The 57,459-nt window shown below is 73.7% G+C and carries 48 protein-coding genes, 3 pseudogenes and 1 riboswitch (1 of these 52 only partly in view); of the genes and pseudogenes, 30 read left to right on the forward strand and 21 right to left on the reverse strand.

What is annotated here, in order from left to right; all coding sequences use genetic code 11:
• Positions 1–85: 85 nt before the first annotated feature.
• On the reverse strand, positions 86–631 hold the full coding sequence (locus tag ABD823_RS21100; RefSeq protein WP_344862211.1) for an MFS transporter: 546 nt from the start codon (positions 629–631) through the stop codon (positions 86–88).
• A gap of 171 nt (positions 632–802) precedes the next feature.
• Positions 803–990: riboswitch (cobalamin riboswitch) on the forward strand.
• A gap of 168 nt (positions 991–1,158) precedes the next feature.
• Between ABD823_RS21100 and ABD823_RS21105 the strand changes: the two genes are divergently transcribed.
• From ABD823_RS21105 to ABD823_RS21125, 5 genes are all read left to right on the forward strand, one after another.
• The gene (locus tag ABD823_RS21105) at positions 1,159–1,974 is read left to right on the forward strand and encodes a (2Fe-2S)-binding protein (protein WP_344862213.1); all 816 of its coding nucleotides are present in this window, start codon (positions 1,159–1,161) and stop codon (positions 1,972–1,974) included.
• Positions 1,975–2,131: 157 nt separating this feature from the next.
• Complete coding sequence (locus ABD823_RS21110) at positions 2,132–3,133, forward strand: ABC transporter substrate-binding protein (protein WP_344862215.1); 1,002 nt, start codon at positions 2,132–2,134, stop codon at positions 3,131–3,133.
• Positions 3,130–4,185, forward strand: a complete 1,056-nt coding sequence (locus ABD823_RS21115; RefSeq protein WP_344862217.1) for a FecCD family ABC transporter permease — start codon at positions 3,130–3,132, stop codon at positions 4,183–4,185. The genes ABD823_RS21110 and ABD823_RS21115 overlap by 4 nt, the downstream gene beginning before the upstream one ends.
• On the forward strand, positions 4,182–4,976 hold the full coding sequence (locus tag ABD823_RS21120; protein ID WP_344862219.1) for an ABC transporter ATP-binding protein: 795 nt from the start codon (positions 4,182–4,184) through the stop codon (positions 4,974–4,976). Before ABD823_RS21115 ends, ABD823_RS21120 begins: the two co-directional genes overlap by 4 nt.
• Before the next feature lie 162 nt (positions 4,977–5,138).
• Positions 5,139–6,755: a methyl-accepting chemotaxis protein gene (locus tag ABD823_RS21125; RefSeq protein ID WP_344862221.1), complete on the forward strand. Its 1,617-nt coding sequence runs from the start codon at positions 5,139–5,141 to the stop codon at positions 6,753–6,755.
• A gap of 187 nt (positions 6,756–6,942) precedes the next feature.
• Here ABD823_RS21125 and ABD823_RS21130 read toward each other — a convergent pair whose 3' ends face one another.
• Complete coding sequence (locus ABD823_RS21130) at positions 6,943–9,870, reverse strand: PAS domain-containing sensor histidine kinase (RefSeq protein WP_344862223.1); 2,928 nt, start codon at positions 9,868–9,870, stop codon at positions 6,943–6,945.
• Positions 9,871–10,135: 265 nt separating this feature from the next.
• Between ABD823_RS21130 and ABD823_RS21135 the strand changes: the two genes are divergently transcribed.
• On the forward strand, positions 10,136–12,721 hold the full coding sequence (locus tag ABD823_RS21135; protein WP_344862225.1) for an ATP-binding protein: 2,586 nt from the start codon (positions 10,136–10,138) through the stop codon (positions 12,719–12,721).
• Positions 12,722–12,775: 54 nt separating this feature from the next.
• Here the strand turns inward: ABD823_RS21135 and ABD823_RS21140 are convergent, their stop codons facing one another.
• The gene (locus ABD823_RS21140; protein WP_425566637.1) at positions 12,776–13,396 is read right to left on the reverse strand and encodes a transposase; all 621 of its coding nucleotides are present in this window, start codon (positions 13,394–13,396) and stop codon (positions 12,776–12,778) included.
• A pseudogene (locus tag ABD823_RS34680) lies at positions 13,342–13,533 on the reverse strand (transposase); the annotation flags it as partial. The pseudogene ABD823_RS34680 and the gene ABD823_RS21140, both read right to left, overlap by 55 nt.
• A 184-nt stretch (positions 13,534–13,717) precedes the next feature.
• Here ABD823_RS34680 and ABD823_RS21145 point away from each other — a divergent pair.
• Both ABD823_RS21145 and ABD823_RS21150 read left to right on the forward strand, forming a co-directional pair.
• Positions 13,718–13,876, forward strand: a pseudogene (locus ABD823_RS21145) (IS701 family transposase); the annotation flags it as partial.
• A 10-nt stretch (positions 13,877–13,886) separates the two neighbouring features.
• On the forward strand, positions 13,887–14,243 hold the full coding sequence (locus tag ABD823_RS21150; protein ID WP_344862227.1) for a neutral zinc metallopeptidase: 357 nt from the start codon (positions 13,887–13,889) through the stop codon (positions 14,241–14,243).
• A 157-nt stretch (positions 14,244–14,400) separates the two neighbouring features.
• Here the strand turns inward: ABD823_RS21150 and ABD823_RS21155 are convergent, their stop codons facing one another.
• From ABD823_RS21155 to ABD823_RS21170, 4 genes are all read right to left on the reverse strand, one after another.
• Entirely contained in the window at positions 14,401–14,763 is a 363-nt protein-coding gene (locus tag ABD823_RS21155) for a hypothetical protein (protein ID WP_344862229.1), read from the reverse strand.
• Positions 14,764–14,848: 85 nt separating this feature from the next.
• Positions 14,849–16,384 (reverse strand): FAD-dependent monooxygenase, encoded by a 1,536-nt coding sequence (locus ABD823_RS21160; RefSeq protein WP_344862231.1) that lies wholly within the window; start codon positions 16,382–16,384, stop codon positions 14,849–14,851.
• A 46-nt stretch (positions 16,385–16,430) separates the two neighbouring features.
• Positions 16,431–17,396 carry an SDR family oxidoreductase gene (locus tag ABD823_RS21165; RefSeq protein ID WP_344862233.1) on the reverse strand — a complete coding sequence of 322 codons (966 nt, stop codon included), beginning with the start codon at positions 17,394–17,396 and terminating at the stop codon, positions 16,431–16,433.
• Between the two features lie 80 nt (positions 17,397–17,476).
• On the reverse strand, positions 17,477–17,884 hold the full coding sequence (locus ABD823_RS21170) for a hemerythrin domain-containing protein (protein ID WP_344862235.1): 408 nt from the start codon (positions 17,882–17,884) through the stop codon (positions 17,477–17,479).
• A 232-nt stretch (positions 17,885–18,116) separates the two neighbouring features.
• On the opposite strand from ABD823_RS21170, the gene ABD823_RS21175 reads away from it, so the two are divergent.
• From ABD823_RS21175 to ABD823_RS34685, 3 genes are all read left to right on the forward strand, one after another.
• The gene (locus ABD823_RS21175; protein ID WP_344862237.1) at positions 18,117–19,016 is read left to right on the forward strand and encodes a LysR family transcriptional regulator; all 900 of its coding nucleotides are present in this window, start codon (positions 18,117–18,119) and stop codon (positions 19,014–19,016) included.
• A gap of 82 nt (positions 19,017–19,098) precedes the next feature.
• A complete protein-coding gene (locus tag ABD823_RS21180) occupies positions 19,099–19,260 on the forward strand; it encodes an alpha/beta hydrolase (protein ID WP_344862239.1) in 162 nt (53 codons plus the stop codon).
• Between the two features lie 178 nt (positions 19,261–19,438).
• Positions 19,439–19,801, forward strand: a complete 363-nt coding sequence (locus tag ABD823_RS34685) for a transposase (protein WP_425566638.1) — start codon at positions 19,439–19,441, stop codon at positions 19,799–19,801.
• On the opposite strand, the gene ABD823_RS21185 is transcribed toward ABD823_RS34685, so the two are convergent.
• Complete coding sequence (locus ABD823_RS21185) at positions 19,714–20,094, reverse strand: ArsR/SmtB family transcription factor (protein ID WP_344862241.1); 381 nt, start codon at positions 20,092–20,094, stop codon at positions 19,714–19,716. The two genes, ABD823_RS34685 and ABD823_RS21185, sit on opposite strands and share 88 nt — an antisense overlap.
• Before the next feature lie 66 nt (positions 20,095–20,160).
• Here ABD823_RS21185 and ABD823_RS21190 point away from each other — a divergent pair, with 66 nt between their 5' ends.
• Positions 20,161–22,167 (forward strand): heavy metal translocating P-type ATPase, encoded by a 2,007-nt coding sequence (locus tag ABD823_RS21190; RefSeq protein WP_344862243.1) that lies wholly within the window; start codon positions 20,161–20,163, stop codon positions 22,165–22,167.
• 49 nt (positions 22,168–22,216) lie between these two features.
• Here ABD823_RS21190 and ABD823_RS21195 read toward each other — a convergent pair whose 3' ends face one another.
• From ABD823_RS21195 to ABD823_RS21205, 3 genes are read right to left on the reverse strand one after another with little or no spacing between them, the layout of a single operon-like run.
• Positions 22,217–23,293: a saccharopine dehydrogenase NADP-binding domain-containing protein gene (locus ABD823_RS21195; protein WP_344862245.1), complete on the reverse strand. Its 1,077-nt coding sequence runs from the start codon at positions 23,291–23,293 to the stop codon at positions 22,217–22,219.
• Positions 23,293–25,254, reverse strand: a complete 1,962-nt coding sequence (locus ABD823_RS21200; RefSeq protein WP_344862247.1) for a phosphopantetheine-binding protein — start codon at positions 25,252–25,254, stop codon at positions 23,293–23,295. Before ABD823_RS21200 ends, ABD823_RS21195 begins: the two co-directional genes overlap by 1 nt.
• A complete protein-coding gene (locus ABD823_RS21205; protein WP_344862249.1) occupies positions 25,251–26,393 on the reverse strand; it encodes a class I SAM-dependent methyltransferase in 1,143 nt (380 codons plus the stop codon). Before ABD823_RS21205 ends, ABD823_RS21200 begins: the two co-directional genes overlap by 4 nt.
• 128 nt (positions 26,394–26,521) lie before the next feature.
• On the opposite strand from ABD823_RS21205, the gene ABD823_RS21210 reads away from it, so the two are divergent.
• From ABD823_RS21210 to ABD823_RS21240, 7 genes are read left to right on the forward strand one after another with little or no spacing between them, the layout of a single operon-like run.
• Positions 26,522–30,502, forward strand: coding sequence for a non-ribosomal peptide synthetase (locus ABD823_RS21210; RefSeq protein ID WP_344862251.1), 3,981 nt, complete (start codon positions 26,522–26,524; stop codon positions 30,500–30,502).
• Entirely contained in the window at positions 30,499–36,984 is a 6,486-nt protein-coding gene (locus tag ABD823_RS21215) for an SDR family NAD(P)-dependent oxidoreductase (protein ID WP_344862253.1), read from the forward strand. Before ABD823_RS21210 ends, ABD823_RS21215 begins: the two co-directional genes overlap by 4 nt.
• Positions 36,985–36,995: 11 nt before the next feature.
• Positions 36,996–38,549, forward strand: coding sequence for an ABC transporter substrate-binding protein (locus ABD823_RS21220; RefSeq protein WP_344862255.1), 1,554 nt, complete (start codon positions 36,996–36,998; stop codon positions 38,547–38,549).
• Entirely contained in the window at positions 38,539–39,501 is a 963-nt protein-coding gene (locus tag ABD823_RS21225; RefSeq protein ID WP_344862257.1) for an ABC transporter permease, read from the forward strand. Before ABD823_RS21220 ends, ABD823_RS21225 begins: the two co-directional genes overlap by 11 nt.
• Positions 39,498–40,277: an ABC transporter permease subunit gene (locus tag ABD823_RS21230; RefSeq protein ID WP_344862259.1), complete on the forward strand. Its 780-nt coding sequence runs from the start codon at positions 39,498–39,500 to the stop codon at positions 40,275–40,277. Before ABD823_RS21225 ends, ABD823_RS21230 begins: the two co-directional genes overlap by 4 nt.
• Positions 40,274–41,683: an ABC transporter ATP-binding protein gene (locus ABD823_RS21235; protein ID WP_344862261.1), complete on the forward strand. Its 1,410-nt coding sequence runs from the start codon at positions 40,274–40,276 to the stop codon at positions 41,681–41,683. The genes ABD823_RS21230 and ABD823_RS21235 overlap by 4 nt, the downstream gene beginning before the upstream one ends.
• Entirely contained in the window at positions 41,673–44,132 is a 2,460-nt protein-coding gene (locus tag ABD823_RS21240; protein WP_344862263.1) for a methyltransferase, read from the forward strand. Before ABD823_RS21235 ends, ABD823_RS21240 begins: the two co-directional genes overlap by 11 nt.
• A gap of 52 nt (positions 44,133–44,184) precedes the next feature.
• Here ABD823_RS21240 and ABD823_RS21245 read toward each other — a convergent pair whose 3' ends face one another.
• The 5 genes from ABD823_RS21245 to ABD823_RS21265 all read right to left on the reverse strand — a co-directional run bounded on the left by ABD823_RS21245 (position 44,185) and on the right by ABD823_RS21265 (position 47,779).
• Positions 44,185–45,114 carry an NAD(P)/FAD-dependent oxidoreductase gene (locus tag ABD823_RS21245; RefSeq protein WP_344862265.1) on the reverse strand — a complete coding sequence of 310 codons (930 nt, stop codon included), beginning with the start codon at positions 45,112–45,114 and terminating at the stop codon, positions 44,185–44,187.
• Positions 45,107–45,826, reverse strand: coding sequence for a class I SAM-dependent methyltransferase (locus ABD823_RS21250; protein WP_344862267.1), 720 nt, complete (start codon positions 45,824–45,826; stop codon positions 45,107–45,109). The genes ABD823_RS21245 and ABD823_RS21250 overlap by 8 nt, the downstream gene beginning before the upstream one ends.
• A 152-nt stretch (positions 45,827–45,978) precedes the next feature.
• A complete protein-coding gene (locus ABD823_RS21255) occupies positions 45,979–46,368 on the reverse strand; it encodes a Fur family transcriptional regulator (RefSeq protein WP_344862269.1) in 390 nt (129 codons plus the stop codon).
• A 44-nt stretch (positions 46,369–46,412) separates the two neighbouring features.
• Positions 46,413–46,640 (reverse strand): 30S ribosomal protein S18, encoded by a 228-nt coding sequence (gene rpsR, locus ABD823_RS21260; RefSeq protein WP_344862271.1) that lies wholly within the window; start codon positions 46,638–46,640, stop codon positions 46,413–46,415.
• Positions 46,637–47,779 carry a CobW family GTP-binding protein gene (locus ABD823_RS21265; RefSeq protein ID WP_344862273.1) on the reverse strand — a complete coding sequence of 381 codons (1,143 nt, stop codon included), beginning with the start codon at positions 47,777–47,779 and terminating at the stop codon, positions 46,637–46,639. The genes rpsR and ABD823_RS21265 overlap by 4 nt, the downstream gene beginning before the upstream one ends.
• A gap of 121 nt (positions 47,780–47,900) precedes the next feature.
• Between ABD823_RS21265 and rpmG the strand changes: the two genes are divergently transcribed.
• Genes rpmG through ABD823_RS21320 form a run of 11 tightly spaced genes read left to right on the forward strand, consistent with a single transcriptional unit; the run spans position 47,901 to position 54,374 of the window.
• On the forward strand, positions 47,901–48,065 hold the full coding sequence (gene rpmG, locus ABD823_RS21270; protein WP_344862275.1) for a 50S ribosomal protein L33: 165 nt from the start codon (positions 47,901–47,903) through the stop codon (positions 48,063–48,065).
• A 4-nt stretch (positions 48,066–48,069) separates the two neighbouring features.
• Positions 48,070–48,315 (forward strand): type B 50S ribosomal protein L31, encoded by a 246-nt coding sequence (locus ABD823_RS21275; RefSeq protein WP_344862277.1) that lies wholly within the window; start codon positions 48,070–48,072, stop codon positions 48,313–48,315.
• Positions 48,315–48,551: a 50S ribosomal protein L28 gene (gene rpmB, locus ABD823_RS21280; protein ID WP_344862279.1), complete on the forward strand. Its 237-nt coding sequence runs from the start codon at positions 48,315–48,317 to the stop codon at positions 48,549–48,551. The genes ABD823_RS21275 and rpmB overlap by 1 nt, the downstream gene beginning before the upstream one ends.
• On the forward strand, positions 48,551–48,850 hold the full coding sequence (gene rpsN, locus ABD823_RS21285) for a 30S ribosomal protein S14 (protein ID WP_344862281.1): 300 nt from the start codon (positions 48,551–48,553) through the stop codon (positions 48,848–48,850). The genes rpmB and rpsN overlap by 1 nt, the downstream gene beginning before the upstream one ends.
• Before the next feature lies 1 nt (position 48,851).
• Positions 48,852–49,016: a 50S ribosomal protein L32 gene (rpmF, locus tag ABD823_RS21290; protein WP_344862283.1), complete on the forward strand. Its 165-nt coding sequence runs from the start codon at positions 48,852–48,854 to the stop codon at positions 49,014–49,016.
• 49 nt (positions 49,017–49,065) lie between these two features.
• On the forward strand, positions 49,066–49,413 hold the full coding sequence (locus ABD823_RS21295) for a hypothetical protein (RefSeq protein ID WP_344862285.1): 348 nt from the start codon (positions 49,066–49,068) through the stop codon (positions 49,411–49,413).
• Between the two features lie 40 nt (positions 49,414–49,453).
• On the forward strand, positions 49,454–51,127 hold the full coding sequence (locus tag ABD823_RS21300) for an ABC transporter substrate-binding protein (RefSeq protein ID WP_344862287.1): 1,674 nt from the start codon (positions 49,454–49,456) through the stop codon (positions 51,125–51,127).
• 32 nt (positions 51,128–51,159) lie between these two features.
• A complete protein-coding gene (locus tag ABD823_RS21305; protein ID WP_344862289.1) occupies positions 51,160–52,128 on the forward strand; it encodes an ABC transporter permease in 969 nt (322 codons plus the stop codon).
• A complete protein-coding gene (locus ABD823_RS21310) occupies positions 52,125–52,970 on the forward strand; it encodes an ABC transporter permease (RefSeq protein WP_344862291.1) in 846 nt (281 codons plus the stop codon). Before ABD823_RS21305 ends, ABD823_RS21310 begins: the two co-directional genes overlap by 4 nt.
• Positions 52,971–52,977: 7 nt before the next feature.
• Positions 52,978–53,781 (forward strand): ATP-binding cassette domain-containing protein, encoded by an 804-nt coding sequence (locus tag ABD823_RS21315; protein WP_344862293.1) that lies wholly within the window; start codon positions 52,978–52,980, stop codon positions 53,779–53,781.
• Positions 53,769–54,374 carry an ABC transporter ATP-binding protein gene (locus ABD823_RS21320; RefSeq protein ID WP_344862295.1) on the forward strand — a complete coding sequence of 202 codons (606 nt, stop codon included), beginning with the start codon at positions 53,769–53,771 and terminating at the stop codon, positions 54,372–54,374. Before ABD823_RS21315 ends, ABD823_RS21320 begins: the two co-directional genes overlap by 13 nt.
• Positions 54,375–54,643: 269 nt before the next feature.
• On the opposite strand, the pseudogene ABD823_RS21325 reads toward ABD823_RS21320, so the two are convergent.
• From ABD823_RS21325 to ABD823_RS21340, 4 genes and pseudogenes are all read right to left on the reverse strand, one after another.
• A pseudogene (locus ABD823_RS21325) lies at positions 54,644–54,829 on the reverse strand (ATP-binding cassette domain-containing protein); the annotation flags it as partial.
• 101 nt (positions 54,830–54,930) lie between these two features.
• The gene (locus tag ABD823_RS21330) at positions 54,931–55,812 is read right to left on the reverse strand and encodes an ABC transporter transmembrane domain-containing protein (protein ID WP_344862297.1); all 882 of its coding nucleotides are present in this window, start codon (positions 55,810–55,812) and stop codon (positions 54,931–54,933) included.
• A 19-nt stretch (positions 55,813–55,831) separates the two neighbouring features.
• Positions 55,832–57,067, reverse strand: a complete 1,236-nt coding sequence (locus ABD823_RS21335; RefSeq protein WP_344862299.1) for an MFS transporter — start codon at positions 57,065–57,067, stop codon at positions 55,832–55,834.
• A 28-nt stretch (positions 57,068–57,095) separates the two neighbouring features.
• On the reverse strand, positions 57,096–57,459 hold the end of the coding sequence (locus tag ABD823_RS21340; protein WP_344862301.1) for an ABC transporter substrate-binding protein. 641 nt of this gene lie beyond the right edge of the window; only the last 364 of its 1,005 coding nucleotides appear in the window; its start codon lies beyond the right edge, outside the window; the stop codon is at positions 57,096–57,098.

Genomic DNA, 57,459 nt, shown 5'->3' on the forward strand with positions numbered 1-57,459 from the left:
AGCGCGGCGCGCGGCGCGCGGCGGTGCGGCGCGGGCTCAGGAGGCCCGCGCCGGCTGCGAACAGGTCACGGGCCTGCGGCCCGGATCAGAGGACGAACGCCCCGGCGGGCGGCCCGCGCCGGCGGACGGCCGCAGCCAGCAGCCGGGTGACGAACCGGGCCCCGTCCTCACCCGGCGGCGGCGGGACGGGGCGCCGTACGGCCGGTGCGGCCCGCCAGGTCAGCAGGGTGAGCACGGCGGCGACCAGCAGGCGCAGCAGCGTGGCCAGCGCGCTCTCCCCGCGCTCCAGCCAGTGGGCCGACAGCAGCGCCGTGGCGGCGTGGGCCAGCAGCATGCCCACGCCCGCGGCCAGGCCGCCGTGGTCGTGACCGGGGACCGGGGGCGGCTGCGCCGAGGCCGCGGTGAACAGGTGGTGCAGGCCGTACTGGGCGGCGAAGGCCGCGGGGAGCAGGACCGCCAGGCCCCGCTCCCGCCGGGCCAGGACGAACGCCCCGCCGGTGACCAGCGGGACCGCCGCGGCCGGCGCCGCCGGATCGACGGCGGCGCCTCCTGCGAGCACGTGCATGCCCAGCGACACCGCGACGCACACCGCCGCGAAGGCGGTGGCGCGCAGCAGGCGCAGGACGGGCATGCCCCTCATCGTGACAGAGATGCCGGCTCCTGCCGAGCCCGTTGAGCCGTCGTCAAGGCCGCGTTGAGCACGCGGCTCCGGGAGCACCGGGCTTCCGCCTGCCCGCGGCCGGGAACGCCCGGCCTCCGTTCGGTTCTCCGCCGCGGCGACCCCAGGCCCGTTATGCACCCGATGTCGGCTGTGGGAGCATGTCCGGTAAGGCGACGGCGGAACGAGGAAGCCGGTGTGAATCCGGCGCGGTCCCGCCACTGTGATCGGCGAGCGGATCCCGACTGAAGCCACTGCCCGCGTGCGGGTGGGAAGGCCGGGACGAGCGGTGACCCGAGAGCCAGGAGACTCACGCGGTCGCCTCCTCAGAGGAATCGGGGCGGATCTCCCCGAGAGAGGACGGTGGCCGCCATGCCGCAGTACCGGCGTGACGGCTCCCGGGCCGCCCCCGCGGCGGACTCTCCTGGCGATCCGTCCCTCCACCCGCTGTGGGCGCCGTCGGGGAACGGCGGCCACGGCCCGCGCGCAGGAGGCCGCCGATGCACCGCCCCCGCCCCGCCGACGGCGCCGAACCGTCCGCTCCCCCCGTCTCCGGCGCATCCGTCGTCCAGGCGGCCGCCGACCTCTCCGCCATCGGCGGTTACTTCTCCCTCCAGGTGGGAGGCCCGGCAGGGGACGGCTGGCGTCCCCTCGCCGGCCTGCTCACCGCGCCGGCGGCGCTGGAGGAGATGATCACTGGCGTGGCGGCCCGGCTGGGCACCGGCCAGATGCGCGTGGCCGCCTCCGTCTGCTTCCAGGGCCTGGCCGCCCGCCTGTGGTCGCCTGCCCTCGCGGCCGCGGCGGTCCACGACCTGCTCATCGACCTGGACCCGGAGCGCGTGTACTGGCGGGCGGCGTCCGGCGGTCCGCTGCCGTTGTGCGTTCCCCGCCCGGCCGGACGGCGGCTCGGCGGGCACGCGCCGGCCGGCGGGCCGCTGTACGACGCGGTGGTCGCCGCGCTGCTCGAACCGCTCATCGGCACCGTCCGGCAGGTCGTGCGGATCGCACCGGGCCTGCTGCGGGGCAACGCGGCCTCCGCGCTGGCGGGCGCCGCCGACGTCCTGGCCCGCCGGCGGCCCGCCGCGGCCGCCGCCACCGCGGCCCTGGCCCGTGATCTGCTCGACCGGGGGCTGCTGCGCGGTACCGGCGAGGTGACCGGGCCCGCTTCCGGCCGCCTGGCCTTCGTCCGGCGCAGCTGCTGCCTGTACTACCGCCTGCCCGGCGGCGGCATGTGCGGCGACTGCGCGCTGTCCGGCTCCGCCGCACGGCGTGCCCGGCGGGCACGCGCGGTGAACGGTCCCCGGGCAGAGCGATGAACCCGATGAGCCGCGCCGCCGCCGGAGGCGCCGCCCGGCCGGACGCGGCCGGCGACACCACCGCCTGGATCCGCGCCGGCGGCCCCGGCCCCGCGCCGGGCCCCGGCATCCCCACCCTCCACGCCACCGCCCCACCGATCCGGAAGAGGACCCATCCGTGACGAGCCGACGCTCGCTCCCCCTCCCGCTCCTGCTGCCCGCCCTGCTGATCACCGGGCTGGTCGCCGGGTGCGGCGGCACCCGGCCCGCGGCGCCCGCGCCCCCGGCCGCCGGAGCGTCCGCCGCGGGCTTCCCGGTCACCGTGACCAACTGCGGGGTGACCGCCACCTACCACCGGCCGCCGCGCCGGGCGGTCACGATGAACCAGCACGTCACCGAGATCATGCTCGCGCTCGGGCTGGAGAAGTCGATGGCCGGCACCGCCTACCTCGACGACCGCATCCCGCCGCAGTACGAGGCCGCCTACGACAGCGTCACCGTGCTGGCCGAGGAGTACCCCTCCTACGAGGCGCTGCTGGCGGCCGAGCCCGACTTCGTCTACGGCGGCTTCGACAGCGCCTTCGACGCCAAGGAAGGACGCGGCCGCGACGCCCTGGCCGAAGCCGGCATCCCGTCCTACCTCAGCCTGGAGGCCTGCCCGTCCGGCCCGGTGACCATGGACCTGCTGGAGCAGGAGATCCGCACGATCGGCCGGATCTTCGGCGTGCCCGAGCGGGCCGAGCGGCGGATCGCCGAGATGCGCGGCGTGCTCGCCGGCGTCGAGGAGAAGGTCGGCGGCGCCGAACCGGTCACGGTGTTCGTCTACGACAGCGGCGACAAGACCGCCTTCACCGCGGGCGGCGCCGGCATCGGCAACGACATGATCACCCGGGCGGGCGGCACCAACCTGTTCTCCGACCTGCCCAAGGCGTTCGGCGACGTCTCCTTCGAGCAGGTCGCCGAACGCGCGCCCGACGTGATCGTCATCTACGACTACGGCGACCGGTCCGCGGCGGACAAGAAGAAGTCCCTCCTGGCCAACCCGGCGCTCCAGGACGTGCCCGCGGTCAAGGAGCGGCGTTTCGCGGTGCTCCCGCTCTCCTCCACGGTGCTGGGCGTCAGAGCACCGGAAGGGGTCGAGTCGCTGGCGCGCCAACTGCACCCGGACCGCTTCTCGTGACCGGGCTCACGCGGGCCGCGGCGCACCGCGCCCGCCTGCCGTACGCCATGGTCCTGGCCCTGCTGGGGGCGGCGCTGCTGGCCGCGGCCACGGCCGGGATCGCGGCCGGGTCCGTCCCCCTGGCGGCCGGGGACGTGTGGGGGATCGTGCTGCACCGCATCGCTCCCGCCCTGGTCGAGCCCACCTGGCCGCCGGTCAGGGAGACGATCGTGATGGACGTGCGCGTGCCGCGCGTCCTGCTGTGCGGGGTCGTCGGCGCCGGGCTGGCGGTGTGCGGGATGGCGCTGCAGGCGCTGGTGCGCAACCCGCTGGCCGACCCGATGCTGCTGGGCGTCTCGTCCGGGGCCGGCGTCGGCGCGGTGGCCGTGCTGGTCCTGCACGTCTCGCTGTTCGGCGCCTTCTCCCTGCCGATCGCGGCCTTCACCGGCGCCCTCGCGGCCCTGACCGCGGTGTACTTCCTGGCCCGCTCCGGAGGGCGGATGACCACCGTGCGGCTGGTCCTGGCCGGGGCGGCGACCGCCGAGGTGCTCTCGGCGGTCACCAGCTACCTCATCGTCACCTCCGGCGAGCCGCACAGGGCCGAGTCGGCGATGCGCTGGATGCTGGGCGGCTTCGGCGGCACCACCTGGGACCTGGTGCCGGTCCCGGCGGCGGCCGTACTTCTCGGCACGGCGGCGCTGCTCGGCGTGTCCCGCCCGCTCAACCTGCTGCTGGCCGGGGAGGAGGCCGCCGCCTCCATGGGCCTGGACGTGCACCGCTTCCGCGCGGGATCGTTCGTGCTCGTCGCGCTGGTGATCGGCGCCACCGTCGCGGTCAGCGGCTCGATCGGGTTCGTCGGGCTGATGCTGCCGCACGTGGCGCGCCTGCTGGTCGGCGCCGACCACCGCCGCGCCCTGCCGGCGGTCGCCCTGCTCGGGGCGGCCTTCCTGATCGCCGCCGACCTGGCGGCGCGGACCGTGATCGCTCCCGAGGAGGTCCCGATCGGCGTGCTGACCGCACTCGTGGGCGGCCCCTTCTTCCTGTGGCTGATGCGGCGGAGGGCGGCCCGATGACCCCCGCGCGGCTGCGCCTGGAAGGCGTGGGCGTCACCGTGGCCGGGCGCGACCTGGTCCGGGATGCGAGCCTGCGGGTGGAGCCCGGCGAGGTCGTCGCCCTCGTCGGCCCGAACGGCGCGGGCAAGTCCACCCTGCTGCGCACGCTGTACCGGGCCCGGCGCCCCACCCGCGGGCGGGTGCTGCTCGACGGCGAGGACGTCTGGCGGATGGGCGGCAGGCGGCTCGCCCGGCGGCTGGCCGCCGTCATGCAGGAGCCGCCGGGGGAGTTCGAGCTGACCGTCTACGAGGTCGTGGCCATGGGCCGCAGCCCGTACAAGCGGGCCTTCCAGGGGGACGGCCCCGACGACCGGAAGATCGTCATGGACGCTCTGGAGGCCCTGGACGTCACCGCGCTGGCGCGGGCGCCGTTCGACCGGCTGTCGGGAGGGGAGAAGCAGCGCATCCTGATCGCCCGCGCCCTGGCCCAGCGGACCGGGACGATGGTGCTGGACGAGCCCACCAACCACCTCGACCTGCGCCACCAGCTCGACACCCTGCGCCTGGTGCGCGGCCTGGGCGTGACCGCCGTGATCGCGCTGCACGACCTCAACCTGGCCGCCGCCTTCAGCGACCGGGTCTGCGTCATGGCCGCCGGCCGCGTCGTCGCCGACGGGCCGCCCGCCCGGGTGCTGACCTCCGCCCTGCTCGCCGAGGTGTACCAGGTGGAGGCCGAGGTGGCCGTCCACCCCCGCACCGGCGTCCCGCAGATCACCGTGCTCCCCCGCCCCGGCGGCAGGACCTGCCCATGACGCCGCCGGCCCGTTCGCCGGGATCCGTCACCGGAGCACTGGCCGGGAGAGGTCTTCCGGCTGTCCTTGGCCCTTACCCGGAAAGCGGTCACACCCTGCTCCTCAACTCCCTGCCCGGTACGCCGATGGAAAGGTGTCACACGTCACCATCGGAAGGCAGTCATGATCTCCCTTGTCCGCCGGTTCCGCCTCCGGACCCGCCTGTTCGCCGCCTTCGGCGTGCTGTGCGTCCTGCTGGCCGCCATGGCGGCCGTCGGCGTACAGCAGGCCGACAACCAGCGTGAGGTCACCCAGCGCGTCGGCCAGATGCAGGTGCTCACCCGCGAGGTGATGGAGCTGAAGTTCCGCGACGCCGACGTCAGCGGCTGGCAGGTCGCCTACGCCTGGGACGTGCCGTTCATCGGCGGCGCGGCCGCCACCGCCGACGACTCCCCCAACCGCAAGGGCTTCCTGGACTCGGCCGCCGCGCTGGAAGAGGAGCTGGAGGCGGTGCACACCGGCTACCTGACGCCGAGCGAGAAGGCGCTGTTCGAGCAGATCCGCACCAGCTTCGACGAATTCCTCGGCCACGACCGGCAGGTCGTGGCGCTGTTCCGCCAGGACACCGACGCGGCGGTCAAGCAGGCCAACGCCCTGATCACCGGTGCCGGCTACGAGGCCTACTACGAGATCCTGGAGTCGACGACCCAGCTCATCGACTCGGTCAAGGCCCGCGCGGACGCCGCGCAGACCGAGGCCGAGGACACCGCGGCCGGTGCGCGCACCGCGATGCTGGCGGGCGTGGCGCTGTCGCTGGCCGCCGCCGTCGCGCTGGCCGCGCTCATCACCGCCAGCGTGACCCGGCCGGCCCGGCAGGTCGCCGACGGCCTGCGCACGCTGGCCCGGCGCGACCTGTCGGCTGCCCTGTCCGAGGACGGCGACGACGAGCTGGCCGACATGGCGCGGGCCTTCAACCAGGCCGGTGCCGCCATCGGTCAGGCGCTGGCCGGCGTCGGTGAGCGCACCGGCGCGCTCACCGACGCCGGCCGGCAGCTGTCGTCGCTGTCGCAGCGGCTGGACGGCCAGGCGACCGGCACCAGCACCAAGGCCGAGCAGGTGTCCCGATCGGCCGGAGAGGTGTCGGCGCACGTCAACACCCTGGCCGCCGCGGCCGAGCAGATGAACGCCGCCATCGAGGAGATCTCCCGCAACACCTCGGCGGCGGCCACCGTCGCCGCCGACGCCGTCACCAGCGCCCGGACCACCTCCGAGACCGTCGGGCAGCTGTCGGAGGCGGGCACCGAGATCGGGAAGATCGTCAAGACGATCACCTCGATCGCCGAGCAGACCAACCTGCTGGCGCTGAACGCCACCATCGAGGCGGCCCGCGCCGGCGAGGCCGGCAAGGGCTTCGCGGTCGTGGCCGGCGAGGTCAAGGACCTGGCGCAGGAGACGGCCAAGGCCACCGAGGACATCACCGCCAAGATCGCCTCCATCCGGCAGGAGACCGCCCGGGCCACCGACGCGATCACGGAGATCTCACAGATCGTCGAGCGCGTGGCGGAGATCCAGACGACGATCGCCGCCGCGGTCGAGCAGCAGTCGGCCACCACCGGCGAGATCAACCGCAGCGTCACCGAACTGGCCGGCAGCTCCGGGCGCATCGCCGCCACCATCGCCGACGTCGCCGAGACCGCCGCCGCCACCACCGGCGAGGCGAGCGCCACCCAGCGGGCCGCCGCGGAACTGACCTCCGTCTCCGCCGAGCTGCAGCGGATCGTGTCCTCCTTCCGGCTGTAGGGGGGCATCCCCAGCCGCCGACCGGCCGGTGCCGCGGCCCTCGGAGGAGGCCGGATGCCGAAGCGGGCAGCGGCACGCTCTGCCGCGGAGGTGGCAGAGCGTGCCGATCGCGGCCTGAGCCGGTCACCTCTGCCACGGGGAACCGACCGATTCCCCGGGCGCGGGTTCGGGATCGCGCGGGGTGCGGTCACAGGGAGTCCGGAGGGGCGACCGGCAGGCACACGGTGAAGACGGTCCCGCCGCCCCCGCGCGGTGCGGCGGTGATGGCGCCGCCGTGCGCCTCCACGATCGCCTTGGTGATGGCCAGGCCCAGCCCGGTGCCCTTGACACCGGCCTCCTTGGCGGTGGAGGCCCGGAAGAACCGGGAGAACAGCTGCTCGTACTCCTCGGCCGGGATGCCGATGCCGGTGTCGGCGACGGTGACGGTCACATGGCGACCCGGGTGGTCGCCGCCGTCACCGGGTGAGCCGGCGGTGACGGTGACGGTCCCGCCGGGAGGCGTGTACTTGACCGCGTTGGACAGCAGGTTGTCCAGCACCTGGCGCAGCCGCACCGGGTCGGCGTGCGCGTGCAGGTAGTGGGCCAGCTCGGTGGTCAGCGTGATGTCCTTGGCCGCCGCGGCCGCCCGGTGGTCGTCGACGGCCTGCTGGATCAGCCGGGGCAGCCACACCGTGCGCGCGTCGAGGGCCACCCGGCCGGTCTCCAGGCGGGCCAGGTCCAGAAGGTCGTCGACCAGGCGCTGCAGATGATCGCTCTTGCGGTCGATCACCTCGATGAAGGCGCGGTGCTCATCGTCCAGGCCCGGGGCCTCGCGCAGCATCTCGGCGTACCCCCGGATGACGCCGACGGGGTTGCGCAGCTCGTGGCTGACCATCGCCATCAGCTCGTCCTTGAGCCGGTCCAGCTCCCGCAGGCGGCGCACCTGCTCCTGCTCGGCGGCCAGCAGCCGTTCGCGCTCCTCGGCCAGCTCGCGGCGCTCGGTCACCTCGGTGGAGATGCCGTCGACCAGCAGCCGGCCCTCCTCACGGCGGGGCGTGGCCCGGCTCCACACCCAGCGGGTGACGCCGTCCACGCCGATGAGGCGGTACTCGGCCTGCGCCGGCCGCCCGGAGTTGAGCTCGGCGATGAACCCGGCCAGGGTCTCCTGGTCGTCGGGGTGGACGTGGCGGGCGGTGACGGCGGCCATGTCGGCGTCCGGCGGCAGCTCGTCACCGATGACGGCGGCGACGTTGGGACTGCGGTACACCGAGCGCATCCGGCCGTCGGCGGTGATCTCGTTGGTCCAGATGTAGTCGTCGATCTGGGCGATGACCTGGTCGAACCGGCGTCGGCTGGCGGCCAGGGCCAGCTCCAGCTCCTCGGCGCGGCGCCGCTCCATGTACCGGCCCACGTGCGCGCACACCCCGTCCAGCAGCTCGACCAGGTCGGGATCGGCCTCTTGGAGGGTGTCGGAGAAGAAGGTCAGCACGCCCAGGATCTGGTGGCCGCTGCGCACCGGCAGTCCCATGGCGGCGCGCAGGCCGCACCGCAGCGCGGTCCGCTTGCGGGCGAAGTCGCGGGGGTCGGCGGCCAGGTCCGGGACCCACAACTCGCGATCGGTGGCCCAGACCGTCCCGGCCAGTCCTCGTCCGGGCGGGAAGACGTCCGGCTCGTCGCGGGTGAGCGCCGACAGGTCACGGCCGGGACGGGTCCACAGGCCCGTGCGGGAGATGGTCTCGCCGCCGGGGTCGACCTGCCAGTACTCGCCGCAGGCCCAGTCCAGCGCGCCGGCGACGGCGGCGACCACGCCGCAGGCGGCCTGGTCGCTGGAGGGGGCCTCGGCCAGCGCCTGGGCCACGGCGTGCTGGGCGGTGCGCAACTGCTCGATCCGGTGCCGGTCGGTGACGTCCTGGCCGACGGCCACCGCGCCCAGGCGGCGCCCGTCGGCGGTGGTGATCGGCCGTCCGTTGAACTGGAAGCGGCGCGGGCCGGTCCCGGGCACCCGGATCACGATCTGCTGGCCGTCGAAGCGCTCACCGGCCAGCGCCCGTACCAGCGGCACCTCCTCCGTGCGCAGCAGGGCCGTCCCGTCGGGGGTGTACAGCTGGTAGACCTCGGCCCAGTCCGTCATCTCCACCGGCCGTTCGGAGGCCCGGATGCTCTCCCGCAGCACCTGGTTGAAGACCAGGCGTCCCTGGCTGTCGCAGGCCCCCACCGCGACGTCCAGGCTGTCGAACAGCGCGGCCAGGAAGGTGCGCTCCCGCTCCAGCTCGCTCTCGGTCCGCCGCCGCTCGCTGACGTCGTGCAGCACCGCGGGCCAGGCGCTTCGGTGGCCCGCATCACAGGCCTGCACGATCAGCTCGGCGGGGAACTCCCGTCCGGACCCGTCGGCGCAGGTCAGCTCCACCCGCTGCCCGGCCGGGGCGTCGCCGTGCCGTACCCGGCGCAGCCGGTGCGCGCAGTCGCGCCGCGACCGCCGCGAGCTGATCAGTTCCTCCACCGGCCGCCCGAGCGCCTGCTCGGCGGGCCGGCCGAACAGCCGCTCCGCGGCGGCGTTCCACACCGTGGTGGTCCCGTCGGCGTCCAGGCACAGGCACGGCTCGGGGATGCCGTCGAGCACGTGCCGCAGGTCCGCCGCCGAGGCGCGCTCCAGCCGCAGGGCGATCTCCGTCTCCGCCATGGCGGTCAGGTCCTCCAGCGTGGTGAGCTGCTCGGCGCTCCACCGCCGGGGCTCGGCGTCGGTCACGCACAACGCGCCGAGCGCCTGACCGGTCGGCGCGCGCAGCGGCATCCCGGCACAGGCCGCCGGCTGCCCGTCGTGCACGGCCTCGACGCCGCGCCACCGTTCGTCGGCGCGGGCGTCGGTCACCACCAGCGGGGTGCCGGCGGCGACGATCTGCCGGCACAGCGACTGCGGCAGAGCACTCCGCCCTTCCTGAGCCCCGGCCCCCGCCGCGCTGACCACGACCTGCCGGTCGGAGCCGACCAGTGACACCGTGGCGGCCCGCACGCCCAGCAGGCGCACCGCCATGGCGGTCACCCGGTCCAGCAGCGGCGCCCCGGCCGCCTCCAGCAGGCCGGCGGCGTGCAGCACCCGTACCCGGTTCCGGTCCTGGACGTGATCACCTGAGCTCATCCCCTCACCCCCCAGAGGAAGCTCATACCCTTTAGCGAGTTTTGTCTGCTTGCTCTTTCTGGGTGGACCTCCTCGCCGCCCGGGCGGCACCGTCCCCGCTCGCCCTCCGTGATCCGGCCGGCCGAAGCGTTCCCCTCCTGACCGGCCCCGGCAGTGAGCGCCGAAAGTGAGCGCTGAAGAGGACATGAGGTTCGATAGCGGGCACAGAAGTGTTACACCTATGGGCTCTCCCGACGAGTGATCCGCGAGGGGAGGAGGTGGGAGCGTGAGGACGGAAGACCGCATCCGCGACCCGGAACGGCTCGAGGCGCTGCGCGCCACAGGCCTTCTGGATACTCCCCGCGCGCCGGTCCTGGACGAGGTGACCCGGATGGCGGTCCGGCTGCTGCCCGTACGGGCCGCGCTGGTGACGCTGATCGCCGAGGACCGGCAGGTCATCCTCAGTTCCGCAGGGACCGACGGGCCCGCGCCCGCGCGGCGGACGCCCCTGTCGCAGTCGATGTGCCGGCACCTGCTCGTCGACGACGCCCCGCTGGCGGTGGACGACACACGGGGCGACGGGCGGTGGCGCGACGTCGGGGCCGTCTGCCGCGGAGAGCTGGCCGCCTACGCCGGCACGCCGCTGCACGCCCCCGGCGGCCAGCCGCTGGGCGCCCTGTGCGTGGTCGACGACCGCCCCCACGTGTGGGAGGAGGAGGAGCTGGAGACCCTGGGCGGTCTCGCCGTGATGGCGGAGGCGGAGATCGGCTCGCGGGCGGAGCGGAGGCGCCGCGAGCGGCTGGAGCGGGAGCACGCGTTCCTGTCGGCGCTGCTCGACAGCCTGCAGGCCCCCGTCGCGGCCTGCGACGACCAGGGCCGGCTGGTCCGCTTCAACCAGCCGATGCGCGAGCTGATGCACGCCTCCGAGCAGCCGATGGACGCCGGCCGGTGGGCGCCGGCCTACGGGATGTTCGCCCCCGACGGACGCACTCTGCTGGCTCCCGAGCAGGTGCCGCTGGCGCGGGCGCTGGCCGGTGAGCACTTCGACGGCCAGGAGGTGGTGGTCCGCGCCCCCGGAGCGCCTCCCCGCCGGTTCGTGACCAACGGGCGGCCCATCGAGGCCCCTGACGGCCGCCGCCTCGGCGCGGTGACCTCCGGCCACGAGATCACCGCCCAGCACCGCATCCAGACGCTCCGCGACACCCAGCACGCCGTGGCGCAGGCACTGGCCGAGGCGGCCTCCGCCGAGCAGGCCGCCTGCAACGTGATCGGCGCGATCACCCGCGCGCTCGGGTGGGTCTGCGGCGAGTACTGGCGGACCGGTCCCGGAGGCGCCCGTGCCACCCGCACCGGTTCCTGGGTACGGCCCGGCCGGGACCTGTCCGTCTTCACCGGCCGGAACCTGATGACCGTCCCGGCGGGCCAGGGCCTTCCCGGCCGGGTCACCGCCTCCGGCCGTCCGGTGTGGATCCGCGACCTGCGCACCGAGCCGGAGAGCCTGGTCCGTGACCGGCAGGCGCGGGAGGCCGGCCTGCGCACCGCCGTCGGGCTCCCGGTCCGCAGCGGTGACCGCGTCCTGGCCGTGCTGACCTTCTTCACCGACACCGTCGAGGAGCCCGACGCCGATCTGCTGGACCTGCTCGGCGGCGCCTGCGCCCACATCGGCCGCTACATGGAGCGCCGCCGCGCCGAGGACCTCGCGCTGGCCCTGACCGCCAGCCGGCGCCGCTTCGACCAGGTGGTCGCCCAGCTCGACGACCTGGTCTGGAGCATCGAGATCCCCGACGACGGCCAGGCGCGCACGGTCTACGTGAGCGGGAACACCTCCGGGGTGCTGGGCGGCCAGGTGGCGCCCCGCGACGTCGACGAGGCCTACATCCGCGACCACGTCCACCCCGACGACCGGCAGGCCTTCACCGGCATGCTCACCGCGTTCCGCGCGGGCAGGCCCGCCGAGGCCGAGTACCGCGTCATCGGCCTGGACGGCCTCACCCGCTGGATCTGGAGCCGGGCCACCCCCCGCCGCGAGGACGGCCGGATCCTGGTCGACGGCATCTCCACCGACGTCACCGAGCGGCGCGAGATGGCCGCCGAACGCGAGCGGCTGCTGGCCGCCGAACGCGAGCAGGTCCGCCGCCTGCGCGAGCTGGACCGGATGAAGGACGAGCTGGTGGCCGTGGTCAGCCACGAGATCCGCTCCCCCATCGCGGTGATCCGCACCTACGCCGACATGCTCCTGGACGGTCCCGGCCTGGACGACGAGCAGCGCATGTTCGCCGGCGTGATCGACCGCAGGAGCACCCACCTGCAGCACCTGGTCGAGGACCTGCTCGACCTGGCCCGGCTCGACTCCGGGCAGCTGGCCGTCGACCCCCGCCCGCTCTCGCTGAACCGGCTGGTCCGCCAGGCCGTCGACGACCACCGGGCCGCCGCCGAGGCCAAGCACCTGTCCGTCGAGGTGGGGCTGGAGCGCCACCTGCCCGTGTCCGCCGACCCGGTACGGCTCCGCCAGGTGCTGGACAACCTGCTGTCCAACGCCGTCAAGTACACCCCCGAGGGCGGCGCCGTCACCGTCATCGCCGGCTGCAGCGGGCGGATCGGCGGTGACGGCGAGTGCCGGAGCGGGACGGTCACGCTGACCGTCGCCGACACCGGCATCGGCATCCCGGCCGAGGAGCACGAGCAGCTGTTCTCCCGGTTCTTCCGCGCCTCCAGCGCCCACGAGGCCGGGATCAAGGGCACCGGTCTGGGCCTGGCCATCACCAAGGCGATCGTGGAGGCGCACGGCGGCACGATCGACGCCGCGCCCCGCGACGGCGGCGGCACCGTCTTCACCGTCCGCCTGCCCGTTGACCCGGCGGCACCGGCATGAGCCGTGCCGGCACCCTCATAGGTTTGGGATCCCTAGGGCCTGTCTCAGAGTCGGTCAGAGCCATTCGTTGATCACGGCGACGAGGACCGCTGCTTCGTAGCGCACGGCGAGCTTGTCGTACCTGGTGGCGACCGCGCGGTGACGCTTGAGCCGGTTGATGCCGCACTCGACAGCGTGGCGCTGCGTGTAGATCTCCGGGGCGAAGGCGGGTGGCCGCCCGCCCCTGGATCCCTTGGCCCGGCGGTTGGCGTCCTGGTCGGCCTTGCTCGGGATGGTCGCCTTGATCCCGCGCCGCCGCAGGTAGGCGCGGTTGGCCGCGGAGGTGTAGGCCTTGTCGGCCAGGACGCGGTCCGGGCGGGTGCGGGGACGCCCGCCGCGGGAGCGCCCCAGGGCGTGATCGGCCGGCTCGTCACCGCCCCGGTCGCCCGGCGGCTCGGCCTGCAGATCACCCTTTTGCGCGCTCCGGCGGCATGCTGATGCGCGCGGGCGATCGTGGAGCCCACGCTGACGTCCCGGGTGATCTGCCCGGCCGCGTCCGCCCGCGCCTGCAACGCCGTCACGATCCGGGCCCAGGTGCCGTCGCGCTGGCAGCGCCGGAACAGGGCGTAGGCCGCCGGCCAGGACCCGTGGCAGTCGGGCACGTCGCGACAGGGCGCGCCGGTCCGGACTCGCCAGCGGATCCCGTCGATCAACTGCCGCTTGCTGAACGACGGCGGCCGTCCTGAGCGCTTCGGTGCAGGCAGCAGCGGTTCCAGTACCGCCCACTGCGCATCGGTCAGGTCGAACCGTCTCGTCACCGCTAAGGTGGCCACGAGGTCTCCGGCATTCAGGGTGTTCTTGGTCGATCAACCCTCTTATCGGAGACCTCGCTCGTTGTCGATCTCCTGCGTGCACACGGGCTTCAGAGCGGCGGGGCCGCCACAGCAGGCTTTGATACAGGCCCTAAGACGACAACGACAGGTTGTGATCTAGAGTCGTGTGGTAGACGATCCGGCCATGCTGGCGGAGACGGTGGCTGGATGGTCAGCGGGGTTCACGGCGTTCGCGGGCCGGTTCCCGCGGGTGGAAGCGCGTCGGCAGATGCGCTCCTATGTGCGCGGCCTGCTGGGTGAGACTGAGCGAAAGAACGGCTGGACCTTGGCCGAGGCGCCCGGTGGCCTTGCACGTGCTCGCACATGAGTACGCCCATCACGTGCAGAACCTCGCCGGCATCATGAGCGCCTACGCGCGCCGACCGGTCCGCCCCAAGGCTCGGGCGCTGGCGAACAACCGCCGCCTGGAGCTGCAGGCCGACTGCCTGGCGGCGGTGTTCACCCGCCGTGTCTGGGCCTCATGGGAATACGGAGCCGAGGCCGAGGAGGCGCTGGTGGACTTCTCCCGCCGCAGTGGAGACGACGCGCTCAAGCGTGAGCGCAGCCACGGCAGCAGCAAGAGCCGCGCCACCTGGGTGCGGCGCGGTTTCGGTAACGCCTCCCCGGGGGCGTGCAACACCTGGATCGCTCCGGCGTCCCGCATCGCCTGACCCGCCGGGCATGAGCCGCGGCGCTGGCAGCGGATCTCCTCCTCCCCTCGGCCGGACGGCCCGGCGGCTTCAGTCCTTGCTGCGCCTCACGCGCACCAGGTGACCACCGCCTGTGGGCGTGGCCCCGGGCTCGCCGGTGGTGCGGGGCTGGACGGGATCATCGCGGTGTGTGGGTCTGGCGCAGCTGGTGAGTCAGCTCGGTGATCTCGGCGTCGGTGACATACGTCATGCCGGTCTTGGTGTTGAACATCAGCTCCCGCAGGACCGGGCCGGGCAGCCCGATCGGCGTCGCGCCGCTGCCGTCGCGCTCCATGGTCACGCTGCCGCGGTGGCAGGTGATCGTGTACGGGGTGACGATGAACAGCTCGTAGCCGGCCGTGCTGATGGGCGCGCCGGCGTTGAGCTCGGCCTGGGCTCCGGCCAGCGCGCTCAGCGGGGTACGGGAGATCGCCACCGATCGCCTGCCGCGGTCGAGGGTGCTCAGCAGCACCTCCTTCGGCTCGCCGGCGTCGGCTGCCACCTCTACAAGGCCTATCCCAAGCTGGGCGTCGCCTCCCGCGGCGAACTCGCCGCGCTCGGCTGAGCCGTCCTCCCAGATAGCTTTGTCAGATGGTTGGCGTTCCGAACCACATGGACAATGCCTCATGCAGTGGGGGCGTGGCGCTGTCTGCGGATCCGTCGAGGTCGGCGGCCCAGGCGACGTGGCCGTCCGGACGGATCAGCAGCGCGTCGGCGGGCCGAACGTCGGTCTTGGCGGTCAGGATGTCGACGCGATGGCGCCAGTTCCGGGCGGTCTCGCGGAGGTCCGGGCGGTCGGCCAGGTCGAGCAGGACAGGCCGGGCGGTGTGCATGAGCGCGGCGACGCTGGTGATGCCCTGGTCGGTGTGCAGGGTGAGGTCAGGGGCGAAGGCGCCGGCCAACGGGTGCCCGGGGAAACCGGGTATCGGGTAGCGGATGTCGCTGCCGGACAGCAGCGCTCCCATCCGGCGCAGCGGCTGCTCGTCGGCGAGCAGTTCCTGGAAGAGCTCTCGCAGTGCTTCGGCGGCCGGGTCGTGCCCACGCCGCAGCGCCACCTGCGCTCGGGTGTGCAGCATGGTGCGGGCGCCGGCGAGGTGGCGCTCGTCGTGGTAGGTGTCCAGCAGGCCGTCCGGTGCCCAGCCGTGGACGTCGGCGGCCAGCTTCCAGGCCAGGTTGACCGCGTCCAGCATGCCGGCGTTGAGCGCCACCCCGGTGGCGGGGAACAGATGCGCCGCATCACCGGCCAGCAAGACCCGTCCGCGGCGGTAGCGCTCGGCCTGCCGCGCCTTGAAGGTGAATCGCGACAGCCGGATCGGCTCCCCCACCGGCACTCGCCCGCCGAGCACCCGCTGGAGGCTGTCTTGGAGTTCGGTCACGGTCATGGGGGTGTCGTCGTCGTATTCGGTGGACTCGTCCTCGACGGTGTAGAGCGACACGATCTTGGAAGAGGGTGAGGCGGCGACCCCGAGCAGACCGTGATCCGTTCGGGTGAAGCCGGCGCGGATCGTGCCGAAGCCGGAGACGTCGAGGTCGCCGCCGTCGAGCACCCTCACCGTTTCGGGCAAGGTGACCTGGGCCAGCCGGTTGACCTCCGGATAGGTGGTACCGGGAAAGCCGATGCCGGCCCAGTCGCGGACCTGGCTGCGCGCGCCGTCGCACCCCACCAGGTGCCGGGCGCGCACCCGGTACGGCCCGTCCGGGCCGCGCACCTCCAGGGTCACCGCGGCATCGTCCTGTGTCATCCCGATCACCTGGTGTCCGCGGCGGATGTCGGCATCGAGCTCGCCGGCGCGTTCGTCCAGCAGCCGCTCGAGCAGCTGTTGCGGGAGCGGCAGGGCGTGCATCGGGGGATCGGCCAGCTGGGTGAAGTCCAGATGCACACCGCCGAACGGGAAGCGGGGAGCCGGGACAGGGTCGGTGCAGGCTGCTTGGAACCGTTCCAGCAGGCCCCGGTAACGCAGCAGTTCCAGGATCTGCCCGCCGAGGCCACCGGCTTTGGGAGTGTCCCGGCGCCGCGGCTGCTTCTCCAGCACCACCGATCGCACCCCGACCAGCCGCAGTTCGTTGGCCAGCATCAGGCCGGTCGGGCCGGCACCCACAATGATCACATCGGCATCCGTCATCGGATGTTCCTCTCCTGGATTTCGGCGGTCAGGTCAGGTCGGCTCGTCAACCGGCGCTCCCGGGGGCGGGTACGGCCTTTTCGGCAGCGCGGCTGACCTGCTCCCAGGCGGCCCAGGTCTCCATCCGCCGTCGGGAGATGTCGAAGGCCAGGTCATAGACCATGCTGCCGAGCAGCAGCCGCAGCGGCGGGTCGTCGCTGTCGACCAGCTTGAGCAGCGCATCGGCGGCTAGCCGCGGATCGCTGTCGACCGAGCCCTCGGCCCACTGCTTCTCCAGCTCGGCGCGCAAAGAGGCGTACTCCTCCTTGGGGGTAGTCATGGTCATGCTGGTGTAGAGATCGGTCCAGTAGCCGCCGGGCTGGACGATGCTGAGCTTGACGCCGAAGCCCGCGGCCTCCATCGCCAGGGCCTCGCTCATGCCCTCCAGCGCGAACTTGCTCGCGCTGTACATTCCGGTGCTGGGGAAGCCGCCGAGCGCGGCAATGCTGGAGACCTGCACGATGTGGCCGGATCGTTGGGCGCGCAGGTGCGGCAGGACGGCCTGGCAGGCCCACATCGCCCCGAAGAAATTGACCTCCAGCTGAGCGCGTGCCTCGGTTTCACCGAATTCCTCGATCATGCCCGAGGACATGGTCCCGGCGTTGTTCACCACGATGTCAAGCCGGCCGAAGTGCTCGATGGCGGTGTTCACGGCGGCGAAGACATCGCCGCGGGCGGTCACGTCCAAGGGCAGGGTGAGCAGCCGATCGCCGTAGCGGTCGTCGAAGTCCCGCCGCGTGATGGTACGGGCAGCGGCGGCCACCCGGTCTCCGCGCTCCAGCGCGGCGAGGGTGAACGCACGGCCAAGACCGCGGCTGGCTCCGGTGATGAACCAGGTGCGGCAGGCAGTGGCGGGGATGGGCATATGCGGAAACTCCGATCTGTCGTATTGCAGGTCAAGCGGGCCGGGCAGTTCGCCTGGGACCTTGACTTCGGCGTGGCGGTCGGCCGTCGGCGGCGGGATGGTGATCATGGTGCTGCGTCCCAGTGGCCGAGGCCGGTCGGCCAGGTGTGCAGGCGCGTGAAACGCGCCCACTGGCGCGCGGCGAGCACCTACCTGATCAGCGGCAGTGCCGCGTCCTCATGCTTGAGCTGCCCGGTCAGGCCTGTGACCAGCGAGTTGGTGAGATCACCGAGGCCACCGATGCCGGCGTCGGCGCCGGGGTGGGCGTGCAGCTCGTCGATGACGTCGATGAGCTCCTCCAGGGCGGCGCGCTCGGCTTCCATCGCCTCCAGTGGCATCAGCAGGTCCGGCCGGTGAGCCAGGCTTCGGTGCAGCGGCGGCCGCAATGCCCGGTCCTCGGCGGCGAAGTGCAGACGGAGCGACTGTTTGAACAGCCGCCGGCCCAGGACGCAACGAGAATCCTGGCCGGTCCGGAAGGTGAAGCGGGTCAGCCGGATCACCTCGCGGCGCGACATGTCGTGCATGCCGTGCAGCGCCCTCAGGTCAAGCTCGCTCATCGCGGCGGTCAAGCCCGGCAGCCGGTGCCAGTGGGTGCCTTGCCGAAGGCAGGGTCGGTCCTACGGCCTCGCACAGAATGCTCCTACAGCCAATGAGTGAACGGTCTGGCGTCCGACATGGGCGCATGGATTCGGCCGGTTGCGGACGGATCCAGACTGCCCTGCCCCGTGATCTGGATCAATGCCGTCTTCGTGGGCCGATCGATAACATGCGGGTTATCGGAGGAAAGAGATGCAAATGGAGCTACGGGACATCGAGATCTTTCTGGTGCTCGCCGAGGAGCTCCACTTCGGCCGGGCCGCTGCGAGGCTGCACGTTTCCCAAGCCCGGGTCAGCCAGGCGATCAAAGCGCAGGAGCGCCGCATCGGTGCTCCACTGTTCGACCGCACCAGCCGCCGGGTGCGGCTCACCTCGCTCGGCCGTCAGCTCCGCGACGACCTGCGGCCCGTCTACGCCGGTCTGCGTGACAGTCTCGAACGCGCCCGCCTGGCCGCCCAGGGCATCACCGCCGTACTCCGCATCGGCATGCTGCCGATCAACGTTCACGACCTGCGCCCCTACTGGGACACCTTCCGCTCCCGCCACCCCGCCTGGGACCTGCGCATCAGCCATCCCACCTTTGCCGACCTGTTCGGCGGCCTGCGCTGCGGTGAGATCGACGTCCTGGTCGCGTGGCTGCCCGTCGAGGAGCCCGACCTCACCGTCGGCCCGATTCTCTTCGCCGAATCGCGGGTGCTGGCCATCGCCGCCGGGCACGAGCTCGCCGAGCGCACGTCCGTCTCGCTGGAAACGGTGGGCGACTTTCAGCATGTCGACATCGAAACCAAACCGGACTACTGGTTCGAAAGCTATGTACCGTCGCACACCCGCAGGGGCCGCGTCATCGAGCGCGGCCCGCTTGTGCGGAACACCGCCGAGATCCTCACCTGGACCGGCATGGGCGAGGCCGTGGCGCTCTTCCCCAGCCACATGACGCGGTACTGGGTACGGCAGGACATCGTCTACCTACCGGTCCACGACGTGGAGCCCCTGCCGTACGCGCTGATATGGCGGTCAGACACCGAGAACGACCTCATCCGCGCGCTTGCCCGGACCGTCCGCGATCTCGGCTCCCACCTCACCATCCCCTGACCCGGCACCATGAGCCGCGGATGCGCGCAGGGACTTGTCCCGGCCTGCAGTTGAACCCTTTCCGGCGTACTTGGTCTGCCCCTTGAGCGGGGCCGTGGCCGCGCGCATCCGCGGGTCACGCCTGGTCACGATCGACGCCCACACCCACGCCCCGTTCCCGCACTACGGGAACGCCTGCCTTAACGCCACGGTCACCCACTACCTCACCACCGGTGAACTGCCGGCCGCCGATACCGCCTGCTGACCCCGCCGCCCAGCGCGCCCAGCTCTCATCCGTCCGACGACCCTAGGCCTGCTGTGGCGGCCCCGCCGCTCTGAAGCCCGTGTGCACGCAGGAGATCGACAACGAGCGAGGTCTCCGATAAGAGGGTTGATCGACCAAGAACACCCTGAATGCCGGAGACCTCGTGGCCACCTTAGCGGTGACGAGACGGTTCGACCTGACCGATGCGCAGTGGGCGGTACTGGAACCGCTGCTGCCTGCACCGAAGCGCTCAGGACGGCCGCCGTCGTTCAGCAAGCGGCAGTTGATCGGCGGGATCCGCTGGCGAGTCCGGACCGGCCGCGGACTGCAGGCCGCCTCGTGCCGTGCGCCGCCGTCGGCCGGCTGGCTGCGCGCCCGTTCTCTCCGACGGGCGGTGTGGGAGTGCTGGGCCGGATACCGGGGCGTGATGCCGCCGCGTACGCTCGCGGACGGTCAGGAGGCGCCGCGTACCGGGCCGGTGCCGTCCACCCGGTCGGGGGCGGCGGACACGTCGCCCCGATCGATGTGGTCGGCGTGGTAGAGGCCCTGGGTGAGCAGGCGGCGCACGTGCTCGTCGGCGGCGCGGTAGTAGACGAAGGTGCCCTCGCGGCGGCCCTTGACCAGCCCCGCGAGACGGAGCTTGGCCAGGTGCTGGCTGACCGCGGTGGGGGCGGCGTCGGCGAGCTCGGCCAGGCAGGCGACGGACGACTCGCCCTGCAGCAGCGCCCAGAGGATCTTGATGCGGGTGGGGTCGGACAGCAGCCGGAACGACTCGGCGGCCAGGTGCACCTGCTCCTCGGTGGGCATCTCGAAGTCGGGCAGCGAGCTGTGCATGGCGCCAGCATAGCCCTCGACCCCCTTACTTGCGTATCTGCGTGGATGCGCATATACGATGCTCCGGTGACCGAGCGGAGAATCCTTCCCACCCCCGGCGCCGCAGCCGGCCCGGCGGCACGCGGCGCGGCGCCGTGGGGGCCGGGCGTGCGGGCGCTGCCCGAGGTGCACCGGGCGGCGGCCGCCACCGCGCTGTTCGCCACCGGCGGCCTGTGCCAGTTGGCCGGAGCCCCGCCGTGGCTGTGGTGGAGCCTGTACCTGGCCTGCTACGCCGTCGGCGGATGGGAGCCGGGCCTGGCCGGACTGCGGGCGCTGCGCGAGCGCACCCTGGACGTGGACCTGCTGATGGTCTCCGCCGCGATCGGCGCCGCCGCGATCGGACAGGTGCTCGACGGTGCACTGCTGATCGTCATCTTCGCCGTCTCCGGCGCGCTGGAGGCCGTGGCCACCAAGCGCACCGCCGACTCGGTCCGCGGCCTGCTGGACCTGACCCCCGAACGGGCCACCCGGCTCACCTCCGACGGCGATCGGACGGTGGAGGAGGTGGTGGAGGCATCCGAGCTGCGGGCCGGCGAGGTGATCCTGGTACGGCCCGGCGAGCGGATCGGCGCCGACGGCCACGTCGTCGCCGGGCACAGCGACGTCGACCAGGCGAGCATCACCGGCGAGGGCCTGCCGGTCGACAAGCAGGCCGGTGACGAGGTGTTCGCCGGAACCATGAACGGCACCGGCGTGCTGCGGGTGCGCGTGACGCGCCCGGCCGCCGAGAGCGTGATCGCCCGGATCGTCGCCCTGGTGGAGCAGGCCGGCACCACCAAGGCGCGCACCCAGCTGTTCATCGAGAAAGTCGAGCAGCGCTACTCCGTCGTCATGGTCGCCGCCACCGTGGCGCTGTTCGCGCTGCCGCTGCTGTGGGGTGAAGACGTGCAGGGCAGCCTGCTGCGCGCGATGACCTTCATGATCGTCGCCTCACCGTGCGCGCTGGTGCTGGCCACCATGCCGCCGCTGCTGGCCGCGATCGCCACCGCCGGCCGGCACGGCGTGCTGGTCAAGTCCGCGGTCGTGATGGAACGGCTCGGCACCGTCACCCGGGTGGCCTTCGACAAGACCGGCACCCTGACCGAGGGCCGTCCGCACCTGTCCGAGGTCCGTCCGCTGCCCGGCGTCCCCGCGGACCTGACCGAGCAGCGGCTGCTGGCGCTGGCGGCCGCCGCCGAGCAGCCCTCGGAACACCCCTTGGGCCGCGCCGTGGTGCGCGCCGCCCGCACGGCCGGCCTGACGATCGCACCGGCGGACGAGTTCGCCTCCGAACCCGGCCGGGGCGTGCGCGCCCGCGTCGGCGGCCTGCTCGTCGAGGTCGCCGCCCCCTCCTGCCTCCTGCGCGACGACGAGTGCGACCGGGCCGCCCGCGAGGCGGTCGACGGCCTGCAGCGCAGCGGCCACACCGCCGTCGTGGTCCGCCTCGACGGCACGGCGGTCGGCGTGCTGGCGCTGGCCGACCGGATCCGCCCCGGCGCCGCCGGTGCCGTCGCCCGCCTGACCGCCCTGACCGGTGCCGCGCCCGTCCTGCTGACCGGCGACAACGCACCGGCCGCCGCCCGGCTTGCCGGCCAGGCGGGCATCGCCGACGTGCACGCCGAACTGCTGCCCGAGGACAAGGTCAGCGCCGTGACCCACCTGCAGGACCACGGCGCCCGGGTGGCGCTGGTCGGCGACGGCGTCAACGACGCCCCCGCCCTGGCGACCGCCCACGTCGGCATCGCGATGGGCCGCGCCGGATCCGACCTGGCCCTGGACACCGCCGACGCGGTCGTCACCCACGACGATCCGGCCGCCGTCCCCGCCGTCCTCGCGCTGGCCCGGCGCGCCCGTCGCCTCGTGATCGCCAACCTCGTCATCGCCGCCGCCGCCATCGCCGTCCTGGTCGCCTGGGACCTGTTCGGTGAGCTGCCGCTGCCGCTCGGCGTGGCCGGCCATGAAGGCTCCACCGTCATCGTCGCCCTCAACGGGCTGCGCCTGCTGCGCGACGCCGCCTGGCGCCGCGCCACCGGCCCGGCCCGCCCTCACCAGTGAGCACATCCGCCTACGCTGCGGCGCGTCGTGCCCGGGCGGCCGGGCTCGATCAGCTCAGGGTCAGCTCCGTGACCAGCGGATCACCCCTGAGCGCGGTCACCGTCTCGTCCGGGTCGAGAGCCTCCGCCGCGAGGTGCGCTCCGGGAGGCACCCGGCCGGCGAGCACGGCCCGCGCGGCCAGTGCCGTCACAACCCCGCTCAGGGCGTAGGAGTCCTCAGCGGTCAGGAGCATCCGGGTGGGGCCGGCGGGCGCGCCGCGATGAGGGCGGGCGGTGAACAGCATCACGTAGAACGCCCCGAAGTCGGCGTTGTCCAGACGGGAGGCGCGCACCACCTCCGCGGCATGCGGCTGGAGCGTCTCGAGCGGAGCGGTGTGGACGTCGGGGACGTCCGCCCACGCGGCGGAGAGCGCCTGGGGGATCCTGTCGGAGACGAACACGTTGTAGCAGCGGACCTCGTCCGCACCGCACTCCACGGCCAGGGCCTGCGCCTCGGTGGTGAGGTACGGCCAGGCGTGCACGGGCACCGGGAACCCCGGCAGCCGCACTCCGCGGAGCGGCGCCAGCGGTGTGGCGGCGCCCTCCCGCCAGGCGGCCATCGGCACGCCGAACCTCGGCCCGCGGGTGAGGAGCGCGTCCACGGCGGACAGCGGGGTGAACATCGCCGCGCCTCCGACGTAGACGTCCAGCCTGCGGGGCGGGCTCCCCTTGGCGAGCAGCCGGGGCAGCAGGCCGGACAGTCCCGGCATGACTCCGGCGGAGAACACCGCGGTCCGCCCCCCGGGGACGGCGGCGTCCGAGAGCGCGTCCTTGGCGGCGAGTTCACCGCCGATGTCGACGTAGTCGGCGCCGGCCGCGAAGGCGGCCCTGGCCACCGTGTCCAGCACTCGGTAGGTGGGGCCCGCGCAGTTCACCACGATCGTGCAGCCCGCGCAGAACCGGGCGAGGTCCTCCGGGTCGGTCAGGTCCACCCGCATGACCTCGGCGGGTGCGGGCAACGCCCGTGCGACCTCCTCGGCCCGCGTCGCATCGCGTCCGCCGAGCCTCAGCCCGCCCGGCCCGAGAGCGGCGAGACGCTCGGCGGCCGTACGGCCCACGGCCCCGGCCGCGCCCAGCACTCCGATCATCACGAGCCTCCCATCCTGGAGCGGGCGATGCGCGCCACGCCGGCCACCGTCGGGTCGGACAGGAACTCGCGCACGGGAACGGTCACGCCGATCTCCTTGGCCAGCCGGACCACCGTCCGCACCGCGAGCAGGGAGTCGCCGCCGAGAGCGAAGAAGTCCGCGCCGCGGTCCAGCACCGGGACTTCCAGCAGTTCCTCGAACGCCTCCGCGACGGTCCGCTCCAGGTCGTCCGCCGGCGGGCCGCTGTACCGCTCCGGCGCGGCCTCGGGCAGCCGGCCCAGCCGGAGCCCGTCCTCTCCTTCGGGGAGATCGGCGCTCTCCGGCAGCTGCGGCACCAGGTCCCAGCCGGAGCCGTCGGCGAGATCGTCCACCAGGGCGACGAACTCGGTGAACGCCGCGGTCACCGCCGTCTCCTCGAACAGTTCGTCGACGAGCGAGAACACCGCGACCGCCTCGTCACCGATCTCGAAGCAGCGCACTTCCAGCGCCACCTGCGGTGTGCGCAGCTGGTGGAAGTAGTCGCCCGCGATGATCCGGCCGAGCGGCCCCGCCTCCTCCGGGGGCCGGCCGCCCATGGCCGCGTCCACACCCAGCACGCTCTGGAAGACCACCGGGCCCACCGGCCGCCACGTGCCGCGGCGCCGGGCCAGTTCGCGGCCCACCTCGACACCGGTGATCAGGTTGTGCGCGGCGTGCTCACCGGAGGTCTTCTGCGCGGCGGCGGCCAGCTCGGCGAAGGTGGCGCCGTGCACGAGTTCGACGGGCAGCAGCATCGTCGAGGCGAAGGCGCCGACCACCCGGTGGAGATCGGGGTGCAGGGGGAGCCGGTTGAGCTGGAGGGAGTTGAGCAGCATGCGGCGGTGTCCCGACCAGCGGGCGAGCACGATCGCGAAAGCGGTGAGCATGGCCGTCGAAGGGGTCACCTCCCGGCGTGCGCACTGCCGGCGCAGCGCGCTCCAGCGCCCGGCGCTCCAGCGGTGCTCCCGGTTGCCCATGGTGACGGGCCGCACGTCCTTCGGGTCGGCGGCGAGCGGCAGGGCGGGCGGGAGCGGCAGCTCGTCCAGCCGGGAGAACCACCAGTCGCGGTCGGCCTGCCACGCCTCGGTCTTCGGCAGGTCGGCCAGGGCCGTGACGTAGTCGCCGAAGTGCACCTCCAACGGTGGCAGCACGGCGTTCCAGTCCGCGGCGTAGGCGAGCAGGTCCCTGCTCAGCACCCCGGACGACCAGCCGTCGAAGGTCAGCAGGCTGAACCCGAGGTGGAGCCGTCCCTCACCCTCCGGCAGCAGGGTCAGCCGGATGTCGAGACCGGGTCCGCTGGTGGGGTCGGGGCCGTGGGTGCTCATCTCGTGCCGCACCCCGGCCAGTACGGCCGCCGCGTCCTCGGGGGTCGATTCGCGCAGGTCGTACACCTTCAGCCGGGGAGCCCCGTCGGCCAGCACCCGCTGCCTGCCCTCGGCAGTGACCCTGGCCCGCAGGGTGGGCTGGTGGACGGCGAGCCGCTCGATCGCGTCGGAGAGGGCGTCGGCGGCCTCGTCGCCGTCCACGCCGCGGAGCGCGTAGTCCAGGTAGTAGTGGGCCGAGTCGTAGGACAGCTCCCAGCCGTCCTGCTGGCCCACGAAGTACCCCTGCTGCAGGGGGAGCAGGGGGAACTCGGCGTACGGGTCGGGGCGCCTGGCCACCTGGAGGGGCAGCGTGCGGGTCATCGGCTCGTCGGAGGCGCGTCGCCGTACCAGATCGGCCAACTGGCCCAGGGTGGTCTCCACCCGCACGTCCGACAACGCGAGCACCACGTTGAGCCGCCGGCGCACCAGCGCCGACATCCGCACCGTCAGCACGGAGTCGCCGCCCAGCCGCAGGAAGCTCACGTCGGTGGGCACGGCGTCGGGGGCGAGGTCGAGCAGTTCCGCCCAGATGGCGGCCAGCTCCTCTTCCAGGTTCACGCTGTGCGGGGCATCGGTCATGACGGCTCCATGGGTGCGGTGGCGACGAACAGGCGCTGGGAGAGTGCGGTGAGCGGATCACCGTCGGGGGGCAGGTCCGCCTCGACGCGCAGGCCGGCGCGGGCGAACCAGCCCAGCCACTCCGCGCGGGTCAGGTAGGTGCGGGTGGTGCCGGCCCGCTCGTCGTACCGGGGTGGCGGGCCGGAGCCCTCGTGCGGGGACAGGGCGGGCGGCATCGTGGTCAGGGACTGCGCGTGCTCCTCGACGGTTTCGATCAGCAGCATCCGCCCGCCCGGCGCGAGCAGCCGCGCCACCTGGTCCAGCAGACGGCCGGCGTGGGGTGCGTTGTGCGCCATGGTCGCCGCCACCACCAGGTCCAGTCCGCCCGGCCGGCCGGGGAGCTCTCCGGTGATGTCCAGCAGCCCGTAGCGGAGGAAGGGGGCGTCGAAGCGGCGCCGGGCGACGTCGATGAAGAACGGCGACAGGTCGGTGAACAGGTAGGACTCGACCGGTCGCCCGGCGAGCGCGGGCAGCAGGTCCGCCGTGGTCGCGCCTATCCCGGCGCCCAGTTCCAGCGCCCGCAGCGGCCGCGGCGAACGACCGGCCAGATCGCGGACCGCCTCGGCGGCGGCGAGGTTGAGATAGCGGCTGATCATGTTGTCCCGGTAGACGGCCTCGGCTGTGGCCGGTTCCCCGTCCGGGTAGAGCAGAGCCTGCACCCCCACCTCGTCCCTCAGCAGCTCGGGGATGAGGCGCAGCGAGCGGAGCAGCATGTCGGCCAGCTCGCCCGGGTAGCCGAGTGCGGCCCCGGCGTTCTCCATGCGGATACGGGCGGCGGCCAGTTCGGCCCTGGAAGGACGGTGCAGGCCGTGGTACCGGCCTTCCTCGTCCCGGCGCACCAGCCCCGCCCCGTGCAGCGCGGCGAGCCAGTGGCCGACGATCCAGCGGTGCCGCGCCGCGGTCTCCAGGTCGTCGGCGACCGGATCAGGCGGGTGCGCCCCGGGTGCGCCCAGCCGGGTGGCGCGGTGGAGCTCGGCCGCGATCCCGAGGAGGACGAGCCGGTCGAGGTCCTCGACCGCGGTGGCGGCGACCGAGGGGTCGAATCCGGTGATCGCGGCCATGCCCGCTGCGTGCGCGCGGGAGGGCAGGTCGGCTGGCATGGGAACCCTTCTGCGGATGGCGGTCGGCCACACGGTAGACATAACGGTAATCATTTTCAAGATCTGGACACGCCTCCCGTGTGGCGGTAAGAATGAAAACCGTTTTCGCAATCGGGAAGGACTCAGCGTTGGGTGAAAGCCAGCCCGTACCCCTCGACGACGTGCTCGCCTGCCTGGCTGACGTGCTGGAACGCAGGCCGGAGGAGATCGATCCGGACGCCGACCTCATCGCGCTCGGCCTGGAATCCTTCACCGCCGTGCGGCTGCGCCGCCGGCTCCGCGAGGACGTCGGACTGGATCTCCCACTGACCGCGTTCCTCGACTCGGCCACCGCGCGCACCATCGCGGCCGGCGCGATTCCGGACACCGGCGCGTTCCCCCTCACCCCCATCCAGGCCGCCTACCTGGTGGGCCGCGACCCCGCATTCCCGCTCGGCGGTGTCGCCACCTTCTACTACCAGGAGTTCGACCGGACTCCCGCCGGTGATCCCGAAGCCGATCTGGCCGGGCTCACCGGCGCCTGGAACCGGCTGGTGCGCAGGCACCCGATGCTCCGCATGGTCATCGGGCCCGACGCTCGGCAGCGTGTGCTCGCCGAGGTGCCCGACTACGCCATCGCCACCACCGACCTGCGGCCCGCCGCGCCCGAGGCGGTGGAGGAGGCGCTGTGCGCGCTGCGGGCCGAGTGCTCGCACCAGCTGCGGCCCACCGACCGGTGGCCGCTGTTCGACCTGCGGGCCGCGCTGCTGCCGGACGGGCGCACCCGCCTGTTCGTCGGCGTCGACGTGCTCGCCCTGGACCTGATGAGCTGGATGCGGCTGATGCGGGAATGGGGCGCCTTCGTCGCCGACCCCGGGCTGGAGCCGCCCTCCCCGCCGCTGACCTTCGCCGACCTCGTCCGGCGCCGCCTCGACGATCCGGCGCACCAGCGGCGGCGTGCGACGGCCGCCGCGTACTGGGAGCGCCGCGCCCCCTCGCTGCCCGACGGGCCGAAGCTGCCGTGGACCCGCGGGCCGGCGGAGCTGGGCGTGCCGCACTTCACCCGGCACGAAGCCGAGATCGACGCCGAGCAGTGGGCCCGGCTCCGCAAGCAGGCCGCCTCGCACGGCCTGAGCCCCACCGGCCTGCTGCTGGCCGCGTTCGGCCTCGTGATCCAGCGGTGGAGCGGCCACGAGCCCTTCTGCCTGAACACCACGCTCTTCGACCGCGACGACTTCGCGACCGGTGACGACACCCCCGGGCTCGACGCCGTCGTCGGCGACTTCACCAGCACCGTGCTGGTGGAGATCCCCGTCGCCGACCCCGGCGGCCGGCACGGCTTCGCGAGCTACGCCGCCGCGGTCAACCGCCGGTTCTGGGCGGACATGGACCACCGTGCGGTCTCGGGCATGGAGGCACTGCGCGCCGCCACCGAGTCAGGGCGGCGCGAACGGAGCGTCGACCCGGCCACCGGCCTGCCCGTCCCCGCCCACCCCGTCGTCTTCACCAGCGGGATCGGACTCACCGACCAGGACGAGGCCCCCACGGCCTGGCTCGGCACGGAGGTGTTCGGCGTCTCCCAGACCCCGCAGGTCCTGCTCGACCACATCGTCCGCGAGGAGGGCGGCAGGCTGCGGATCGCCTGGGACGCCGTGGACGGAGCGCTTCCCGACGGTTTCGTGGACGGAATGCTCACCGCCCACGTCCGGCTGCTGCGGTCGCTGGCCACCGATCCCGACGCGTGGACCGACCCCTCACTGGGCTGGGACCCGTCCTTCGTCCAGGACGAATGCCTGCCCGGTGGCGCGTTCGGTGAGGCGGGCCCGCTGCTGGACGACCCGCTGCGTGCCTCCGCCGTACGCGCCCCCTCCTCCCCCGCGCTGATCGACGCGACGACCCGGGTGGACGCCGGCACTCTCGCCGAACGCGCCGCCCGCACCGGTCGTGCGCTCGCCGGAGCCGGCCTCGGCCCCGGCGACCTGGTGGCCGTGGCGGCCGACAAGGGGATCGCCCAGGTCACCGCCCTTCTCGGAGTGCTCGCCGGCGGCGCCGGATACGTGCCCGTGGAGCCGTCCTGGCCCCAGGCGCGCGTCGCCGCCCTGTGCCGGCAGGCCGGGGTACGGCACGCGCTCGCCGCCGCCGGCACCGACACCTCGGTCTGGCCCGAGGACGTGACCGTGCACCGGCTGGACGCCGACGGCACCCTCACGCTCCCCGTGGAGGCCGAGCCGCGCCGCCCCTCACCGGACGAGCTCGCCTACGTGATCTTCACCTCGGGCTCCACGGGGAGGCCCAAGGGCGTCGCGATCGAGCATCGAGCCGCCCGCACCACCCTCGACGACCTCGCCCTGCGCTTCCCGCTCTCCCACGACGACCGGGTGCTCGCGCTGTCGGCCTTCAGCTTCGACCTGTCGGTGTACGACATCTTCTCGGTGCTCGGCGAGGGAGGCGCCGTCGTCCTGCCCGACGCCCACCGCCAGCGCGACCCCGGCCACTGGCTGGAGTTGATGGCCCGGCACCGGGTCACGGTGTGGAACACCGCGCCGGCGCTCCTGGAGATGCTGGTCGAATACGCCGAGCTGGAACCGGAGGCGGTCCGGCGCGCGCTGTCGACGTTGCGCCTGGTGTTCCTGTCCGCCGACTGGATCCCGGTCACCCTGCCCGACCGGCTGCGCGCCCTGGCGCCCCACGCCGAGGTGGTGAGCCTCGGCGGCGCGACCGAGGCCTCCATCTGGTCCATCTGCCACCCCGTCGGCGAGGTGGACCCGGCCTGGCCGAGCATCCCGTACGGCAGGGCGCTGCGCGGGCAGTCCTTCCAGATCCTCGACCCGCAGGGGCGGCCGTGCCCGGTCGGCGTCCCCGGGGAGCTGCACATCGGCGGCGACGGCCTCGCCCGCGGGTACGTGGGCGACCCCGTGCAGACCGCGGAGCGGTTCATCACGCATCCGGTGCTCGGGCGCAGGCTCTACCGGACCGGAGACCTCGGCCGGTGGAGGTATGACGGGACGATCGAGTTCCTCGGCCGGCTGGACCGCCAGGTCAAGATCCGCGGCCACCGCATCGAACTCGGCGAGATCGAGTCCACGCTGGACCGGCTGCCGGCGGTGCGGCAGGCCGTGGCGCGCGCGGTGCCCGGACCCGACGACCGTCCCCGGCTGGTGTGCTACTACGTGCCCGCCGATCCGGGTTCCCCGCCGGCGGACGACACGCTGATCGAGGCGCTGCGGGCGAACCTGCCGTCGTTCATGGTGCCGAACCGGTTCCTGGTGATGGACGCGTTCCCGATCACCGCCAACGGCAAGATCGACTATGCGGCGCTGCCCAACCCGTACCGGCGCGCGGCGGAGCCCGCCCCGGACACCGCGCGGATCCCGGAGACGGCTCCGGCTCCCCCGCCGGTCCCCGCGCACGGCGGCTGCACGCCCGCCGCCTCCGATGCGGGACTCATCGGCCTGCTCGACGCCCCCGGGCTGGAAGTCCGCCTGACCGTGTCCCGCGGGACGCTGCCGGTGAGCGATTCGCTGACGGCGGCGGGGGACTGGGCGCGGCGGGTCAAGGAGTCGCTGGCCTCGCACGGCCTCACCGTGACCGAGCGCCTTCCCGCCGACGGCCTGATCGAACTCGCCGTGGCGGCCGGGACGACCGGTGACCCCGGCGAGCGGGCGGGCGGCGCCGTGCCCACGCCCGGCACCCCCCCGCCCGGTCTCTCCCGCCGCCCCTCCGCAGGCGGAGCGGTCGCCGTGCCCGCGTCCGTACCCGAGGCCGAGGCGGGACCGGACCCGCAGGTGGAACGCGCGGTGGCCCGGGTGTTCAGCGAGCTTCTCAACGCGCCGGTGGACGTGACGACCCCCTTCTTCCGGCTCGGCGCCTCGTCGCTGACCCTCGTGCTCGCCCACCGCAGACTCCACGCCGAACTGGAGGCCGATCTCACCGTGGTGGACCTGTTCGCCCACCCCACCGTCCGCGAGCTGGCCGCGTTCATCACGGCCCACCGGGAAGGCGGGACGCGGCGACCGGCCGCGGCCTCCCCTCCCGTCGCGGACACGGCCCCCGCACCGGCCGGCGGATCCCCCGGCCGGGCCGCGTCCCGCAGAGCGGCCCGTGCCCGAGCCACGGAGCTCGCACGATGAGCCCGCAGACCCCGCAGGACCCGGTACGGCCGGGCCAGGAGGCCGCGGAACCGATCGCCGTCGTCGGCCTGGCCTGCCGCTTCCCCGGTGCGGCCGACGCCGGCGCCTACTGGGAACTGCTGCGCGACGGCCGCGAAGGCCTGACCAGGTTCACCGACGAGGAGCTGACCAGCCGGGGTGTGCCCGCCGGGATGCGCGGCCACCCCCGCTTCGTCCCCGTCGGAGGCCTGATCGAGGGCCAGGCCGACTTCGACCCGGCGCCCTTCGGATTCACCGACGCCGAGGCCGCCCTGCTCGACCCGCAGCACCGGCTGTTCCTGGAGTGCGCCTGGCACGCCCTGGAGCACGCCGGGCACGGGGGCGGTCGCGACGCCGGCGCGGTCGGCGTGTTCGCCGGAGCGGCCCAGAGCGCCTACCTCGCCGGCAACCTCGCCGGGCGCTGGGACCCGACCGGCGGCGGCGCCGACCCGCTCGGCAGCTTCCAGACCGCGATGGCCACCCAGGCCGACTACCTGCCGCTCCAGACCGCCTACCGGCTCGATCTCACCGGGCCCGCGGTCGCGGTGGCCTCGACCTGCTCGACTTCGCTCGTGGCCGTGCACCTGGCCGCCCAGTCCCTGCTCGCAGGGGAATGCGACACGGCCCTGGCCGGCGGCGTCTCGCTGATCGTGCCGCAGGGCCGCGGCTACCTCCACGTGCCCGACGGCATGTTCTCCGCCGACGGCGCGGTCCGCCCGTTCAGCGAGCGGGGCACCGGGATCGTCTACACCCAGGGTGTCGGCGTGGTCGTGCTGCGCCGCCTGTCGGACGCCCTGGCCGACCGCGACCCGATCCTGGCCCTCCTGCACGGCTCGGCGGTGAACAACGACGGCGCCGACAAGGCCGGGTTCACCGCGCCCTCGGTCGGCGGCCAGGTCAAGGTGCTGGCCGAGGCGCTGGCCGTCGCCGGTGTCACCCCGCGCGAGGTCGGCCTGGTGGAGGCGCACGGCACGGCGACCAGGCTCGGGGACCCCATCGAGGTGACCGCACTGCGCCGGGTGTTCGGCCGGACCGGTCCCGCCTGGTGCGGCCTGGGCTCGGTGAAGGGCAACATCGGTCACGCCAACACCGCGGCGGGCATCGCCTCGTTCATCAAGGCGGTCCTGGCCGTGCACCACCGGACGCTGCCCGCCTCCCTGAACGCCCATCCGCTCAACCCCCACCTCGGCCTGACGGGCTCGCCGTTCGAGGTGATCACGGAGACGAGGGAGTGGGACACGCCGCCCTACGCCGGTGTCAGCTCCTTCGGCATCGGCGGCACCAACTGCCACGCCGTCCTCGGCCCCGCACCCGGCCGTCCGGAGACCTCCGCCGACGCACGTCCACAGCTCCTGGTCGTCTCGGCCGCCACCCCGCAGGCGGCGTCCGCGGGCGCCGCCGCCGTCACCGGCGCCGGGGCCCCCGGTGAAGCCGCCGATCTCGCCTACACCCTGGCCGCCGGACGGACCGAGCTGCCCTACCGCATCGCAGCCGTGGGGCCGGAACGGCTGGCCGACACCGCCCCGGTCCAGGCTCTGGCGCCCGCACCGCGAGTGGTGCTGGCCTTCCCCGGGGCGGGCAGCCCCTACCCGGGGATGGGAGCCGGCCTCCACCGGGACGAGCCGGTGTTCGCCGCGGCCTTCGACGAGTGCGCCGACCTCCTGTACCCCCTGCTCGGCACCGACGTCCGCGACGCCCTCGACCCGGCGCTGCCCCCGGAGCGGGTGCGCGACGTGGCCTTCGGGCTGCCCGCGCTGTTCGCCGTCTCCTTCGCGCTGTCCCGCCTGCTCACCTCATGGGGCGTGCGGCCCCAGGCACTGGTCGGGCACAGCCTCGGCGAGTGCACCGCCGCCGCCGTGAGCGAGGCGCTGCCGCTGCCGGAGGCCGCGCGGCTGGTCGCGGCGCGCTGCACCGCCGCCGCCCGCGCCGCCGGCGGCGGGGCCATGCTCGCCGTCCCCCTCGGCGAGGAGGCGGTGCGCGCGCTGCTGCGCCGCCACCCCGATGTCGATCTCGCCGCGGTGAACGCCCCCGCGGCCTGCGTGGTGTCGGGACCGGCGCGGGCGGTCGCAGCCTTCGCGGCCGACCTGCCGGGCGGAGGCGTGCCGTTGCACGTGGACGCCGCGATGCACTCGCGGCTGATGGAGCCGGAGCTTCCCGCCCTCCGCGCCGCGCTGGCGGGCATGACCGGCGGCGTGCCGCGGCTTCCCGTCTTCAGCACGGTCACCGGCGGCCCGATCGGCGCCGAGCTGGCCGACCCGGGGCACTGGGTGCGGCAGCTGCGCAGCCCGGTGCGCTACTCCGACGCGCTGCGCGCCGCGCTCGGCGAGGATCCCGCGCTGCTCGTCGAGGTGGGGCCGGGCACGGCGCTGTCCACGCTGGCCAGGAAGCACGCCCTCCCCGGACTCCGGGCCGCGGTGACCGCTCTGGCCGCCGGCGAGCCCGAGTCGGTCACCGTACGGCAGGCGCTCGGCGTACTGTGGTCGCACGGTGTGCCGGTGGACCCGGCGGCGCCCGCCGGTGCGGGACGGCGGCGGGTGGCGGCACCCGGCTACGCCTTCCAGCGGCGGCGGCTCTGGATCGACCCGCGGGAACCGGCCGAGCCGGACGCGGGGCCCGGCGCCGACGCCGATCAGCCGCTGCAGCTTCCCGTGTGGCGGCAGGTACCGCCCCTCGAACCCGGTCACGTGCCCGCCGGCCGCTGGCTCGTGACGGGAAGGGGCGAGCTGCCGGACGCGATCCGCACGGCGCTGGCCGCGGACGACCGGGAGGAGGCGCCGCTCGCCGGACTGGTGATCGTCGCGGCCGAGCCGCCCGGCACGGACCGCTCCCCCGGCGCGGATCCCGTCGACGCGGTCGTCGACGGGATCCTGGAGTTCGGCGCCCACGCCGCCGCGCTGGCCGGGAGCACCGAACCCGCCGTGCTCCTGGTGACCCGCCGTGGCGAGCGGGTGGGCGGCGACCCGGCTCCCGACCCGCGGCAGGCCGCGCTCCGGACCCTGCCGCGGGTGCTCGGCCAGGAGCACCCCGGCCTGCGGTGGGCCGCCGTCGACCTCGGTGCGCCCTGCGCTCCCGCCGCGGAGGCGTCCTCGGTGCTGCGCGAACTCGCCGCGCTCACCGCCGGGGACGGCGCGGGCACGGAGTCCGCCCTGCGCGGCGGGACGCGGTGGCAGCGCCGGCTGGTCTCCTGGCGGCCCGCGGAGAACGGCCACGGGACCGGCAGCGGGCCGGGGACCGGCACAGTGTTGATCACCGGTGGACTCGGCGCGGTCGGGCGGTTGTTCGCCGAGCACCTCGCCGGGCGCGGGCACCGGGTCGTCGTCACCTCGCGCACCGGCGCCAGAGCCGGCGCCGCGCTCGCGGAGGCGGGCGTGGAGGTCCGCCGCTGCGACGCCACCGACCCCGGCGCCACCGCCGAGCTGCTGCGGGAGCTGTCGCAGGACGGGCCGGTGGAGCTCGTCGTGCACGCGGCCGGTGTCGTGGCGGGCGCCGAACTGGACCCGGTGCGCGCGCTCGACCCCGAGCGGACCGCCGGCCAGGTGCGGGCCAAGCTGGGGGGTGCGCTGGCTCTCCGCGCGGCGGTCGAGGCGCTGCCCGAGGATCGCCGTCCGCGCACGGTGGTGCTCATGTCGTCGGTGACCACCATGGTGGGCGGGGTCGGCATGGGCGCGTACGCCGCCGCCAACGCGGCGATGGACGCCTTCGGCGCTTCGATGACCCCGGGTGCGGCCCCGAGTACGTGGTGCAGCGCGGTCTGGGACGGCTGGCGCGCCGGTGAGGAGACCGTGGTGCTCGCCGGAGCCCTGGACGCCGTCACCGGCACCCGTGCGCTGGACCGGCTGCTGGAGGCGGGGGCCCGTGGTGTGCTGCCGTCAGCCGTGGCCGTCGCGGCGACCGACCTGAATGCGCGGGTCGCCGCGAGCGGGCGGCCGAGGAAACCCGCCGCCGGTGGGGGCGCCGAGCCCGCGAGCGCGGTGGAGGAGGCGATCGCCGCGCTCTGGTCCGACCTCTTCGGCGCCGAGGTCGGCGACGTGGACGCCGACTTCTTCGCGCTCGGCGGCCACTCGCTGCTGGCGGTGCGCATGCTCGGCGTGCTGCGCGACAGGTACGGCGTGGAACTGGGGCTGCGGGATCTGCTGCACGCCCCGACCGTCGCGGGGCTGGCCGAGCTCGTGGAGACGAGGGGCGGGCGCGCGGCGGCCGGAGCCGGACCCGGTGCGGGCATGCCGTACCGGCCGGTCGTGGAGCCCGGCGGTGACGGCACCTTCGCCATGACCCGCGTGCAGCACGCCTACTGGGTCGGCCGGGGCGGCGGCTACCGGTGGGGCGAGGTGCCGTGCCACTTCTACCTGGAGTACGACTGCCCGGGGCTCGACCTGGCCCGCTACGAGGACGCCTGGAACAAGGTGATCTCCCGTCATCCGATGCTCCGCGCGGTGACCACTCCAGAAGGGCGCTTCCGGGTCCTCGACGACCTGCCGCGTTACCGGATCCGCGTGCACGACCTGGTGGAGGCGTCCCAGGAGCGCCGGTCCGCCAAACTGGCCGCGCTGCGCGAACGCCTCTCCACCCGGCCCGGGCCGCCGGACCGCTGGCCGCTGGTGCAGGTCCAGGCGGCCCGGCTGCCGGGCGGGAAGGTGCGGTTGTTCATCGGCGTGGACGTGCTCGTCTGCGACGCGGCGAGCTGGTGGATCGTGGAGGCCGAGCTGCGCGCCCTCTACCGGGACCCGCACGCGCAGCTGCCGCCGATCGACGTGCACCCGGCCGAGTGCGTCCGCGCGATGGACGGCCGGACGGACGGCGCCGCGGCGGATTACTGGCGCGCCCGGTCGTCCACCCTGCCCGGGCCGCCCGCGCTGCCGGCCGGTGAGCCGCCGCAGGGCCGGCCGCGGTTCGTCCGCCGTTCCGCGCGGTTGAGCCGCGAGGAATGGTCCGGCCTGCGGGAGCTGGCCGCCGAGCACCGGGTCACGCCGACGGCGGTGCTGCTGACCGTCTACGCCGACGCGCTGACCCGGTGGTCGGGCTCGGCCGGGTTCAGCCTGACGCTCACCCTGTTCGACCGGCCGCCCATCCACCCCCACGTCAACCGGGTGGTCGGGGACTTCACCTCGCTGGTGCTCCACGAGGTCCCCGCGGTCCCGGCCGCGAGTTTCGCCGAGCGGGCGTCGGCCACGCAGGCCCGGCTGTTCGAGGAGCTGGACCACCGCGGGTTCTCCGCCCTGGACGTGCTCGCCGAGCAGGGCGCCCGCACCGGCGAGGTGCGGTCGGTGCCGGTGGTCTTCACCAGCGCCCTGGGCATGGACGACCTGCTGGAGGAGCCCGGTGCGCTGGAATGGGCGGGCGAGCAGGTGTACGCGCTCTCGCAGACCCCGCAGACGTGGCTCGACCACCAGGTGCTGGAACACGACGGCGAGCTGCGGCTGCAGTGGGACGCGCTGGAGGGCGTGCTCCCCGGGGACGAGCTCGAGACGGTGATCGCGGAGCACGTGGCCCAGGTGCGCGAACTGGCCACGGACCCCCGCGCGTGGACCGGTGAGCAGGTGGGGGCCGCGGCCCGGACCGCCCCCGCGGACGGAGGCGCGGAGCCGGCGGTCCAGGACGTCCTCCTCCCGCTGAGGACGGACCCGGGGCCCCCGGCTCGCCCCACCCTCTTCCTCGCCCATCCGTCGGGGGGTGACGTGCTGTGCTACGTGGAGCTGTCCAAGCTCATCGACCCGCGCGTGGACGTCGTGGCGGTGGCCGATCCCGAGCTGTCCGGGAGCGGGGCCGCAGGCCCCGAGTCGATCCCGGCCATCGCCGGGCAGTACGTCCGGGCCGTCAGGACCACGGGCCGCACGCCGTGGTTGCTGGGCGGCTGGTCCATGGGCGGCTCGGTCGCCCAGGAGATGGCCAGGCAGCTGCACCAGGACGGTGAGCGGGTCGCGCTCCTGGTGATGCTCGACTCCAACGATCCCGCCCTCATCAGGCCGGTGCCCGGACGGGACACCGGGGAGGTCGAGTCCGCCGTGGCGCTGCGGCACGTGCACGCGCTGGAGGCGTTCCTCGGCATCGACCTGGACGCCGGTGACACGCTCGCCGCCCTGCCGGAGGAGCACCGTATGGCCGCCGTCGAGGAGCGGCTGCGCGCGCACCGGCTCCTGGGCCGGGGTGAAGGGCTGGGGGCGCGCCTGCGGGTGTTCGCCAGGCACCTGCGCGCGCTGGCCGCCCACACCCCGATCCGGGGGACCGACCCGGCGATGCGCACCCTGCTCATCCGCGCGGACAAGCCCTCCCCGCGTAATTCGGGGATCGGGATGGGCGTCGACGACACCCCTCCGGGCCGGGCGGACCTCGGCTGGAGCCGCTACCTCGCCGGGCCCGTCCAGGTCACCGGCGTCGACGCGCACCACTACAGCCTGCTGCATCCACCTGCTCTGCAGCGGATCGCCCGATTGATCAACAACGAGCTCGACCGAGTGCTCCCCTGAGAAAGGCAATCATGCTCCCCCGACTCCTCCGCCGGATCACCGTGGCGGCCGCGGCTGCGGCGCTGCTGGCCGGCTGCTCCTCCGGCGGCACGGACACGACCGCGGCGCGGCCGGCCGCATCCCCGCCCGCCGTGCCGGCCGCGGCTGCGGACACGGTCCGCTACGCCGCGCCCGGCTCCCCCTCCACCGCCGTGAGCGACCCGCACGGCCTGCTGCCGGGAGAGAGCGACCTGGTGCGGATGGCCCTCACCTACGACGTGCTGACCCTCCCCGGGCCCGACGGGCGTACGCTGCCCAGGCTCGCCACCGCCTGGGAACCCGACAGGTCCCTCACCCGCTGGAAGATCACGATCCGCGGCGACGCGAAGTTCTCCGACGGCCGGGCCGTCACGGCGGCGGACGCGCTGTTCTCCCTGCGGAGGATGGGCGAGAAGGCCGCGGAGAACTTCGGCCGGATGGAGATGTTCGACCTGGACGCCTCCAAGGTGCTCGGCGACACCACCTTCGAGCTGGTCACCAGGAAGCCCTACGCCGAGGTCGGCAAGGCCCTGGAGGGCGCGACCTTCGTCGTTCCCGAAGGCAGCACCGATTTCACCAGGCCCGTCCCCGGCTCCGGGCCGTTCCGCCCCGCCGGCGGCGACGCGCAGGCGGCGGTGTTCGAGCGCAACGACGACTGGTGGGGGCCGACGCCGCCGAGCCGCCGCATCGAGGTCCGGGCGGTCCCCGACCCCCAGGCGCGAGGTGAGGCGCTGCTGTCCGGCCAGGTGGATCTGGCCGCGGCGGTACCGGCCGCGCTGGTGAGGCAGCACGCCGGCAACCCTTCGGTGAAGCTGGTCCGCAGGCCGGGAGCGACCCTCTACCCGCTGGTCATGCGGACCGACACCGAGCCCTTCGACGACCGGCGCGTCCGGGAGGCGGTACGGCTGACACTCGACCGCGAGCAGCTGCTGCAGGTCACCTTCCTCGGGTTCGGCGAGGTGGGCAACGACCTGCTCACCCCCAAGGACCCCACCAGCCCCGCCGGGCTGCCGCAACGTCCCCGCGACGTCGAGCGCGCCAGGAAGCTGATGGCGGAGGCGGGGTACGCCGGAGGCGTCGACGTCACTCTCCACAGCACCACCGCCTACCCGGGCATGGACTCCGCGGCGACGCTGATCGCACAGCAGCTGGGTGAGATCGGGATCCGGGCGAAGGTGAAGCTCGCCCCCGCGGACACCTACTTCTCGACGGTGTGGGGCAAGGAACCGTTCTACCTCGGCTACCTGGGCGGCATCCCCTTCCTCGACGTGGTCCGGGTCGCTCTGAAGCCCGGTTCCCCGACCAACGAGACGGCCTGGGAGGACGAGACCTGGCACGCCGGCCTGGAGGCGGCCCTGGCCGAGGCGGACGAGGCCGAGCGCCGCACCCGGCTCGGTGAGCTGCAGGCCCGGCTGCGCGACGAGGGCGGATACGCCGTGTGGGCGCTCAGCGACAGGCTCGACCTGGCCAGGCCCGGTCTGACGGGGATGCCCGAGGGGATCGGTTTCTCGGCGGGCTTCATCGACCAGGTGGCTCTTGGCGGCTGACCGTACGGGACTCGGCGGCGTCCCCCGGCTGATCGCACGGGCCGGGGCGCTGCTGGTCTCCTCCTCTGTCGTGATCTTCCTGCTCACCGAGGCGCTGCCGGGGGACGCCGCGGTCGTGCTGGGCGGCGGCCGGGCCACGGCCGGGCAGCTGGCGCAGCTGCGTGCCACCGCAGGACTGGACCGGCCGCTCGCCGAACGGTACGCGAGCTGGCTCGCCGGGATGCTGTCCGGCGAGCCGGGGCACTCGCTTCTCACCGGCCGGCCGGTCGCCGAGCTGATCGGCCGGCGGATCCCGGTGACCCTCACGCTGGCCGCGGCCGCGCTGGCGCTCGCCGTACCGCTCATGGTGGCGCTCGCCTGGTCGGCTGTGCGGGGGCCGCGGCCGCTGCGACCGGTGGTAACCGGGATCGTCGTGGCCGGGGCGGCGCTGCCCCAGGTCGCGCTGGCGGCGCTCCTGGTGGCGGTGCTCTCCGCAGCGTGGAAACTCCTGCCCCCCGTATCGTTGCTCCCCGCCGGCGAGCCTGCGTGGAGCCGCCCCGACCTGCTGGTGCTGCCGGTGCTGACCCTCGCCCTGCCCGCCGCCGCCTACGGCGCCGCCCTGCTGGGCGGCGCGGTGGCCGACGCCGTCGCCCGGCCCTTCGTGCGGGACGCCGAGTTGCGGGGGATGTCCGCGGCGACCGTCGCTCTGCGGTACGTGCTTCCCGTCGTCGCGCCCGCCGTCGCCCGGCTGCTCGCCGTGGTCGGGGGCGGGCTGCTCGCCGGGACGGCGGTGGTGGAGACGCTCTTCGGCCTGGCCGGGCTGGGCGAGTTGCTGGTCTCGGCGATCGGCGGCCGGGACCTGCCCGTGGTGCAGGCCGTCGCCCTGCTCGCGGCGGCCGTGGTCGGAGCGGGTCTGATGGCCGCCGACACCGTGGCCTGGGCCGTTGACCCCCGAAGCGGGGCGGTCCGGTGAGGGCCTCCCTTGTGCTCGCGACCGTGGCCGCCACCGCCGTACTGGCGATCGTCCTGGGCGGGGAGGCGCTGGCGGGACGTGACCCGATCCGTACCGTGGCGGCGCCGTGGGCGGCTCCGGGGCCCGGCCTGCCGCTGGGCGCCGACGCTCTGGGCCGCGACATCCTGGCCAGGGTGCTGGCCGGCGGCCGCGATCTGGCCCTGGTCTCCTTGGCCGCGGCCGGTTCCGCCTGCGCTCTGGGAGTGGCGGGCGGGCTGTGGGCGGGGTGGAGCCGGAGCCGCGCCGCCCGCGCGGCCGTGGCGCTGTCGGATCTGCTGCTGGTGCTGCCCCTGCTCCTGGTGGCGATGCTGGCGGTGGTGGTGCTGCCCGGCCCGCCGGCGGTCATCGCCGGGACGGTGCTCGGTGGTGCCCCGCTGACCCTGCGGGTGGTGGCCGACGCCACCGCCCAGGCCCGGCATGCGGGTTATGTCGAAGCGGCGCTGTCCAGAGGCGAGCGCGGACTGTCCGTCCTGTTCAGAGAGGTGCTCCCCGCGCACGCCGGATTGATCGGCGCTGATCTCGGCCAGCGGATGGTGCTCGCCGTGCAGCTGACCGCCGCGCTGAACGTCCTCGGTTTCGGTCCACCGCCACCGGCGCCGGACTGGGCGGCGATGCTCCGGGAGAACCTGCCGGGAGCCGGTCTCAATCCGGCCGCGCTGCTCGCCCCCGCCGCGGCGCTGGCTCTGCTGGCCGGTGCCGTGGCAGGGCTCTCCCATGTTCTGGCGGGACGCTCATGAGCGGGCTGACCGTGAGCGGGCTGACCGTCACGGGCCGGACCGGGGCCGCCGTCATCGGTGATGTCGACCTGAGCGTCGCGCGCGGCGAGGTGCTCGCCCTGGTGGGCCCCTCCGGCGCGGGCAAGACGACGCTCCTGCGGGCCGTCCTGGGCGAGCTCCCGCCCGGCCTGGTGCGGGCCGCCGGCCGCGTCGAATGGGACGGCGCGCCGCTGCGCGCCACGCGGCGCTGGCGTCGCCGGCACGTCGGCTACCTCGGTCAGGACCCCGCCTCCGCCCTGCATCCGCTGCTGACCGCGCGGGCCGCCGTGCTCGAACCCCTGCGGGCGGCCGGGACGCCCCGCGCCGGACGGCCGGCGTGTGCCGAACGGGCGCTCACCGAGGTCGGGCTGGATCCGGCGGAGTTCGCGGGCCGCCTGCCGCACCAGCTCTCCGGCGGCCAGGCGCAACGGGTCGCCCTGGCCAGGGCGCTCGCCGCGGATCCCGATCTGCTCGTCCTCGACGAACCCACCAGTGCGCTCGACCCCGCGGCGCTGGAGACCGCCGTCGCCCTGATACGCCGCCGCCGGGCGGAGGGCCGTTCGGTGACACTGGTCGTCTCACACGACGACTCCGTGGTGGCCGGGCTGCTCGACCGGGTCGTGCGGCTGGGCGCGACCCGGTCGGCGACGCGCCCCGCCGCCCCGCGCGGCGCGGCCCGGATGCGGCCGGCCGGCGCGGTGCTGACGGTGCGCGGCCTGAGCCTCGACCGGCCGGACGGCGCGCCGCTGCTCGGCGGGGTCGACGTCACGATCGCACCCGGCGAGTTCGTCGCCGTGCTCGGCCCCTCCGGGTGCGGCAAGAGCACGCTCCTGCGGGCCCTCGCCGGGCTCCACCCGGTACGGGCGGGCAGCGCCGTGCTGCTGGGCGAACCCCTGCCCTGGCCGGTGCGGGACAGGAACGCCCGCGCCCTGCGCGCGCTGGCCCTGGTCGCGCAGGATCCGCTGGCCGCGCTCAACCCGGCGCGCCCGGTCGCGGCCGCGTTACGGCGTCCCCTGCGCCTGCTCGGCGGACTCGGCCGCGCGGCGGTCACCGCCGAGGTGAACCGCCTGCTGGCCGCCGTGGGGCTGCCCGCCGAGACGGCACGCCGCTACCCCGCGGCCCTGTCCGGCGGACAGCGGCAGCGGGTCGCGCTGGCCAGGGCACTGGCGGCCGGTCCGGTACTGCTGCTGGCCGACGAGATCACCACCGCCCTCGACGCCGAGACCGCCGAGCAGGTGCTCGACCTGCTCGACGGGCTGCGCCGTGACACGGCGCTGGCCGTCCTGGCGGTCACCCACGACAAGACGGTGGCCGCCCGGGCCGACCGCGTCCTGCGGATCGACCGCCCCATGATCGATGATCGGAGGAAGACCACCGATGTCCAGTGAACAGATCGAGCAGACGCTGCTCGCCCACCCGTGGATCACCCGGGTGGACCGCGGCGGCACCGTCGTCACGGCCTGCCCCCGGGCCGTGACCGTGCAGCGTGGATCCGCGGGACCGCCCGTCCTGGGCGATCTCGTGGCCGAACACCTGGAGCACTGGGGCGAGGTCTACGACTGGACCTACCGCTCCGGTCAGGACGCGCAGGATCCCCTGCTCGACCTGTCGGGCTGGCGGGCGACCGACACCGGCGCCCCACTGCCCGCCGAGCACATGACCGAATGGGTGGACCGCACGACAGAGCTCGTCCTGCGCACCCGGCCACGCCGTCTGCTGGAGCTGGGCTGCGGTACCGGCATGCTGCTGCACCGCCTGCACCCGCACCTCGACGGCTACGTCGGCACCGACATCGCCGAACACGTCGTCGAACGGCTGTCCGGCCTCGGCCTGCCCGGCGTGCGCGTGGTACGGGCCGCCGCCCACGAGACGAGCGGCCCGGTCGTGCGCGAGGCGCTCGGCGAGCGGCCGGACTGCGTGCTGCTCAACTCGGTGACCCAGTGCTTCCCCACCGTGGAGTACCTGGCAGCCGTGCTGCACGACGCGATCCGGCTCGTCACGCCGGGAGGGACGGTGATCGTCGGGGACGTCCGCCACTCCGGTCTGCTCGACGCCCACTGCCGGTGGCTGGAACAGGTGGCCGATCCCGGAGTCACCGGACCGGAGCTGACCGCCCGCGCGCGGCGACGCGCGGCGGCCGACACCGAACTGCTGCTGGACCCCGCCACCCTGGCCGCCGTCGCCGCGAGCTCGGGCAGGCGGGTCACGGTGAGCCTGTTCGCCAAGACGCTGACCGCCGACAGCGAGCTGACCCGCTACAGGTTCGACGCCGTCCTGCACGTCGAACCCGCGGACGTGCCCGAGCCCGCCGTGCACGAGTGGGACCGCCTCGGCGCCGATCCGCTCGCCGGGCTCACCGGTCTGCTGACCGGACCCGTCCGCGTGCGCGGCATCCCCAACCGGCTGCTGCTCGGCTCCGAGGTCCGGCACGCGACCACCGGAGCCGAACTCCGTGCCGCACTCGCCGGCCATGACGCCGCTGTCCTGATCGATCCGGACGATCCGACCCTGCTCCAGGTCGCCGCGCCCGCCGCGGTGGCCGCGACCCCGCTCGACGCCCTGGCCGGCGTGAGCCGCCCGCACGAGCCGCTCGGCGCGTTCGCCAGGACCCGGCTGGTGGAGGAGGCCCGCCGTACCCTGCGGAAAGCAGGACTGCCGGTGCCCGCCGAGATGACCGCGCTGCTGCCGAGCGGGCCGGGCCACGATGCCGTCACCCTCGCCCGGGACTCCGCGAACGCCGACCGGGCCGGCATGCTCGCCCTCGACGGCACGACCACCCTGGACGGGATCCCCGCCGCGGTCGCCGCGTTCGACGAGATCGCGCTGCAGGCGCTGAGCCGTCTGATGGCCGGGACGTTCGGCGGCCGGCATCCCGCCGAAGAGGTCCTGGCCGGGCTGGGGGTGGCGCCACGGCACGCATGGATCGTGCGCAGGTGGTTGCACGTCCTGCACGCCGAGGGGCGTGCCGAGCGTGACCCGGACGGGCGCTACCGGTTCCCGCAGGTCGCGGACCGCCCCGAGCTGGACCCGTCCGGCCCGCTCCTGGAGCAGGCGTGCGCCACGCTGGGCTATCCGGCTCAGATGACGACGTTCTTCCGCGAGGCGCTCACCCTGCTGCCGGAGCTGCTGCGCGACGAGATCCCGGCCCAGGCGCTGCTCTTCCCCGACGGGGACCTGCTCACCTCACTGAGCAAGGACCACGACAACGTGAGCAACGCCTACCTGAACGCCGCCTTCGGATCCGTGCTGCGGCAGGCCGCCCGGACCCGTGCGGTACCGCTGCGCGTGGTCGAGCTGGGCGCGGGGGCCGGAGGCAGCACCGCCGCCGCTCTGCACGGGCTGGCCGGGGCGGAGGCGGACTACCTGTTCACCGACGTGTCCCGGTTCTTCACCATGGCCGCGCAGGACCGCTTCGGTGACCGGCTCCGCTACGGACTCCTGGACATCGACGCCGATCTGGTGGCACAGGGCGCGCCGCGAGGCGGTGCGGACGTGGTACTCGCGGCGAACGTCCTGCACTGCGCCCGGAACGTCGGGCGGTCGCTGCGGTGGATCCGGGAGCTGCTGGCGCCCGGCGGGCTGCTGATCGTGACCGAGGCGGTACGGGAGCACTACCTGGTGCTGGCGACCATGCAGTTCCTGCTCTCACCCCGGGAAGGCTCGCCGGGTCTCGGCAGCGGCGACAGGCGCGGCGGCACCGGCCGGGTCTTCCTCACGGGCAGGCAGCTGCCCGCCGAACTGGCGGAGGCGGGGTTCCGCGTGCTGCTCGAACTGCCGGGCGCGCAGTCGCCGCTGGCGGCACCGGCGCAGCATCTGTTCGTGGCCACCGGTATCTGAGCCCGTCCGGTGCGGCGGAGGCGCGGCGGCCGCGCCTCCGCCGCACCGGGGCTCACCCCGCGGTGAGATCGACCGGAAGTCCGGCGCGGAACAGCTCCTGCTCCAGCCAGACCGCCGCGCGCACCCCGTCGGCCGCGCTCGGGCCCACCAGGGTCACCGGTTCCGGCACGGCTTCGAGGTGGGCGAGGTCACCGGCCGCATAGACGCCCGCGACAGTGGTCCGGCCGTACTCGTCGACCTTGACGCAGCCGTCGGGCAGCAGCTCGCACCCGAGCTGGACCGCCAGGTCGTTGTTGGGACGGGTGGGCGCGCGGTGGTAGACCGCCTGCCGTTCCAGGACCGTGCCGTCGGCGAACCGGAGGGTGAGCGCGTCGAGCTCCCCTTCGATCGCGGCCACGGGTGTCTCGATCACCGGTATGTTCCCCGCCTTGAGCACCGCGGCCACCGGCTCGGGCAGGGCGCCGGGTCCGTGCGTGCACAGGACGACGTCCGTGCTGTACCGGTCGGCCACGTAGGCGGCGAGCATCGCCTCGAAACCGTTGCCGATGACCGCCAGGACCTTGCCGTCGGTCTCGTAGCCGTGGCAGAACGGGCAGTGGAAGACGCTCCTGCCCCACCGCTCGGCCAGGCCCGGGATGTCGAACGGCACGTCCACCTGGCCGCTCGCCAGCACGAGCCGGGCGGCCTCCGCGCTCCTGCCGTCCTCCAGCTCGACGGTGAAGGCACCGGACCGGCCGCCCGCCGTGCTCGCGCGCCCCTGCCAGAACTCCACCGTCGGATAGGCGGCAAGCTCGGCGCGGCCGTCGGCCAGCAGCCGGGCCGGCGAGCCGCCGTCGCGTCCCAGGTACATGTGCATCTCCGCGGCCGGCGCGTTGCGCGGGCGACCGGCGTCGACCACCAGGACCCTGCGGCGCTGCCGCCCGAGCACCAGAGCCGCGCTCAACCCGGCGGGGCCGCCGCCGGCCACGACCACCTCATACATGCGTGTCCTCCTCGACGACGTACATTCCGAGATCTCCCGGGCCGACGGGGGTCAGCCCCAGGCCGCGCCCGCCGAGCTCCTCGCGCAGCGCGCGCTCGCCGAGCACCCGCCAGGCGTAGTCCGCCTCGACCTCGCGGACGAGCCGCTCCTCCTCGTAGACCCGGTAGGCCATGTGCCAGGTGACGCTGTCAGGGCCCGCGGGCTCGGCCCTGCCCCACCCCTCGTACCGGTGCCGGCCCAGCCGCAGGCCGGCGAAGCGGGACATCGGCACCTCGACAGGCTCGGCGGGAGGCTGCAGGTTCAGCACCACCCGGCCGCCGGACGCCGGCAGCTCCCACAGCCGGTGCCGCTCTGCGGGGGTGAGATGGCCGATGACGTTCATCGCGACCACTCCCCCGACCCTGGGCGGGAGCGCGGCCTGCAGCAGGCCGTCGGGCAGCACGGTCACCCGGTCGCGCAGCCCGGGGCGTTCGAACATGCGGGCCGTCAGCACCGACCGGAGCGCGGGAGACGGCTCGATGGCGATGATCTCGGCGTCCGGCAGCGCGTCGGCGATCACCAGGGTGCCCAGCCCGCCGCCCGCGCCGAGATCGACGACCGGGCCGGGGCCGAACGCCCGCAGCGCCTCCGCCAGCACGGGGCCGAGGGCGTCCCAGTGCGGGGCCATCATGACGTCGACGAACTCGGCCGACCTTTCGTAGGGATCAGTCACTCGCCCGTCCTAATTGAGTTTGATAATGGTTTCTATTTTCGATGCGCTTCGAGCGCAGCGTCAAGGGAGGCCCCTGGCGAGGAGGCGCCGCCGCGCCGAACCGCCGAACCGCCGGTCCGGCACGCCGGACGTGCGGCGCCCGGGCCGATGGCTCACCCCGCCAGGCAGTCCGGGCAGGTCCCGTGGATCTCCTCGATCCGGAAACCGTCCGCCAGGACGGTCTCCAGAGCGGATGCCGCGGCCTCGGTGACCGCTCCGCAGGCACGGCACACCACATGGCAGTGCTCGTCCTCGCCGCAGATCCGGTAGGCGGTCTCGCCGCCTCGCTCGAAGGCGTGCACGAGACCGGCCCGGGCCAGGGCGGCGAGCGTGCGGTAGACGGTCGTCAGGCCGACGCGGTCGCCGCGGGAGTGCAGGTGGGCGTGGATCTCCCCGGCACTCCAGGGCTCCCGCCGCGCCCGCAGGCAGCGCAGCACCAGCAACCGGCTGCCGGTCGCGATCATCCCCCGCGACCGGAGGTCGCGGGCGTCCCGGTGGTCCATCGATCACCCCTGTGCGGACGGCGGCGGAGGCGGGAGAGACGGTGTCAGCCGCGGGGGCGGGAGGCGTAGGGCAGCAGGGCCATCTCCCGGGCGTTCTTGATCGCCCGGGCGAGCTGCCGCTGCTGCCGGCCGGTGACGCCGGTGACCCGGCGGCTGCGGATCTTGCCGCGATCGGAGATGAACCGGCGCAGCAGGTCGGTGTCCTTGTAGTCGATGCGGTCCACCCCGTGCAACGGGTTGATCTTCTTGCGCGGGGTACGGCGGGGCTTCATGCGGTCTCCTTCAGGTCGAGGACGCCTGCGAACGGGTCGTCGTAGCCGGCCCAGGTGTCGGAACCGGCCAGCATCTCCTCCTGCGTGAGCAGGCAGGAGTCGAGCAGCGCGGTGACGCGGTCGGGGTCGAGGCCCGGACCGGTGAAGACCAGGTGCTGCACGCGGTCGCCCGTCACCTCGTTCCACTCCAGGGCGGCGGCCGCGCGGCGGGCCGGGGAGACCATCTCCCAGGCCGCCTGCGGAAGGGCGGCCAGCCACGGGCCGGCGTCCTCCACCGAGACCACCCCGGCGACCGCGTCCCAGGCCAGCATGCGCTCGTGCCGACTCGCCAGCCAGAAGCGGCCGCGGGAGCGGACCGAGGTGGTGACCAGCTCGTCGACGGCCTCGAACAGGCGCGCCGGATGCAGCGGGCGCAGCCGGTGCCAGACCACCGTGGTGATCTCGTCGGTGCGGGCCTCGACGGGCAGCCGGGCGGTGGCCGGATCGACGCGCTCGGCCAGCTCGGCGGTGCACACCGCGCCGCCGCGGACCTCGGGCAGCTCGGTGGCCCGGTGGACGGGGGTGAGCGGAGCCAGGTGGCCGAGCACGGCGCGCGACAGTTCGGCGTCCTCGGCGTCTCCGCCGTGCAGGACCAGGTCGGTGGCGTACTCGATCTGCCGGGCCAGCACCTCGGCCAGGTACCGCTGGTCGCCTGCCGCCGCGACCTGGCCCGTCTCGGCCAGGCGGTCACCCCGGGTGATGTCGATCGGCATGTGCGCGGCGTGCAGTGCGGTCAGCACCGCGGTCAGGCGCAGCACGCCGTGGGCCTCCTCGCAGTCGACCGCCTCGGCCACCGGGCGCGGCTCGACCGCGTCCCACAGGTCGACGACCAGCAGGGAGGCCGCCGCGGCACGCCGTATCAGCTCGGGCAGCAGGTCCTCGCGCACGGTGCAGGTGACGCAGCCGTGCGCGAGCCGCACCTCGGCCAGGTCGAGCACGCCGGAGCGGTCGCGCACCACGCGCTCGACGCGGCCGCGGGTCACCTCGCGCAGGTCGTGGTGGATCGCGACGGCGCCGGGGTGGTCGTGCAGCAGCCGGTCGACGGCGGCGGTTCGGGCCCGGGCGTGCAGGCCCGCGACGAGGACGACAGGGGTGGACACGGAGTTCTCCTTTGCGGGCGCGGGTGCGGTGACGCTCCCGGCTTCGCGGCCGGGCATCGGTTGACGGAATGAAAACCGTTCCCATTATCATTACACGGGTCGGCCACACGGAAGGAACCCCATGGCCCGAAACGACCTCCGTCCCGTGATCAAACTCAGATCCAGCGCGGGCACCGGCTACACCTACGTCACCCGCAAGAACCGGCGCAACGACCCCGACCGGCTCACCCTGCGCAAATACGACCCGATCATCCGGCAGCACGTGCTCTTCCGAGAGGAGCGATGACCCCGTGAAGAAGGGCATCCACCCCGACTACCGCCCCGTCGTCTTCCGCGACCCGAGTGCGGACTTCGCTTTCCTCACCCGATCGACGATCACCAGCGACAAGACCGTCGAATGGGAGGACGGCAACACCTACCCGGTCGTGGACGTCGACGTCTCCTCGGCCAGCCACCCCTTCTACACCGGCCGCACCCGCGTGCTGGACGCGGCCGGCCGCGTCGAGCGCTTCAACCAGCGCTACGGGAGGAACTGATGTCGGCCCGCTGCCAGCTCACCGGCGCCGCGCCGGTCTTCGGCAACCGCGTCTCCCACTCCCACCGGCGCACCCGCCGCCGCTGGAGCCCCAACATCCAGCACCGCCGCTACTGGCTGCCCGGCGAGAACCGCTTCGTACGGCTCACGCTCAGCGCCAAGGCGGTCAAGACCGTCGACGCGATCGGCATCGAGGCCGCCGTGGCCCGCATCCGCGCCCGGGGAGGGAAGGTCTGATGGCCAAGAAGAGCAAGATCGCCGCCAACGAGCGGCGCAGGGCCGTCGTGGCCCGCCACGCCGAGCGCCGGGCCGCGCTCAAGAGAATCATCCGCACCGGCACGCCCGAGGAACGCGAGCAGGCCGTGCGGGCGCTGGCCCGCCAGCCCCGCGACGCCTCCGCCACCCGCGTCCGCAACCGCGACTCCGTCGACGGCCGCCCCCGCGGCCACCTGAGCAGGTTCGGCCTGTCGCGCATCCGCTTCCGCGAGATGGCCCACCGCGGCGAGCTGCCCGGCGTGACGAAGGCGAGCTGGTGACGTGGCCGTCCCCAAGCGCAAGACGTCACGCAGCAACACCCGCCACCGCCGCTCCCAGTGGAAGGCGACGGCTCCCGATCTGGTGCCGATCACCGTGGACGGACGGGACCTGCTGGTCCCCCGCCGCCTGGTCCGCGCCTACCGGCGCGGCCTGATCACCCCCTGACGGGGCCCGCCCGGACCCGGTGGCGGGACCGGACGTCCGGGCGGCACGGATGGCCGGGCGGCCGCCGTCGGCGCAGGCCATCGGGGTCGGCAACGATCCGCTGCCCCTGACCCCGGCCCGCAGCGGCCGCCCCCGGGCCGTGCGGTTCGCCATGCGGCCCGGCGGGGTCTTCGTCAACGCCGACGACCTCTACGACGGGCAACCGGCGATCGCCGGCATCGCCGCGGCGCTGCGCCGTACCCGGCTCGGCACCGGCGAGGAGCGGGCGTCCTGGCGGCGGCGGCCGCGCGGCATCCGGCACGCCCCGCGGCCGAAGCGCAGGCGGGCCGGCCTCGATTTGAGGAACGATAATGATTATCAGTACAGTTGCCCGCTGTTGCCCACTCCGTGGCAATGATCCCCTTTCGTGACAACCGTCAGAAATCGAGGTTGCTCCCTTGTCGCAGGATGAGGAATTCGTGCCCCGCAAGGGCAGGCGCGCGTGGATCGCTGCAGTGGTGGCGCTCGCCGTGGTCGTGGGGGTGACCGTCGGGGTCACGGCAGGATGGGGCCGCGAAGACCCGAGCGCCTCGTCCCCGGACGAGCCGCGAAGCCGCGGCACCGAGCTCGTCGTGGCCGTCGGGGACGTGGCCGGGGGCGAGTTCGACCCGCTGAAGGGCTGGGGCTCCCGGCCCGCGCAGATCCGGTTGATCCACAGCTCCTTGCTCACGATCGACAAGGACGTCGACTTCGTCGGCGACCTGGCCTCGCAGTACTCCGTGAGCGACGATGCGAAGTCGTGGAGCTTCACCCTTCGCGACGACGCCCGCTGGTCGAACGGCGAGCCGGTCACCGCTCAGGACGTGGTCTTCACCTACGAGACGCTGAAGAGGGACGGCACACGATTCGACCTGACATTCGTCGAGCGGATCGTCGCCGACGACGAGTCCCGCGTCACCTTCCACCTGAAGGCGCCGCGCTCGACCTTCGTCAGCCAGCTCTCGGAGATCCCGATCCTGCCCGCCAAGCACTACGGCGCGGACTACTCGAAGAACCCGATCGGATCCGGCCCGTACACCGTCGCCGACTACCAGCAGGGGCAGCAGCTCATCCTCACGGCGAACCCGCACTGGTACGGCCGGCGACCGCAGTTCACCAAGCTCACCTTCCTGTTCCTGGGCGAGGACGCGGCGCTCGCCGCCGCGCGGGCCGGGTCGGTCGACATCGCCTACGTCCCTCCGACCTTCGCCGGCCAGCGCGTCACCGGGATGACACTGCAGAGCTTCGAAAGCATCGATTCCCGCGCCCTGTCGCTGCCGACACGGCCGGCCGGCGGCAGAGGGAAGATCCAGGGCAAGGACGTCGCGGTCGGCAACGACGTGACCGCGGACCCGGCGATCCGCAAGGCGCTGAACATCGGTCTCGACCGCGACGAGATCACCGAGATCGTGCTGCAGGGCCACGGCCGCCCGGCCTACACCCTCGTCGACGGCCTCCCGTGGTTCAACCAGGAGGCGGTGTTCGAGGACGGCCGCGTCGACGACGCCAAGCGCATCCTCGCCGAGGCCGGCTGGAGCGACTCCGACGGCGACGGAGTCGCGGACAAGGACGGACGCAAGGCCCGGTTCACGCTGCTGTACCCCTCCGACGACAAGCTCCGCAGCGACCTGGCGCTGGTGGTGGCGGAGCAGGCGCGCGCACTCGGTATCGAGATCACGACCAAGGGCAGCACCTGGGACGGCATCTACCTCGACGGCAAGGCGAACGCCGTGACCTGGGGTGGCGGGCGCCACCATGCGCACCAGCTGTATTCGATGTACTCGTCGAAGGTCATCGACACCGGCTACAACAACATGCCGCAGTACGCCAACGCGACGGTCGACGGTCATCTCGAGCGTGCGCTCTCGGCCGCCACCCAGGAGGAGGCGAACACGCACTGGAAGCGGGCGCAGTGGGACGGCACGGCCGGTTTCGCCGGGGAGAACGGCGACGCGCCGATCATCTGGCTCGTCCGGATCGACCACCTCTACCTCGTCCGTGACGGGCTGAGCCTGGGTGAGCAGCCGATCCACGGCCACGGGCACGAGTGGGCGCTGTTCAACAGCCTGACCCAGTGGCGCTGGGAGAAGTGAACACCGGCCACAGGGCCGGGGCGGTGCCCGTCATGACGAGACTGGTCCTGCTGCGCGTGCTGCGCCTGGCGACTTTGCTGATCGGGGTGTCGGTGCTCGCCTTCACCCTTGTCCACAACTCACCGATCGACCCGATCCAGGCATACATCGGCGCCGACGCGGACCTCACCGACGAGCAACTGGCCGAACTCCGCGCGCAGTGGGGACTGGACCGCCCACCGGTCGAGCAGTACCTCGCCTGGGCCCAGGAGATGATCCAGGGCAACTTCGGCACCTCGACGCTCTACAAGGCTCCCGTGATCGACGTCATGGGGGCCCGCTTCGGCGCCTCGCTCGCGCTGATGGGCGTCGCCTGGACGATGTCCGGGGTGCTCGGATACCTGCTCGGGGTCACTGCGGCGATGCACCGCGGACGGCTCACCGACCGGATCATCTCCTGGTACAGCTACACCCTGTCGGCCACGCCCACCTTCTGGCTCGGCATCGTCTTCCTCGTCGTCTTCTCCGTATGGCTCGGCTGGTTCCCCGTGGGGCTCGCGGGACCACAGGGCGTCGCGACGACCGAGGTCACCTTCGCCCAGCGGCTCCACCACTTCGTGCTGCCGGCGATCACCCTGTCCGCGATCGGCGTCGCGAACATCGCCATGCACACCCGCGAGAAGATGACGGATGTCCTGAACAGCGACTACGTGGCATTCGCCCGCGCCAGGGGCGAGACCGACGCGCAGATCTTCCGCAACCACGGGTTCCGGAACTCCGTGGTCCCCGCGGTGACCCTTCAGTTCGCCTACTTCGCAGAACTCTTCGGAGGCTCGGTGCTCGCCGAGACGGTCTTCTCCTACCCGGGTCTCGGCTCCACCCTGACCGAGGCCGCGCTCGGCGGCGACGTCCCGCTGCTGCTGGGCATCGTGCTGGTCAGCGCGACGTTCGTCTTCACCGGCAACCTGATCGCGGACGTCGTCAACGCCGCGATCGACCCGCGGATCCGGAGCAGGGCATGAGCACGCCGACCGGTCACCACCCGCGCCTGCGCGGACGCCGGGACCTCGCCGTCTCGCTTTTCACCGTGGTGTTCCTCACCACCTGCCTGATCGCAGGCCACCTGCTGCTGAACGACGCCGCGCTGCGGCCGAACTCCGCCCTGCGGCTGCTGCCGCCGAGCTTCGAGCACCCGTTCGGAACCGATCACCTGGGCCGGGACCTGTTCACCAGAGTGGTGAAGGGGCTCACACTCTCCCTGGGGATCGGCGTGCTCACCGCGGCGATCAGCACGATGATCTCCGCGGTGCTCGGCATCTGCGCCGCGCTCCTGGGCAGGCGGATCGACGGCCTCGTCTCCTGGCTCATCGACCTGTCCATCGGCATCCCGCACCTGATCTTCATGATCCTGATCGCCTTCACCGTCGGAGGCGGGATCCCGGGCATCGTCCTGGGCATCGCGTTCACCCACTGGATGGCACTCGCGCTGCTGGTCAGAGCCGATGTGAAGCAGATCCGCAGCGCGGAGTTCATCCTCGTCTCCCGCGGGCTGGGCAGGTCACCGCTGTTCATCGCGCGCAGGCACGTCCTGCCTCTCGTCCTGCCCCAGCTCCTGGTCGGATTCGTCCTCATGTTCCCGCACGTGATCCTGCACGAGGCCGCGCTCACCTTCCTCGGCTTCGGGTTCTCACCGCAGACACCGGCCATCGGCATCCTGCTGTCGGAGGGGATGCCGCACATCTCCAGCGGGATGTGGTGGCTTGCGGTGTTCCCCGGTCTCGCGCTCCTGCTGCTCGTACTCGGCTTCGCACGGCTCGGCGACCGGGTGCGCGCGGTGCTCGACCCCGCGACATCGAACGGATGAGGGCCGGATGAACACACCGATCCTGACGGTCTCCGATCTCAACGTCAGCTTCGTCCAGTACGCGAGCAGGCTGCGCACCCGAACGGTCACCGGCGTCACCGGCCTGGACCTCGAGGTCCGCGAGGGGGAGATCCTGGCGGTCCTCGGCGCGAGCGGATCCGGCAAGACCCTGCTCGCCCAAGCGATCCTCGGCATCCTGCCGCACAACGCGCACGTCACCGGCGAGATCCGGTACCGGGGCGAGCGGCTGACCGCCACCAGGCGGCGGCGCACGCTCGGCCGGGAGATCTCCTACATCCCGCAGTCGGTGACCAACCTCGATCCGCTGATGCCCGTCGGCAAGCAGGTGCGGATCGGCCTCGATCCGAAGACGGCGCACCAGGAGCAGCGCCGGCTGTTCGCCCGCTACGGCCTGGCGAGCGAGGCGGCGAGGCTGTACCCGTTCGAGCTGTCCGGAGGGATGCTCCGGCGGGTGCTCTTCGCCACCAGTGTCCGCGACACCGTCCGGCTGATCATCGCCGACGAGCCGACCCCGGGCCTGCACGCCGAGGCCGTCGCGGAGGTGCTGCGGCATCTGCGCGAACTCGCCGCGGACGGGGTCGCCGTGCTGCTCATCACCCACGACATCGTCTCGGCGGTGTCGGTGGCCGAGCGGGTGGCGGTGATGAACGGTGGACGCCTCGTCACCGTCGAGTCCGCCTCCGCCTTCACCGGGGAAGGCGATCGGCTCCGTCATCCCTTCGCGCGCGAGCTGTGGCGCGCGCTGCCGCAGAACCGGTTCTCCGTCGGAGGTGTGGAGTGGCACTGGTAGTCAGCGGTCTCAGCTACGGCCATCCGGGCGGGAGGATGTTGTACCGCGACGCCTCCTTCCGGGTGGAGGCCGGCACCGTCGTGGGCATCACCGGGCCGAGCGGCAGCGGCAAGTCGACGCTCGGCGCCCTCCTGGCGGGAGACCTCCGGGCCCGGTCCGGTGAGATCACCATCGACGGCGCCCCGCTGCCCGGACGCGGGTTCCGGCCGGTGCAGCTGATCCACCAGCATCCCGAACGGGCGGTCAACCACAAGTGGCGGATGCGCTCGGTGCTGCGGGAATCGCACGCGGTGCCCCAGGAGACGCTCGACCTCCTCGGCATCCGGAGCGAGTGGCTCGACCGCTGGCCGGCCGAACTGTCCGGAGGCGAGCTGCAACGCTTCTGCATCGCCCGCGCGCTCCATCCCGCCACCCGGTATCTCGTCGCCGACGAGATGACCGCCATGTTCGACGCGATCACGCAAGCGCAGATCTGGCACGCGCTCAGCGGAGTCGTCCGCGAACGCGGCCTCGGCATGGTCGTCATCAGCCACGAGCCGGCACTGCTCGACCGGCTCTGCGACGAGCAGATTCCCGTCGAGCGTTTCCGATGACGGGATCCGGGGCCTGGTTCGGCATCATCGGCCCGGCGTACCAGGCGGAGTGCACGGCACAGGCGAGCACGCCCGGGCGGCGGGAGCGGCACCGACCTGCCCAGACGATCACCTCCGCGATCAGCGTGCACCCGGCACTGATCAGGAAGCTGGTCACTCGTCGAGCCGGGCGATGCGGGCCGCCCTGTCGAGATCGGCCTCGCTCGCGCCCGGAGCGGCCATGCGCAGGTTGTCGGCGATCGTGCCCTCGAAGCGGGATCGATGTCGCGCAGATCCACGCCGTACAGCCGGGCCGAGCCCCGCCGCGGGTCGTCGAAGCGGGGCAGCAGCTCGGCCGGGGTGGACTTGCCGGACCCGGACGGGCCGACCAGCGCGGTGATCGTGCCCCGTTCGAGGTCGAGGTCGACGCCGTCCAGCGCGACCGTCTCACCGTAGGCGAAGCGGACCCCGCGCATCCGGACCACCGGACCGGGTGTGCCCGCGTCGGGTACGACCGGTTCGGCCGGGACGGGCAGCTCCGGTCCGGCGAGCGCCTCGCGGATGCCGCGGGCCACGCTCAGGCCGTGACCAGGGGGTGCACCGCCGTCATGACGGTCATCAGACCCGCGGTGATGACCGTCCCGAACACCAGGAACGCGATGAAGCCCGTCACCGGCAACCAGCCCGCCGCGGTGAGCACGCCTCCCGCGCTCGCCGTCACGACCAGCATGCTCGGCGGCGAAAGGAGGATCTCCGCGGTGACCGTCGCCGTGCTCGTCGCCCGCGCCCAGTCGAGGAAGAAGTGCGCGAAGCCGCGCGAGACCTCCTGGAAGCGGCGGCTCGCGGCCCCGGGAGTCCCGAACGCCTTGACGACGGCGATGCCGTTGACGAACTCGACCGCGGCACCGCTCAACCGGGTCAGCCACCGCATGAACTCCGGATACTTCGTCCCGGCGCCGGCCATCGCCCGCTGGTACGCGACCAGGCCGGTGACGAGCGGAAGCAGGCTGACCAGCGCCATCCGCCAGTCGGCGACCAGGAGGTACACGGTCGCCGCGACCGGCGGGACCGCGGCGGCCGTGGCCTCCACCACGGAGTGGGCGATGAGCTGGCGCAGCGCCGCGACATCGTCCTCGACGATCTTCTTCGCGGTGCCCGAGTCGCGGTCGGTGAACCAGTCCAGGGGAAGCCTGCGCAGCTTGCCCGGCAGGTCGCGGCGGATGCCGGACGAGACCCGGATGTCGGCCGGATGCGTCGGCACCCCCGCGGCGAAGGTGCCGAACTGCTTGACCGCCAGCGCCGCGAGCGCGATGGCGACGATCGGCCGCACATCCGCGTCACCGTGCAGCAGCCGCCGGCTGATCTCCGCCACGGCGATCAGCGGCGCCATCCCGGCGAGCGCGCTGACACCGGTCACGACGCCGCAGGCGATCAGGGTGGCACGCGCGGGAGCCAGCACCGAAGGCGCCCGCCGTGCCTCAGCTCCTCTCACCGCGGGAGAAGTGCCGGCTGGTGGGGACCAGGGCGGCCGCGGCGGGCGCCGAGAAGCACACCAGGGCGCAGACCGCCAGCACCGGCCGCCAGCCGAAGGCGTCCACGGCGGGAGCCAGGAACGCCAGGCCGAGGGGGGCCAGGCCGTAGGAGACGAGGAAGTCCAGCGAGGACACCCGGGCCAGCAGGCGCGGCTCGACCTCGCGCTGCGTGGCGGTGAACCAGGGCACGTTGAACAGCTCGATCCCCAGGCCGGCGATGGCGTAGGCGGCGAACACCACCGCGGGGTGCACCGGCAGCAGCAGGCTGAGCGGGGCGAAGCCGTACAGGGCCAGGCCGGCCAGCGCCGTCCAGCCCTGCGCGCGGGGCTGCCTGCGCGCCATGAGCGCGGCGCCGGCGAGCGCGCCGGCGGTGTAGGCGGTGAGGGCTCCGGCGAGGACCGCCTCCGTCCCGTAGCGGTCCCGGCCGACCAGGGGCAGCGCCACCGCCGTGGCGGAGTAGCCGGTGAAGACGACGGCGGCCAGGGCGGCCAGACCGGCGAGGAACCACGGATGCCGCCGCGCCTCGCGCACCCCTTCGCCGAACTCCGCCAGCAGCGGCGTCCCCGCCCGCCCGGGGGCGGGCGCCTTGCTCCCGGGCGGGGGCAGGAGCGCGGCCACGAGCCAGAGCAGGCCGGTGCCGACGACCAATGTCCGGCTGCTCAGCACGGTCGCCAGCAGCGCGGTCGCCGCCGGTGCGACCAGGGTGGTGACACGGACGGCCAACGTGATCGCGGCGTTGGCCTGCCGGCGCCGCCCGGCGTCGACCACTTCGGCGGTCAGCGCCTGGAAGGCCGGTCTGCACGCGCCCTGACCGGCGCCGACGACCGCCGCCGCGGCGCTCATGAGCAGGACCGAGCGGCCGAGGCCCAGCGCGATGAGCGGGGTGGCCAGGGCGGCGGCCAGTCCCGCCCACAGCACGACGGCCCGGCGCGAGTACCGGTCGGCCAGGACCCCGGCGACGGGCACCGCCAGGAGGAAGCCCGCGGTGCGGGCGGCCAGGACGACGCCGAGCCCGGTGGCGCTCAGGGCGCGGTCCAGCACCGCGAGGCCGAGGACGAACGGCAGCGCCCAGGTCGCCAGACCCGAGGCGGTGGTGCCGGACCACAGCCGCAGGAACGACGGCTCGCGCCAGACCGGCCGGCCGCCGGACGACTCCGGGGACACGGTCGCCGGTGCGGTCACGGGGCGTGGCCCGTCGCGCCGTGACCGCTCATCTGTCCAGCTCGCGGAGGTAGGCGGCGAACTTCTCCAGACCGTCGATGGTGCGCGGCCCGCTGATGCCCTCGTTGTAGTCGAGGATGAAGAAGCGGTCGTTGACGACGGCGGGCAGCTTGCTGGTGGCGGGGAACTCCTTCAGGAACTCGATCTTCTCCCGGGCGGGCTTGTCCCCGTAGTCGAGGATGATGATGACCTCCGGCCTGGCCTTCACGACGGCCTCCCAGGTCACCTCGGTCCACCGGGCGTCGAGGCCGGCGAAGACGTTGCGGCCGCCGGCGAAGCGGATGATGTCGTTGGGCGGCACCTGGCTGCCGGCGGTGAAGGGCTTGTCGGTGCCCGAGTCGTACAGGAAGACC

This window comes from Planomonospora alba, assembly GCF_039534085.1.
GTDB lineage: Bacteria > Actinomycetota > Actinomycetes > Streptosporangiales > Streptosporangiaceae > Planomonospora_B > Planomonospora_B alba.

Bases quoted from the DNA above. Each gene is read 5' to 3' on its own strand.
- ABD823_RS21100 (WP_344862211.1), bottom strand. From the start codon at position 631: ATGCCCGTCCTGCGCCTGCTGCGCGCCACCGCCTTCGCGGCGGTGTGC.
- ABD823_RS21105 (WP_344862213.1), top strand. From the start codon at position 1,159: ATGCACCGCCCCCGCCCCGCCGACGGCGCCGAACCGTCCGCTCCCCCC.
- ABD823_RS21120 (WP_344862219.1), top strand. From the start codon at position 4,182: ATGACCCCCGCGCGGCTGCGCCTGGAAGGCGTGGGCGTCACCGTGGCC.
- ABD823_RS21125 (WP_344862221.1), top strand. From the start codon at position 5,139: ATGATCTCCCTTGTCCGCCGGTTCCGCCTCCGGACCCGCCTGTTCGCC.
- ABD823_RS21130 (WP_344862223.1), bottom strand. From the start codon at position 9,870: ATGAGCTCAGGTGATCACGTCCAGGACCGGAACCGGGTACGGGTGCTG.
- ABD823_RS21160 (WP_344862231.1), bottom strand. From the start codon at position 16,384: ATGACGGATGCCGATGTGATCATTGTGGGTGCCGGCCCGACCGGCCTG.
- ABD823_RS21165 (WP_344862233.1), bottom strand. From the start codon at position 17,396: ATGATCACCATCCCGCCGCCGACGGCCGACCGCCACGCCGAAGTCAAG.
- ABD823_RS21170 (WP_344862235.1), bottom strand. From the start codon at position 17,884: ATGAGCGAGCTTGACCTGAGGGCGCTGCACGGCATGCACGACATGTCG.
- ABD823_RS21175 (WP_344862237.1), top strand. From the start codon at position 18,117: ATGCAAATGGAGCTACGGGACATCGAGATCTTTCTGGTGCTCGCCGAG.
- ABD823_RS21185 (WP_344862241.1), bottom strand. From the start codon at position 20,094: ATGCACAGCTCGCTGCCCGACTTCGAGATGCCCACCGAGGAGCAGGTG.
- ABD823_RS21195 (WP_344862245.1), bottom strand. From the start codon at position 23,293: ATGATCGGAGTGCTGGGCGCGGCCGGGGCCGTGGGCCGTACGGCCGCC.
- ABD823_RS21200 (WP_344862247.1), bottom strand. From the start codon at position 25,254: ATGACCGATGCCCCGCACAGCGTGAACCTGGAAGAGGAGCTGGCCGCC.
- ABD823_RS21205 (WP_344862249.1), bottom strand. From the start codon at position 26,393: ATGCCAGCCGACCTGCCCTCCCGCGCGCACGCAGCGGGCATGGCCGCG.
- ABD823_RS21215 (WP_344862253.1), top strand. From the start codon at position 30,499: ATGAGCCCGCAGACCCCGCAGGACCCGGTACGGCCGGGCCAGGAGGCC.
- ABD823_RS21220 (WP_344862255.1), top strand. From the start codon at position 36,996: ATGCTCCCCCGACTCCTCCGCCGGATCACCGTGGCGGCCGCGGCTGCG.
- ABD823_RS21235 (WP_344862261.1), top strand. From the start codon at position 40,274: ATGAGCGGGCTGACCGTGAGCGGGCTGACCGTCACGGGCCGGACCGGG.
- ABD823_RS21240 (WP_344862263.1), top strand. From the start codon at position 41,673: ATGTCCAGTGAACAGATCGAGCAGACGCTGCTCGCCCACCCGTGGATC.
- ABD823_RS21245 (WP_344862265.1), bottom strand. From the start codon at position 45,114: ATGTATGAGGTGGTCGTGGCCGGCGGCGGCCCCGCCGGGTTGAGCGCG.
- ABD823_RS21255 (WP_344862269.1), bottom strand. From the start codon at position 46,368: ATGGACCACCGGGACGCCCGCGACCTCCGGTCGCGGGGGATGATCGCG.
- rpsR (WP_344862271.1), bottom strand. From the start codon at position 46,640: ATGAAGCCCCGCCGTACCCCGCGCAAGAAGATCAACCCGTTGCACGGG.
- rpmG (WP_344862275.1), top strand. From the start codon at position 47,901: ATGGCCCGAAACGACCTCCGTCCCGTGATCAAACTCAGATCCAGCGCG.
- rpmB (WP_344862279.1), top strand. From the start codon at position 48,315: ATGTCGGCCCGCTGCCAGCTCACCGGCGCCGCGCCGGTCTTCGGCAAC.
- rpsN (WP_344862281.1), top strand. From the start codon at position 48,551: ATGGCCAAGAAGAGCAAGATCGCCGCCAACGAGCGGCGCAGGGCCGTC.
- ABD823_RS21295 (WP_344862285.1), top strand. From the start codon at position 49,066: ATGGCCGGGCGGCCGCCGTCGGCGCAGGCCATCGGGGTCGGCAACGAT.
- ABD823_RS21305 (WP_344862289.1), top strand. From the start codon at position 51,160: ATGACGAGACTGGTCCTGCTGCGCGTGCTGCGCCTGGCGACTTTGCTG.
- ABD823_RS21310 (WP_344862291.1), top strand. From the start codon at position 52,125: ATGAGCACGCCGACCGGTCACCACCCGCGCCTGCGCGGACGCCGGGAC.
- ABD823_RS21315 (WP_344862293.1), top strand. From the start codon at position 52,978: ATGAACACACCGATCCTGACGGTCTCCGATCTCAACGTCAGCTTCGTC.